We start from the raw sequence: 54,040 nt of genomic DNA on the forward strand, positions 1-54,040 counted from the left end.
CCCAAGAAGCGCTCAGGCAGGGTGTACGGGTTCGGCTGAGGGAGAGTTTTTGGACTTTTTGGACCCCTCTACACGCACGCGCGAGGGTGAGCATCGGCGGACCCGAAGGCGGACACGGGTCCGCCGATGCTCTGGTCTCCCGCCTGGGTGTGAGCGGGCGGGAGACCGACGACGGACCCCGGTCCCTCCGGTTCGAGGTCGTCGTCTTCCGTGTCGGGCCCCGGTGACGCGGGAACCGCCCGGCACGGAAGATCAGTGACGTCTGCGCGACGGCCGCAGACTTTGCCAGTAGCGGGCAAGGCGGTCATCGAAGTCGGCCCAGCGCGCCATGTTCTCTGGGTCCCCGCCGCACTCGGCGAGCGCCTCCCTGCGCTGCTTCTCCAACGTCTTGGGGTCCGCGCCGTTCTTCACCGCGTTGGCGTGCATGCGCTCGATGTCCTCGGGGGTCATGTCCACGCCTCCCGCCAGGTGGAGAGAACCGAGGACACCACCCCGGCCTTGATCGTGGGGGAGTCGGGGTCTCCGGTGCGCCAGTCCCGGGGCTGAGATGGGGCGGTCCAGCTGATGCCGGTGGGGGTGTCGGCCATGATCTGACCATACGTTGGCCTTGTCTACCTCGTCTAGGACGTTGCCCATATGACCCTGGTAGGCCACGTCCGTAACGTCGGAGCATGCTCGTCGTCGATCACTTTGACCGGACACCGAAGTACGTGCAGCTGGCGAACATCATCCGGGCGCGCATCAAGGCCGGTGAGTTGAAGCCGCGTGAACAGATCCCGAGTGAGTCGAGCATGGTCGCTGACCACGGGATTGCCCGCGACACGGCAAGAGCCGCGGTCCGTCTGCTCGCCGACGAAGGGTGGGTGATGACGTTGCCGCAGCGCGGGACCTACGTCGCCGACCGCGAGAACTGGCCGGCGGAATGAGAACGCCCCGCCGAATACGGATCGGCGGGGCGTCTCACTTACTCGTCGTCGAGCAGGCCGTACCGGCTGAGCCAACGGCGGTCACCGGCCATCTGTCGATCGTGCACCTTCCCATCGAAGGCCCTCGACTGGTCGGGGGTCCAACCGGGCGGGTGGAATCCCGTCCGCTTCATGTAGGCGTCGGTGCGCTCATTCGGCAGCATGTCGGGCTGTCGGTCGTCAGGCATTGAACTCTCCTCGGTAGCTGGGTCTTTGTCTTACTCGGCCGGACCACGTGTGTCCGGACCCCATGCCTCGCCCTGCCATGCCGAGGTTTTGAGGATACAGCGGGATCTACCGGCGGACCTCGCCCTTCCCTCCGCATCTCCTGCACGCCCCGTACGCCTGTCCGTTCCAGGTCGACATCTTCAGGCCCGGTGTGGACCGGCAGGACCGGCACCGCTTCATCGGATGACGGCGCCGGTCCCACGACCACCAGATCATCAGGGCCGCGATCCCAGCGAGGATCAGCTCCATGGTCTTCCTCTCTCTTTCCGGCCTCCTGGGGCCGCATTTGGGGATGGTGCGGATGGGGTCTACGGGGTCTACCTCGCAGGCCAGAAGCGGTATGGGCGAGGTAGACCCGGTTTCGGAGGTAGACCCGAGGTAGGGCCGGTCAGACTCGGCTGAGAGCGGCCTCGATGTCGTCGCGCCGGTAGCCGTTGAGCGTCTTGCCGCCGATCTTCACCGACCGCGGTGTGACCCCGTACGGCTTGAGCGCCGCGGCGATCCGCTCCGGCGTCCAGTCCGATCCGAGCGCCTCGACCAGGTCGACGGTGTGGAGCCGCTCCGCGTCGTCGAGGGCCGACAGGATCAACTCGATGGGGTCGTCGTCGACCACGGCCATCTCACGGGCGGGCAGAGTTCCCGCTGCGCGCCGCAGCCCGTACGCGACTTCGGCGACGTCGAGCAGATCCGTGCCGGTGTCATCCATGAAGAACGACCGCACCTTGACGGGATCCGCGCCGTCCGCGTCGAGGATGCCCACGCCTCGATGGCTGCGCGGGATCTCCGAGCAGTTGTAGCCGGCGCCCGCGGCGCCCTGGCCGAGGACTGCGTTGCTCGCGGTGGTGTCGGGGCAGCGCATGCCCCATCTGAGGCTGCAGACGCCTTTGAGTGCGCCGGGGATCGCGTCGGTCGTCATCCTCTGGGAGGCGATGACCAGCAGCTTTCCGGCCGCCGGACCACGGGAGGCGATGTCGACCATCAGGTCCACGATTTCCGGACCTTGCGGACTCGTGACGTAGTAGCGCGTCTCGTCGATCACGGTGAGTTCGACGTCCACGCCCAGCTGACGGCACAGGTCCGGGTTGAGCTTCGAGCCGCCACCTGCTTCGTCGAGCAGGTCGAACACTCGCTCCATTTCGTCGCGCATCTTCTTGAGGTGGTCGAGCAGCCCGGGGGCGTTGCGCTTGACGGCGGTGTGTGCGATCTTCCGCCACGGCCGGTGGTCGCCCGCGCCTTTGCCGTCGAACAGGTGAATTTTCACGGTGACGGCCAGGCCCGCGGCTCCGAGGATCTGGTTCACCGCTGCGGACTTGCCTGCCCTCGGCTCCCCGGCGACGAGAAGAGACGCGTCGACCAGGCGCAGCAGGTGAACACGTCCGCGCCCGTCGACCCCAGCAGGAACACCCGCCCAGAAGTCGAGAGCGTCGGTCCGACCGATCAGCGGCGACGGATGCACGGTGAGGAACGGGTCCGACTTCGCCACGAACACGGCCAGGCGCCCGGCGTGCTCGTCGATCAGGTCGAACATGACGCGCGACTCTCCGACGCCCAGAGCTGAGGCGAACGCCCCTTCGAGGCCGAGGCACTTACGGGCGAGCTGGCCGGGAGGCAGCTGGAGGATCGTCGACCACCCGCCGTCCTCGGTGAGCACCGGCCCGGCGAGGCGCATCCCCTCGGCGCGTCCAAGCTTCGCGTCGATCGCGGCCTTGACGACGGAGTTCTCCGCCGGGGTGCCACCCTTGCCCATGCCGGGGAAGCGCAGCGGAACGGGCCGGTCCTTGACGCGCTTGTGGACCTCGACCGCCGTCCCCACGCCGACGACCGCGCCCACCGCGACGGCCGCCGCGGTCCCGCCGTACACACCGGTGGACGTGACCGCCGTGGCGAGGTACCCGGCGCCCGTCCACCACGCCGTACGACGCCGCCGGGTTCGGACCTGCTCGCGGAACTTGAAGTCGTCGGTGCCGGCGTAGTCATCGGCGCGGATCCACCGCCACGTCTTGCGGGCGAGCAGGGTCGTGCCGTCGACCGGCGCCGTCGCCGACCGCCACACGAGCCGCCCGGTGCGGGACGGGTACCGGCCGTGTCGAACCTTGTGGACGAGCAGGCGGACGCGCACACCCGCCGGGTTGCGTCGCTGCCAGAACTCGACCGGCGTCCGAGGCCGCTGGAATGAGGCGTCGGTCATGACGTCACCTCGACGAGCTGGCCGAGGTAGGACTGCAGGCGCCGCGCCCGGTCGGTGCCGACCTGCATCCCGGTCTTGATGTCGCGGACGCTCGGGATCTGGCCATCGGTGACGTCGGCCAGGAAGTGACTCAAGGCCAGCGGGTACAGCTCCGCGTCAGGGTCAGGTACACCCTCGGGCTGTACCTCGACCTCGGGGGCGACCTCCTCGGTCAGGCGAGTAACGACGCGCCCGTTAACATCGCTACTCGCTCCCACCTGCGGAGGTACAGGCGGCAGGTGTACCTCGGCCTGGTCGGCGAGCTTCAGAAGTTCCTCGACATCGCGCCACGCCTGGTCGACGACCTCGCCCATGTGAGGAACTACTTCCTCACATGGCGCGGGTGCAGCGCCGCGCCGGATCATGCCCATCAACAGCTCGTACGACAGGACCAGGGCGAGCGCTGGCCAGGCCGCGACGATCGACCCGACCACGCCATGCGCCCACCCGACCGCGACGTTCGCCGCGAGCGTCGCGAGGATGCCGAGGCCGAGGGTCCAGCGAGCGAGGGCAGGGACGGCGTGTCCCCGGCGTGCCGCGTCGAGCAGCACCATCGAGCTGGCGAAGATCGCGCCGTCGACCGTCAGCGGCGACAGGATCGCGGTGAGACCGGTCTCCCCATGGGCGATGACCAGGGTGTAGGCGTGCTGGTAGCTGATCACGGCAGCGACGCCAGCGACCAGGAGGACAGCGACGGTCGTAGCGAGCCGGATCACAGGGTGCCCCCAAGCTGGTCGAATGACGCGATCAGGCGGGCCGCGACGTCGGCGATGTCCTGGATCTTGATGGCGGCGATCAGGTCACCGGCGTCTGCCGCCGTCTCCGGCCGCCACTCCAGGTGTCGGCGCCTGTCGCCGACCGGGTGGGCGATCCTGACGAGCGGGTCGTGGACCACGCCGTCTTTCTCGACCTGGACCCACACGATCTCGATGTCGCCGTACGTGACGATCACGCCGTGGATGACGACGGTCTCGCCGGGGATGTGCTCGCGCTCGCACCACACCGGGCACTGGCCCGGCTGGAGCGGAGGGATTAGATTCTGCTGCACGATCTTGTCTCCTGTGTACGCAGGGATGGGGTCGAGGCAGCGGCCGGTGCTCGAACACCGGCCGCTGCCGTCTTGCTATGAGGAAGTGCTTCGGGCGCGCGCGACCTGGGCGAGGATCGCCTGAGCGAACTTCTCGGCCGCGTCGACCGGCAGCGAATCGCCGTCGATGTAAAAGAAGACGTAGGGCTGCTCGTCGAGCTGGTCAGCCAGGAGGTAGACCTTGCCCGGCTCCGAGGGAGTCGAGTAGCAGTACCCCTCCTGGTGCTCCTTGCACCACGACCTGTGGCCGTTCACGCCGCCGCCTGACACATCAGGCAGTCGGCCTCGCAGCACTGTTTCGCGTCCTGCCTGCGGAGGAACACGTCCCGGAACGTCGCGGACATCTCGGCAATGTCGAGCGTGGTGAGCTCACGTCGGCTCATCCGCCACATGATCCGCTCGGCGGATTCGTAGCCGTACTCGTCGACTGCTTCGAGGCCCAACATCATCCCCAAGCTCATCGCCACGAGCAGCAGATCGTCTCGGATCTCGGCGGGCTGCTCGTCCCAGCTGATGTCAGGGAGGTTCGCGGCGGCGACGAGCTTAGGCGCGACGTCGTCTCTGCCGTGGACGGGCGCCTCGTCGGGGAAGGTCACGGCGGGCGTGGCGAAGAACAGTCGACGAGCGGTGGCGATCCGGTGGCGAGGGCCGGTGATGGTCTCGCCGGCGGTCTCGGCCTCGATCCGCTCGACCTCGGCGAGCAGGCGGAGGCAGTGCCCGCAGGTGACGGCCTCGCTGGTCTGGCTGTATGCGTTGGCGGTCTTCGTGCGGGTCGGGCAGGCGGGCAGTTCGCCGGCCGCAGCGTGAACCGTGCCGGTGGAGAGGGTTCTAAGGTTGAGCATGGATCTACTTCCCTGTGCGGTTGTGGATCTAGGGCCGAGTCGGTGGTTCGCAGCACCGGCTTGGCCCGTCTTGCTTTTCCGACCGTACACAGATTCGGTGCACCTGTAAACAGATTGGGTGCACCCTATTTCTGTGCGCACCTGACATGCGTACACTGACACCATGAGTGATCCGTCTGACCGCCGCCCTGTCGCAGTGAGCGACATCGCCGTCCTTCTGGGCGTGAGCATCAACACCGTGAACGCCTGGCGGAAGAGAGCAGCAGGGGCGAAGCAGGTCGAGCCATTCCCGCCCGCCGTCGGCAAGGTGGCCGGCGCGGACTACTGGTGGGCTGACGAGATCCTCGCGTGGGCGGGACGGACCGGCCGCATCAAAGATTGATGGGAACAGGATGGGAACAACAGGACCGAATATGGTCAGTGATCACCATCTCTAGCCAACGCATAGAACGACGCCTCACCAGGTCATTCGAAAGATCCCGCAAGACACCAACGCCCACCAACGCAACGGGCAGGTGTCTTGAAAACCGCTAGGCCGGGTGACCGGTCTCGTGGGTTCGAATCCCACGCTCTCCGCCGAGCACCAGAAACGGCGTCTGACCAGGGACTTCCCTCGGATCGGGCGCCGTTGATCGTTTCCGGGGTGTGCGGCCATATGTCGCTGTGAGCGGCCCTGAGTCGGTGTTCGCGGGATGATATTGATCATGTTTTCCCAGGTGGCGCGGGAGAAGCCCGCTCTGAGGTCCTGTCTGTCGCATTATGATCGCCCGCAGGATGATTTGTCCCCGTAGGGCATCCTGTTGCGGTGACGCAAAGCGCTCCGACCACGCATGTGCGTGTGGTGTTCGAGCTTCAGCAGGATGACGACGGCTGGCCGCCGGCAGGATCTGAGCGTCTGTGGGCGATTCCTCTGGGTCCAGGCCGCGCGAGGCTGGACAACATCCCCTTCTTCGTCCGCGGAGTCGCCTGTGGCGATGTGGTGCGCGTTGAAACGGATGCCGAAGGCGTCGCGTGGGCGAAGGAGGTCGTGGAGTTCTCCGGTAACTGCACGATCAGGGTCATCCCAGACGACAACGGCGATCTCGAAGGAGACTTGGAGAACGTCCTTGATCTCTTCGCGCCCTTGGGGATCGAGGGGGAAGGGCTTGAGCGGTTTGGCGTGGTGGCGCTGAACATCCCTCCGACAGCGGACCTCGCCGGAGCGAAGCGGCTCCTTCAGGAGGGGCAGGACGGCTGGTGGGATTACGAGGAAGGCTGCATCACCGATGACTGGCGCGCGCTTGATCTCGGCTGAATGCCCCTGGCCCTGGATATCTGGATTCCACCCAAGACGAAGACCCAGCACCGAAAGAGCCGGGACGCGAAGAATGACGCTTGGGCTGGGTTCGTGCCCTTCTTGAAATTCGAGGCCGAGATCCGCCGGGTGATCTGCTCGACCAACGCGATCGAGTCGGTCAACGCCCGCATCCGCCGTGCGGTCAAGGCCCGCGGCCACTTTCCGAACGAGCAGGCCGCGCTCAAGTGCGTCTATATGGCCATGATGAGCTTGGACCCGACCGACAGGTCGCAAACGCTGGTTCACTCGATGGAAGGCTGCCCTCAACGCCTTTGCGACCACCTTCGATGGACGCCTGTCAGCCGACCAGAAGTGGACAACCGAAACGATCAGTTACACGTTTGATTGACAGACCCCAGCGGGCATCAGGATTGCGCTTCGGGTTGCAATACAGGGCGTTCAGAGCCGTTCAGGATGGACCGCACACATCCGCTGACCTGCATTGAACTGTCTGGAACAGCGCGAAGCCAATCTTTTGATCCGCTCCCGACTCCGGCTGAGATTCTGCACAAAACATACACATGAGTACGGCGGAATCACCACGAACGACAGTTACGATCATGCGGTGGACGCAACGAATGATCTTCCTGACGTGCACCACCCGCGTGCTCCCATTGATGTCAAAGGTGGGGTATGGGTGACGATCGCCGTATTGTTGGGGTTCGGGATGATATATGCGACGAGTGCTCCTGGGGGGCACTACGGATGGTTCATGCTTGTTGGTCCCGGCTGGCTTTTGTTCGGCGTCGCATGGTTGATCGTGCTTGGTCTCCTCCTTGTTATGCCTGGGAGGCTGGTCGCACTGCGCCGAAACCGGCCATTCTGGGCCGTGCCGCCTCTGATCGTGGTGCTGGTCGCCTCACTGGTCCACGTCGGCGCACCGGTCAAGATGCGTTTCGAGTTGTCGCGCCCCTGCCTCGACCACTTCGCGAAGACGATGTCGGAGGGGACGCCGCCTGGAAAGCGGAGTTGGATCTGCCTATATCCCGTCGAATACCTTGAAGGATCCCCCAGCGCCTTCAGCTTCGTGATCGACGGCGCGGGGTTTTTCACTAGTTATGGCCTAGCCTGGGTTCCGAACGGTGATCCGTACGACATCGACGGACCTGGCATCTACGACCACATCGGCGGTCCCTGGTACATCTGGCAGATCAACGGCTAGTAGGTGGCTCGTTCGTCTCGGACACCAGGGGCTATCAGGACCGGAGTAGCTCGGCGAGGTCGTTCACATCACTCCCAGGAGCCTGGCGGGTCAAGGGTGAGATCTTCAGGCCGCGGGAGCGAGGCCGGCTCGTCGTCGACGGTGTAGACCTCAAGGTACGAAAGATGGCCGTCCTCGACGAAGAGCAGGACACCGTCATTGCGCCCGCGCACGCCGGCGGAGATCAATACCCCGTCTTGTACCGGGGAGGCGAGCGCACGTGACCCTGTTCCTGCTCGAAGATCCACCGTTGCACATCCACACCCACATCGTCCGGCCACGATTGCCGAAGGGACCTGAGCGCGAAGTTCCTCCACGCCGGGGAAATCTTGCGTGAGAAGGGCCAGGATGACGGCTTGTTCCTCGGCTGACAGATGGCGTTCGCTGATCGACACAGGTCACGTCCAGCGAATCACCGCCTGCGCAGTCGCACGATGGTCGCTGATCTGCACACAGGACCGGCAGACAGGGTGGAACATACGCGTCCACACGAGACGCGACAGGCCGCTGGGACGGTGCGCATCATTGAGGCCGCGTCGTCTGCGACGGCGAGTTCTTGGTTGCGTTCCGGCCCTGTTCCGGAGGGGGCGGCAGCACCCGTTGATATGCCCTCACGACTGACCAAGGTGTCGGTCTTCGCTGCGACGATCGATGTGATTCGGTCGCGTCCAGGAAGGGGACCGGTGTGACGGTTGCGGACTACACGTGGTTCATCGAGGAGTACATGAACGGCGACTACTTCCTCGGAGTGACGTTCGTGCGGGGCCTGTCGCCGTCGGAGGCTCTGCGGCGGATCGGCGCCACCCCTGGCGACGTGTCCCGGGATTGGGTCATCGAGGCTTACGCGGCGGATGGTGGGGCGGTCCTGCTCGACCACCACTGCTACGAGATGCCGGAGGTGCTCTCCCGGGGGACGGAGACAGCCAGGCTCGTCACCGGCACCACCATGGACGAGGAGTTCGTCTACTCGGTCGACGGGCTGGTGGCCACCAGGTTCGAGCCGTCCTTTCCCGACGATCGGGAAGGCGGCGATCCGGACTACCTGCTGGCCCATATGCGAGATCTGGGCATGCCCCTGGACGGGGAGGAGTTCACCGACACGCGGATCGCCAGAGACCTCGTGCTCGTCCTGGCGGTACGGGCCACGGGGGTGAGCCTGACACCGGCCCACCATGCCGTACCGTCCATCACCGGATCCACCGACTGCCCGAGCTGACCGGACGACCGGTCACCCGTTGTGGTCCACGGCGGTTCGGGACCGGGGCCGCGCCGCACCCGGCACTCGCCGTCCGCGCGACCCGCCGTACCGGGCCGCGCCGCCAGAACGACGCTGGCGGCGCGAGGGATGCGGCGGCGGCCGCGCAGGCCGGGCGTCGTCGCGACCCGATGGAGGTACGAGGAGAGGGAGCGTGCCCGTTCGGTGAACCGGGGACTGTGGCGCTCCGTCACCCCGTCCTGTGGTTCTTCTCGTATTCCTCGACCAGCTTGAGGAACTCGGATTCGGAGTCGGCGAACTTCGTGACGCCCTTCTCCGGATCGGTCCTCACGAAGTACAGCCAGGGCCCGGCGGCCGGTTTCAGGGCGGCCTTGATGGCGTCGGCACCCGGGTTGCCGATGGGACCGGGCGGCAGGCCGAGGTGCGTATAGGTGTTGTACGGCGACCTGCTCCTGAGATCCTCGTTCGAGGCCCTCGCACCGAGCTTTTTCAGGCCGTACATGACCGTGCTGTCCAGTTGCAGCATCATCTCGGGCGTGTGGTTCAGCCGGTTGTGGAGAACCCGCGCGATCTTGGGCATGTCGCGCCTGTCGGTCGACTCGGCCTGGACGATGCTGGCGATGGTCATGATCTCCAACGGCGTACGGCCGACGTGCCTGGCACCTTTCACCAGGTCGCTGTTCTCGGCGGCGCGGTTGAAGCGTGTCACCATCGCGGCGAGGAGTTCGCCGGGGCTCGACGCGGGCGAGACCTCGTAGGTCGCGGGGAAGGCGAATCCTTCCAGCGCGCCCTTGGCGTAGGCCGGAAGGCCGAGTGCGCCGGTGTCCCTGGCGGCCCGCTCGAACTCCGCGAGCGGTCTGCCGGTGGCGGTCGACAGCTGCTTCAGGATCTGCGTGAGCCGCTGTCCTTCCTTCACGGTCAGGGTGGTCTGCCCCGGCCTGGTCTCCGCGAGAGTCTCGCCGGAGCCCCGCCCGGTGAGGTCCTTGGGGGCCGCCGCCGGAGAGGACAGCCCCTGGACCACGAGCGTGGATCCGACCGCCATCACGGTCACGGCCGCCGCTGCCGTCAGGGCGAGGCCGCGCCGGCGGGATCGATCCCGGCCGACATGGAAGAACCGGCCCGGTGGGGGTGGCTGCTCCTCGTGGGCCATGTCGGAGAGGGTCTCGCGCAGCAGATCCTCGATGTTCATCCGAACTCCCTCACGGTGCTCAGTTCAGGTGCGGCCTTCTTCAGACGCTCCAACGACCGGTAGATCTGGCTGCGCACGGACCCCACCCTGACACCGAGCAGCCGCGCGATCTCGGTCTCGGACAGGTCCTCGAAGTAGCGCAGCACGAGCATGGTCCGCTGCCGGGGTGTCAGCCGGGCGAGAGCCGCGCGCATCACCAGGCGAAGGTCCACCATCTCGGCGTGCCCGTCGCCGATCTGTTCGGGCAGCCATCCGGTGGACACCTCCGCGACGCGGGAACGGCGCCGCCACCAGCTCACCTGCTCGTGGTACATGACCCGGCGGACGTAACCCTCGATGGCCGCCGGGTCGCGCAGGCCGCGCCACTTCACCGCTGTCTTCGCCAACGCCGACTGCAGCAGGTCCTCGGCGGCGTGCCGGTCACCGGTCAGCAAGTACGCGGTACGGAACAGCGCTCCCGATCGATCGACGACGAACTCCCGGAAGTCCGCCTCAAATCCTGGATCCACCTGTCCTCCTCGCGATGTCACCAAGCAAGGACGCGGACAGGGCGCCGGTCTATGCCGGCATGGCCGAACTGATTCGCACGTGCCTGTCGCGTGCTCGACAGGACGGGAAACGCGATCGGGGCGCTGATCTGTGTCTTCGTGGGGCATACAAGGTCGGCATGCGGCTTCGCGAGCAGGGTGTCAGGAGTTCGGGTCTCTCGCCTCCGTGGTTTTCTCCGTTGATCAACGGCTCGGGGGTGCGGGGACGACCGTCTTCCGCGAATGCCGGACGGCGACGCCCCGGCTGACCAGGATCGTCGCGCCGACGAGCAGGGCCACCACTCCCGAAAGCTCGGCGAACGCCGCCAGGACGTGTTCGCCGTCCGGGTCGCCGACTCCGTCAGGCGAGCCGCTGAGCCATCGTGACGTGGCCATCGCCTGTGACAGGACTAGGGCTCCGAACGCGATGGTGATCCCTCCCAGGACGAAGCCCGGAGGCGTCGGCCGGGGCCGCTTGCCGAAAAAGCCGACCCGCAAGGCTCCGGCCACCAGCGAGATCGGGACCGTGAGAAACCAGCCGATCTCCAGGCTCATGATCGCATCCAGGCGCAGATGCTCGAATCCGTCGTCCCGTGGGGAGTGCAGGAGCGGGATCATCAAGGTCCCGCCGAGAAGCCCGATCGCGAGGAAGCGGAGGAACCACATGATCGACATGGTCTCGGGCAGCCTGGGGGGCAGGTCAAGGGTTGGGGAGGAAAAGCTTCCGTCGGTGGGGAAGGGACGATCTGCGGCACGAGCCAGGGTGACCGGGGGCCGGGGAGCCGATTCAGGTGTCCTGGGTACCGGCGATCTTCTGCCTGGGCTCCGCCGGTGCGTTCTTCTACACCGGATACATAAAGATGAAATATCCAGCTAAGATTGGAATTCGGTGCTTGCCGAGTATGTTGTGAGCCATGACTGAAGCCCTCGGGGAAATTGGTGAATTGCTAAGCATTCTGGTGGGCATTGGCATATGGGTGGCGATCATATATGTCTTTGTTCGCCTTGTTCGCTGGATCCGTGCCCCCCGCCCCTCCGGGCCCCAGGTGCACGAGGTGCCACCCGACCCGACCTGGCAGTCACGCCCGCATCCCGGCGACATCTGGTGGGCCGGTGTGCCGTTCTCCGACGGCTCGGGTGGAAAGATCAGGCCATGCCTGGTGATTCGCACCCATCCGGCGGGCGTGGAGGTTCTGAAAATTACCAGTCAGGACAAATCGCATCGGATGAACTGCGTCAGCATTCCCACCGCCCACTGGGACCGGCGTGCGCGAAAGGACAGCTGGCTCGATCTCGACGCCCCGTACTTCGTCGACGATCACGATTTCCGGCGGCGCGCGGGTACGTGCGACGACGGGACCTGGTCGCTGGTGAGGCGCCGGCACCGGACGGGCTGGGTCCACCCTCCCGGCCGTTGACGACGTCCCGTTCGATTCCCGCCGGGACGGCCCTCTCCAGCGCCGCGATCACGCTCGCGGTGATCTCGCCGTCCGGAAGGGGCGGTGTCCGGAAGGGACGGTGGGTGACGCTCCCGTCGCGACGGTACGGTGTGCCGATGGCGGACATCTACGAGCTCGTGCTGTCGGTGGACATCCGTGCCGACGTCACCGACGCCGAGCTCGCCGAGCTGCGGTGGCATCTGGGGCAGGGGCCACGACCTGAGCGGCTGCCGATCGGCACCGACAGATACGTGGAGACCTATCCGCTCGGTGATCCCGGCGACCCCGGCTGCGAGTGGGAGGACGCGGAGGTGGAGCCCGTGTTCGCGCGGCGCGGCGCCGCCTGGCGAGTGGGAGGCGCGCTCGTCGCCGAGCTGGTCGCGCGGGAGGGATCGGACGGCTGGGCGCTGACGGTACGCCAGGAACTCCATCCCGACGACTTCTACCGGCTCCGGACACTGCTGGACTGGCTCGGCAGGCGTTCGGCCGGCGCGCGTGCCGGCGGTGTCGAGTCCTTCGTCGGTTACACGCGCTTCCACGAGAGCACCGAGATCGCACCCCTCGTTCTCCTGGACGGGCGGATCCGCGTGCCGGAGGACATCGAATCGCACACCCCGCACTGGGAGGACACCGAGTCGTGACCGGTCCGGCCCGTGACATGTCGCGGGGGACGGGTGATCGGGAAGGATTCGCCGCGGTCGGACCCGGACGGACATGGCGTCACCGGCTGACGCTCGTGCTGGTCGTCGCCGTGGTGGTCGAACCCGGCGGGCAACCGATGGGAGCCGTACCAGCCGCTGGACTGACATGGGATCCGGGCCGAGGCCGCCGGCCGGGGTGAGCGCCATGACGGTGTGGGCGGCTCGTTCCGCGGATCAGATCCAGCCTTCCTCCCAGGCGCGGTGGGCGGCGGCGTGGCGGGAGCCGACGCCCAGTTTGGACATGGCCGCCGACAGGTAGTTGCGCACCGTGCCGGGCGCGAGGTGCACCTGGGCGGCGATCTCCGCGACCGACGCCCCGGCACGGCAGGCACGCAGCACGTCGAGTTCCCGGTCGGTGAGCGGGCAGGGGCCTTCGGTCAGGGCGGATGCGGCGATGTCGGTGTCGATGTACCGTCGGCCCGCGGCGACGTCGCGGATGATCTCGGCGAGCCGGGACGCCGTCGTGGTCTTGGGCACGAACCCGCTGACGCCGGCCGCGAGGGCGCGGCGCAGCACCCCCGGCCGCGCGTGCCGGGTGACCAGGACGACCCGGGCACCGGGCAGCGCGGCCATGATCCGCGCGGCGGCGTGCAACCCGTCGGCGGGCGGCATCTCCAGGTCGAGCACCGCGATGTCGGGGCGGTGCTCGCGGGCCAGCCGTACCGCGTCGGTGGACGTGGCGGCCTCGGCGACCACGGTGAGGTCGGGTTCCAGCGCGAGCAGCGCGGCCAGGGCGCTGCGCAGCAGGTCCTCGTCGTCGGCGATCAGCAGCCGGATCATCGCGCCTCCGCGCTCGCGTCGACCGGCAGGCAGGCGGTCACGACGAAGCTTTCGTGTTCGTGCTCCCAGGTCAGCTCGCCGCCGGCGGCCCGCAGCCGGTCGGCCAGGGTGCGCAGCCCGGTGCCCGCCCCCGAGCCGGGCGGGCCGGTCGTGCCGTCGTTGCGCACCCGCAACCGGGCCAGGCCGTCCGTGAGGCGGTAGTCGACCTCGGCGGCGTGTGCCCGGCTGTGGCGCAGCACGTTGGTGGTGGCCTCGCGCACGACCAGCCCGAGCAGGTGCCGGTCGGCGTCGGGAAGCGGCCTGGTGCTCGCGGCGGGCTCGACGTTCATCCGGACCCGGATGTCGGCCGCGGCGAGCACCCGGCCCGCGTTGGCCAGCTCCGCGTCCAGTGTCGTACGGCGGTAGCCCTGCACGACGGCCCGCGTGTCCGAGAGCGCGTCGACGGCGAGCCGCTGCACCTCCAGCATCTCCTCGGTCGCGCGGGCCGGGTCGGCCGCCGCCAGCCGCGCGGCCAGTTCGCTCTTGCGCGCGATCACCTGTAGGTGGTGGCCCTGGATGTCGTGCAGGTCGGCGGCGAAGCGCAGCCGTTCCCGGGTGACCGCCAGCTCCCCGTCCAGGCGGCGTGCCGTGTTCAGCCGTTCCGCGATGTCCCACGCCCACAGCGAGCCGAGCGTGACCCAGGCGCTGAACGCGACCAGTCCCGGCGGGAACAGCACCGCGCGCACCGGGTCGTCGCCTCCCGCGACCGCGCCCGGCACGGCCGCGGCGGCCGTCGCCACGGCGATCAGCGCCCACCGGCGCGGCGGCGGCAGGAACGTCGCGACGACCGACACCGTCATCGCCGGGGCCAGCGCCCACAGCGCGTCGTCCCGTACGGCCAGCAGAACGCCGCCGAGCGTGGCCGTACCGGCGAAACCCGCGGCCGTCCACGCCACGGGCGGGCGGCCGGGGCACTCGCCGGGTACGGCGGGGTCGGATGCCAGCCGGCGGTGCAGCAGCACCGCGCAGCACACGGCTGTCACGGTCAGCGCGGCGGCGCCCGCGCCCCTGGCCCAGAGCGGTACGCCGGAGGCCAGGAGCCCCGCGCCGGCCACGGCGACCAGAAAGGACGAGGTGGTGCCTATGAGGCTCCACCAGGTGTAGCGGCGGAAGCTCCGGAGTGCCGCCGTCTCACCGTCGGTCCCGTGGTCACGCACACGGTCATTGTGACAGTACGCCGCGTCGCGGGCCGGTCGCGGTTTCCGCCGCGGTCGGTTCATGACAGTTGTCACGAGATCTAGTGACAAAGCCACGTGTACGCCTGCGGTTCCGGCACTACTGGCGGCTGCCTCCAGCGGCCAGGCTGGGCGCGGAAGATACCCCGCCCCCGTAGGGAGAAACCGCATGGACGCCTCGCCCGCGCACCACGACCAGTCACCTGTCACCCATCACCCCACCGGGAGGAACCCCATGGCGAGCGTGCCCCATGGACGCGGGCACCGGGTCCGCCGGTTGCTCGACCGCTGGCCCACGGCGCTGGCGCTGGCGCTTTCCGCGGTGACCTTCGGCGGCACCGGGTCGGACGAGGGGGTGGCGTCGTTCGCGTCGATCCTCCTGCTCCTGCCGTTGCTGTACCTGGTGGTCGCCAAGCTGGAGGCGCGCCGGGCGACGTGGCCGCTGCTCGTGGGCGGGATGGCCGGCGTCGTCGCGCTGCGCGGGCTGGACGTGATCGAACCGGCCGCCGTGTTCTCCGCCATCGCGCTGATCGTCCTGTTCTGGAGCGTCGTGGACGGGCAGGTGTTCCGGTCCGGGACGTTCCAGGTGCAGGCGCTGGGGATGCTCGCCTTCGGCGCGCTCGGGCTGCTCGGGCTGGCCGTGCATCCGGATCTGGGCCGCTACCTGGTGGCGGCCGGATGGCTCTTCCACGGCGTCTGGGACTTCGTCCACCTTCGGCGGGACAAGGTGGTGGCCCGGTCCTTCGCCGAATGGTGCGGTGTCCTCGACATAGTGATCGCCACCGAGTTGATCTTCGGGTGGTAGGTCGGCTGAAATCTGGGTTATTTGTGGTAATCAAGCCCGGTATCGACGCGTCGAGAGATACGCAGGACGGTAGCCGGGGAGGAGCGCTGTCCCTTCGACCGCGGAAGCGAGGCGGGACCGCGGGTTCCCGATCTGAAATTTTCACGGCTCGGCGAGGGGTTCACGCAGTTCGTCTGCTCGTCGGCCCGCCCCGTGCTTGACCCGCCCGCCGGGACGGAACCACACTCCGCTGGAGTGTCACCCCTTCGCGCGACCACCTGAGCGGTCCGCATCGCCGCCGCACTCGCGTGCCGGTTCGTACGGGGAGATGTTAACGCCAACAATTTCGGGGGCCGATGGCAGCCGTTCGTGTTAGCGGTAACACGATCAAGGTTCACCTCATGACGACGCCGGATCATGACGATCATGACGACGCCGGATCGTGACGACGCCGGGAACCGGCGCCGGGCGGGTGCAACGGGGCTCGGAAGGCGCGGATCAGCACCGACAGGCAGAAGGACGAGACATGACGCAAGAGCAGAACGAGCCCGTGAGCGGCGAGCGGAAGCCGTTGAGCCGGAGAACCATCCTGACGACGATGGGGGCTCTGCCGATCCTCACGGCCGCGGGCACGGTCATGGGGGCCTCGGAGGCCGCGGCCGCCACGGCGGTCATCGATCCGTCGGCGCAGCGGCAGACGATCCGGGGCTTCGGCGGCATGACCTTCGCGTCCTGGATCGGCGACCTGACGGCCGCCCAGCGGGAAACGGCGTTCGGCACCGGCGAGGGCCGGCTCGGGTTCTCCGTGCTGAGGATTCCCGTACCCGAGAACCAGGCGGACTGGAGCCGTGACGTGGCGACGGCGAGGCGCGCGATCGAGCTCGGGGCGTCCGTCATCGCGTCGCCGTGGAATCCCCCCGCCGCCATGGTCGAGACCTTCACCCGCGGCAGCCAGACCAACGCCAAACGCCTCAGGTCCAACATGTACGCGGCCTACGCCCAGCACCTGAACGACTTCAGCACGCACCTGCGCAACAACGGGGTGAACCTGTACGGCATATCCGTGCAGAACGAGCCCGACTACGCGCACGACTGGACGTGGTGGACTCCCGCCGAGATCCTCCGGTTTATGCGGGAGAACGCCGGCTCGATCAACACCAGGGTCATCGCGCCCGAGTCCTTCCAGTACCTGAAGAACATCTCGGACCCGATCCTCAACGATCCCACGGCGCTCGCCAACATGGACATCCTCGGCGCCCACCTCTACGGCACGCAGTTCTCGAACTTCCCCTACCCCCTCTTCAAGCAGAAGGGCGCGGGCAAGGAACTCTGGATGACCGAGGTCTACCACCCCAACAGCAGCGACTCGGCCGACCTCTGGCCCCAGGCGCTCGACGTGGGCGAGCACATCCACCGCGCCATGGTGGACGCCGAGTTCCAGGCGTACATCTGGTGGTACATCCGGCGCGGCTACGGCCCCATGCGGGAGGACGGCCAGATCAGCAAGCGCGGCGCGATGATGGCGCACTTCGCCAGGTTCGTCCGCCCCGGATACGTGCGGGTCGACGCGACGGCGAACCCGGCGTCGAACGTCTACGTCTCGGCGTACCGGGGCGGCAGTAACCCCACGATCGTCATCGTCGCCGTCAACAAGGGCACCTCCGCGGTGAGCCAGCAGTTCACCCTGGCGAACAACACCGGATCGTCCACGGTCTCGTCCTGGCTGACCGACGCGAGCAGGAACGTCGCGCCCCAGTCGACGACCACCATGTCGAACGGCTCCCTCACCGTCACGCTTCCCGCCCGAAGTGTGATGACCTTCGTGACCAGCCTGGGCTCCGGTCCCACCCCGACCCCCACTCCGAGCCCGACCCCGACGCCCACCCCGACGCCCGGCAGCGGCCCCCGGGTCGCCTACACCGTGAACGCCTGGAACAACGGGTTCACCGCCGCCATCAGCATCACCAACACCGGGACCTCGACGATCAACGGCTGGACGCTGGTCTTCACCCTGCCCTCCGGCCAGTCCATCACCTCGGGCTGGAACGCCACCTACACGCCCTCCAGCGGCCAGGTGAGCGCCGCCAACGTCAGCCACAACGGCGCGCTCGCGCCCGGGGCCACCGTCGAGATCGGCTTCCAGGCCACCCACACCGGCAACACCGCCGAACCGACCGCCTTCACCCTCAACGGCATCGCCTGCACCGTGGTCTGACCGACGGGTGCGGTCCCTCCGACGACGGGAGGGGCCGCATCCGCAAGCACCGTGTTCTCCAGCAGGTCCGCCAGACAGGAGGCCTGAAGGCAGAAAGTGTCCGACTCGTCGAACTCCCTGTGGCGGCTGTCCGGGTCCGAGGCGTCGGAGCCTTTCAACGCTCGCCGGACGGCCCGCACGGCTGCTTCCGGCTCGTCCGGGTTCACCAGGCTCCCCGATGTGGAGGACGGGTCCGAACCGGGGTCGCCCGATGTCGCGCGGCTCCCGCGAAGCATCTCCTGCCTGGATCCGTACCTCGGCTCACGACTGGTTGTCAGACACATATGGGTGTCCCAACGTGATTTCGATCCGGATGGCCTCGAACGAAGTCTTCCGCCGTCAAAAGAATGAGCTGTTCGGTTCCATTCCGCCTCCGGGAACCGGCCGCTGACGCTTTCTGGATTTTTGCCTGTATGAGTTGTGATCAAGTCAAACTTCACATCATGGCCATGTCGATGAGGAGACTACGGCAGGACCTCGCCATCAGGGTGATGCGGGCGGCCAGGGCCGCGAACAGGAGCCGGATGGCCCGCACGCTACTGCGCGGCCGTAGCGTCCGGCGTTTTCCCCTGGTCAACCGGCTCTATCACACGGTGTTCCGGCTGGGCGTCACCACCGGGAATCGCGATGCCGAGGCGCGTTACCGGGGTGTCGTGCTGACCGGCCCGATATGGGACGCGACGATCATGCCTTCGATCTCGGCGGGATATTACGAGGAGTTCGAGGTCGGCGTTTTCGAGCGGCTGGCCTCGGTAAGCCGTTCGATACTCGATGTCGGGGCGAACATCGGTGTCTACGCCTGCACCGGCGGCGCGCACCTTTCCCAGGGCGGCAGATTGATCGCTTTTGAGCCGGTGCCGGAGAACGTCGCCTACCTACGACGCAACGTGGAGCGCAACGATCTGACCGACCGCGTGACCGTGGAACCGATGGCCGTGGGGGCCTCGCCCGGCGAGCTGACCGTGCACCTGTCGGGCGAGCAGTCCGGCAAGCACTCGGCCGCGGCGGCGAACGTCGGGACGCCCGCGGGCACGGTCACCATGCCGATGACGTCGATCGACGCCTACCTCGCCGACAATCGCCTCGGCCCGCCCGACATCATCAAGATCGACGTCGAGGGGTACGAGGGGTTCGTGCTGCGGGGCGCGGCCCGGACCCTGACCACCCTGCCGACGCTGCTGTTCGAGCTGCACCCCGAGCTTCAGGCGAACTGCGGCTGCGAGGCGGGCGAGCTGCTCGACCTCGTCTTCGCCCACTATCCCTGGGTGTTCCTGGTGGACGAGCTGGACGACGTCCTGCGGCCGTGCACGCGAGCCGACCTCGACACCCCCGGCGCGATCGGCCTCTACCGCTCCAACCTCGTGGCGATCGGCCGGCGGGAGCATCGGGATGCGGTCCGGCAGTGGCACGGCCTCGACTGAGCGCTGCGTTGTCCGGCCCGGCCCCCTGCTCGCCCTGCTCGCCCTGTGTTCGCCCTGCTCGCCGAAGTGGAGGTGCTCGCCGAAGTGGAGGCGGGCGAGGAGGCCACGTGAGGGCCGATCGCGGTTGAGACGGTGCGGTGAGCGGTCGCGGTACGCGAGACGGCGCACGCCCCGGAGGTGGGACGCGCGCCGTCGAGCTTCGAGAGGATCCGGAAGGAGACGGGACGTCAGGAGATGGTCAGCGTGCCGTTCGCGTTACGGGCGCACGTGATGACCGTACGGGGCGCGGCGGTGAGGGCGCCGGTCAGGCACTGACCCAGGACGACGTGGCCCGCGGCGTTGGGGTGCCACGCTTCCTGGCAGGTCTGGAAGTAGGTGACGCAGGTGTTCGCCGCCTTCTGGACGCGGATCTTGTCCCAGCCGGACAGGCTGTTGACGAAGTTGCCGTTCGGCGACTCCTGGATCCGGACCGGTGTGGCGAGCGCGTTCCCCGGGCTGCCGGGGTTCTCGCAGAGCCGGGCCCCGTCGAAGGCCTTCTGGACGTCGAGCACGCGCAGGTCGGCCGCCGGACGCTCGGCCGCCAGCGTGTTGTAGGCGTTCCTGACCAGGTTGCCGAGGTTCTGGGAGAACACGTGCCCGGGGGCGAGGCTCGCGCGGTGGATCGGGCAGCCGGCGGCGTACCGTTCGGCGCCGAGGTCGCGGAACTTGTCGCGGGTGTCGGTGCGGTTGTCCTCGTCCCGATACTGCGGGGCGACGTCGAGCGGCAGCGGGTTGGTGTAGTTCTGCAGGACCACCTGGTGGACGCCGTCGGCGTCGATCTGGGCGAGGGTGTCGAGGATCTGGCGCAGGGCGGCGGTGGTCTCGGTGGTGGCGGCCGCGACCTCGGCGTCGGAGGCGAGGTCCGAGACGGTGCAGGGCTCCTGCGGCACGTCGCCGCCCAGGTAGGCCCAGAACTCCCACCAGCCCGTCCAGGCGTCGGCGATGAAGCGGTTGGCGCACAGCGTGGCCACGTCGCCGAAGGTGAACTGGCTGTTGTTGGAGCCGAGGCCGATGAGGACGACGTCGATGTCGTGGGTCTGGGCGACGGCGCGCAGCTGGTCGAGCTGCGAGGCGACGGAGCGACCCTTGGGCCGAGCGCTGGAGGCGTTGGCGATGTCGGCGGGCTGGCCGCCGGAGCACGCGAGGTTGAAGCGGTCCTGGACGCCGGGGAGCGACGCCTTGAGGAGTGAGGCGTTCGCCGACCGGTGACAGAAGTAGGCGTTGTTGTTCGCCGCCGACCAGCCGGGGAAGCCCTGTGCCGTTCCGGAGGTGTCGACGACGGGTTGGTAGTCTCCCGCGCCCTCCCCGCTGATGAAGCTGTCGCCGAGGGCGACGGCGGCGGTGGGCAGGGCCGCCTGCGCCGCTCCGCCCTGGATGACCTGGATGCCGACCGCACCCACCAGGAGCGCGACCATCGCGGCCGCACGCCGTAGAACCCTCACGACTGCCCCATTTCCTACTAAATGAGCATGAAAATATGACTGGCTAGATCACAACACGCCGCGCTGATGGCGTCAAGATTTCTATGAGCCCCGCTCGTGTTTCGTTGATATCTCACATCGTCTTGGTCATCAAGCACGTGTTTGTCCGCCCCGGGCTAGACGGAGGCGGCTCCGCCTGTGCGCGCTCCCGCTCTGCTCGCCGATCCGCCGCCCGCGACGCCGGGAGTGCCGTCGGGGAGTGCCGTCGGACCGGTCGCCGGCCCACCGGTCGCCGGCTCGCCCCTCGATCTGGTTCCGCGTCCCATCCGCGCTCGGTAACCGCGAAAACCGCGGTAATCGCGATGAGACGAGGCATGGGAGAAGAGCGGGCAAAGATGAAGCGCGGGTTTTCCGCGGGCCTAAGATCAGCTCATGCGAGCCGGATACAGCGAGGCGTTGGCGATACTCGGGTACGTGCTCGGCATGGTCGTCACACCGGTGCTCGTCGATTGGGCACGCGACAGTGGCCGGGCGTCACTCGGTGACATCCTTTTCATGTGCTCCCTGTTGTTCTGGATCGCGCTCTTCTTCGCGGTGGTACGGCTTCTCCTTCGTGGGCTGCGATGGGGTGGCCGCTCCTTCGCGCGTCGATGGCGGATGGCGGTGGCGGGGAATCCGCCCAGATCTCCGGACCGTTGACGGGTCGTCGGAAGGCGGTCGGCAGAGACTTGCTGCGGTGACTTCCGGGGAACCGTATGACCAGCTCACAGCCTGTACGTTCGGAGGCCGGGCCGATTCGCGGGCAAGGCGTTCGCGGGGCGGTTCGCCGTACGGCACGCGCGGTTTCGACTTCGGGCGGACTTCACCCATGACCGGGCTTCACCGGCCGAGCGCCGCGGATTTCTTCGAACGAGAGGTACGGCCTTCTCACGGTCGCGGACCTTGGCCGGAGCACACGCCCGGCGAGGTCCATCGCTCCCGCCGAATCCGCGTGGTCCGAATACACGGCGCCGTCGCAGAGAGCGGATCACCTTGTTCCAAAAGAGCGAACATGAAAAGGAGGGGGACGAATGTTAGGCCCGGCATTCGGCGCTCCCGGAATCCCGTCTCCGGCTTTCCTGGAAGGACCCGTCTCGCTTCCGGCCACGGTTCGAGAACGAGGTCCCGGACGGTTTCCGGGCTCGGCATGTTCCTGGACGAGAAGCGGGTGGGCGGAGAGCGGAACGGCCACGGGGCACCCGCGGGGCGAACACTCACCGACGTATTACCGGGGCCGGGTCGCAGCCGCCGTGGCCCCGCGCGACGACCAGGGCGGCACGGAGCGCGGACTCCCGGGCCCGGCCGGTGACGAAGCCGATCTCGCGAAGTTCGCGGAGTTCGGCGGCGCGGTGCCGTGCCGAATCACCGGTCATCCGCGCTCGTTCCCGGCGGCCGTCGGGGTCGGGGCCGTCGGACGCGCGTGGCCCGGTAGCGGTCGCCGGGGACGGCGGGGCAGGAAGATCGTCAGGATCAGGCTGAGCGCGAGCATGCCCAGGGTGATCCACAGCGCCGTCGTCATGCCCGAGGTGAAGGCCGCGGCCCTGCCGGCGCCCGCCGTCCGGGCGTCGACGACCTCGGAGAAGAACAGGGTGCCCGCGACCGCGACCCCCGCCATCACGCCGAGCTGGTGGGCCGTGTTGAGCACGCCGGACGCCGATCCGGCCACGGCCACCGGCACCCTGGCCAGCACGATGTCGATGACGGGCGCGATCACCAGGCCGGTGCCGAGGCCGGCCACGAACATGGCGGGGACGAACTGCCAGACGCCGGCCGAGGCGTCGGCCCCGTCGACGACCCGGACCAGCATCAGCTGGCCGATCGCCGCGATGACGGCGCCGAGGCTGAGCAGCCGCGGCCCCATGCGGACGACGAGGCCCGCGGTGGTCACCGCGGCGATCATCGTGCCGACGGGGGAGGCCAGGGTGGTGAGGCCGGAGCTCAGGGCGGACCAGCCAAGGCCGTTCTGCAGGTAGACGGCCAGCATGAAGAAGGGGCTGAAGGCCGCGCCGAAGAACATCAGGGACACCCCGAGCCCGGAGACGAAGGCGCGGACGCGGAACAGCTCGGGCGGCACCAGCGGGCCGCCGCCACGCCGGTCCTTGAGCTTCTGGAAGTGCCAGAACAGCGCGAGCAGGGGCACGGAGGCCGCCATCAGGGCGAAGCCCCACCACGGCCAGCCCAGCTCCCGGCCCTGGATCAGGGGGTAGATCAGGGCGAGCTGCGCCACCGTGAGGAGCGCGACGCCGGCGAGGTCGAGGGAGAGCGGCCGCTCGGAACGCGACTCCCTGACGTACACGGCGGCGCCGACGAAGGTGACCAGGCCGATGGGCACGTTGACCAGGAAGATCGGGCGCCAGCCGAGGCCGAACAGGTCGGCGTGGACCAGGACGCCGCCGAGAGAGGGGCCCAGCGCCGCCGAGATGCCGCCCACGGCGCCGAACAGCCCGAACACCTTCGCCCGCTCGTCGGGCGGGAAGGCGACCTGGAAGACGGACAGCGCCAGGGTGATGACGAAGGCGCCGGTGAGCCCCTGCAGGGCACGTCCGGCCAGCAGGATCGCGATGTTCGGCGCGAAGGAGCAGACCGCCGAGGCGACCACGAACCCGCCGATCCCGAACAGCAGCATGCGCCTGCGGCCGACGATGTCGCCGATCCGGCCGGCCGTCACCAGCATGAGCGCGAAGCTCAGCGTGTAGATGACCGAGATCCACTGCAACTGTGCCGGGCTCGCCCGCAGGTCACGTTCGATGGTGGGCAGCGTGACGTTGACGATCGAGCTGTCCATCGTGGTCATGGCGATGGCGACCAGCACGAAGATCGAGCCGGCCCAGCGGTGCGGATCAGGACCGCGTGTCTCGTGCATGACCGCCTCCCGTCTGTCATGGTCGTGATTTAGCTTCCAGTCATAACTAGGTTCCAAATGGAAGCTATTTTCTACAGTTAGAATCTGAGGCAATGAAGGGAGCCTGTCAAGCGGTCCGAAGAGGAAGGGCCTTGACCTGGTTCACTGTGCTCACAAGGAAGTTGTCTTCCCCGTGTGCGGTACCTGCGAGGGGGCGTCATGGCCGATCGGCTCGAACCTCGGAATCGGTGGAAGCTCACCGAGGAGGAGTCCCGTAACCTGCGCGAGTTCATCACGGCCATGGTGCTCAACGGTCAGATCACCGCTGACGTCGCGGGCCTGCGCCCCATCGACCTCTACGTGCTCAACCTGCTCGACCTGGACGGCGAGTCGACACCCGGAGAGCTCGCCAAGCGGACGGCGCTGACCACCGGGGCCATCACCAAGCTGATCGACAGGCTTGCCCGGCTCGGTCTCGTCCAGCGCTCCCACGACCTGTCCGACCGCCGTCGGGTGCGGCTGACGATCGCTGACAAGGCCACCGAGAACGTCGGAGAGGGGGCCAGCCTGTTCACCCCCATCGCCAAGCGCATGGACGACCTGATCTCCAGCTACGACGAGGAGCACCGCGAGGTGGTGTTCGACTTCCTCGTCAAGGCCACCGGCGAGCTGCACGAGATCACCAACGAGATGCAGGGAAGACGGTCCCGCGATCGGGCCCACTGAGGCCGTCTCCGGTCCGGTTCACGTGCTTGTCGGGACGCCGCCGCGAGGCCGTCCCCGGTCCGGCTCATGTGCTTGTCGGGACGCGGTCCGTGAGGCCGTCTCCGGTCCGGTTCACGTGCTTGTCGGGACGCCGCCGCGAGGCCGGCCCCGGTTCGGCTCATGTGCTTGTCGGGACATCGCTGACCGCAGGGGCCACGACCGCCGCCACTCGCCGAGCATCGCCAGGATCCGGGAGGAGCTGGACTACGAGCCCGCGATCCGCTTCGACGACGGGCTGGAGCGGACCGTGCGCTGGTACCGGGACAACCGTGCGTGGTGGGAGCCGCTCACCCGCGCGTGAGCCGGGGGGCGAGAGCCAGGGGTGAGAGCCGGGGTCGAGAACCGGGGGTGAGAGCCGACAGGGCGCACCGGTCGATCCGCCGCGCCACCGGCACGTCACCCGCCTACGGCACCTCCTCGGCGACCGGCACCCGGCTGCCCATTCCGCGGGGCATCAGCAGGAACACCTTGGGCGACAGGCGGTCCATGTCCCCGCCCCTGCCGAACACCAGACCGGCGGCGAAGTCGACGAACTGCTTCGCCTCGTCGTCCGGCAGCCCGGTGAGGTCCATCACCACCGGAACGCCGGTACGGAAGAAGTGCCCGACGTAGATCGCTTCGTTGTAGTTCTGGGGACGCAGTGTTTTGACCACCGGACAAGTCTCCACTGTCCGTCACGCCCGTCAAGGTGTCTTCCGGAGCGCGGGACGGCGCATCACCGTCCGCGCCCACCGCGGTTCACCGCGGGGGAATCGCCGGTTCGATCCCGCGCGCCCCGTGAGCCCGCTCATGCCCGCAGGCTGTCACCCCTTCGACCTCACCTGTCCTGTGGGCCCGCTGCTCCTTCGATCTCGTCTACCCTGTGAGCCCGCTGTCCTTTCGATCTCGCCTGCCCCGCGAGTTCATCCGCCCCGCGAGTTCGCCTGCCCTGTGAGCCCACCGAACCGGCGAACACGCCGCGTACCTGGGAGTGATCGCGTGACCAAGTCCGGCCGGCTCCTCCACGTCATCGTGTGCGCGGCCGGTGCCGCCCGGGACGTCGGCCGTCTCGTCACCCTCGCCCTGGACGAGGGCTGGGTCGTCCAGGTCGTCACCACCCCCTCCGCGCTGGACTTCGTCGACGTTCCCGCCCTGGAGAGACAGACCGGACGCCCCGTCCGCAGCCGGTACCGCAGGCCGGACGAGCCCAAGCCCCCCAGAGCCGACGCGATCGTCGTCGCCCCCGCCACGTACAACACCGTCAACAAGTTCGCCCAGGGCATCGCCGACACCTACGCCCTCGGCCTCCTCGCCGAGGCCCCCGGCCTCGGCATCCCGGTGGTCGTCCTGCCCTTCGTCAACGACGCTCTCGCCACACGAGTGCCGTTCCGCCGGAGCGTCGAGAGTCTCCGGGCCGAAGGCGTTCGCGTACTGCCCAACCACGGCCCCGGCTCGCCCGGGCCCGACCTGGCCGGCACCGGAGACGGAAGCCGGGAGAACGACCCCTGGGCGCTCGCTCTCAAGGAGATCTCCAGGAGGTAGGCACCTCCGGACGCGCGACGACCGGAGCCGAGCCCCGTCTTGCCGCTCCCGCGTCACGGGCACCTGACCACGAGGGAGGCCCTGACACCGGGCGGGGGCCGTATCAGGGAGGACTCGGGGATCACCCCCGATGCTCGCCTGCCGGTCGGACGCGAAGCTCGGCACATGACGAGATCGATGATCACTCCCCAGGACAGGCCGACCGGCAGGTCCGCGTCCGTCTTCGTGCCGGTGGCCTTCGCCGCCGCCCCCGCTCTCCTGCTGGCCTACGGGGTCATCCGGCTGCTCGACGGGCTCGACGGGAGCCGCGGTCCCGGCCCGGCCTGGACGGTGGGACACCTCGCCTTCCTCGCGAGCGCGCTGGTGTTCGTCCCGGTGTCCCTGGAACTTCGCCGCCGGGTGGCCGCCCGGACGGCGGGCCGCCGGATCGCCGTGAACGTGAGCGCCGTCCTCGCCGTGCTGGGACTGGCCGCCACCGTCGCCCAGGCGGTCATCGACCTCGTCGCCGGACTCCGCGCGACGGATCGCGCCGGGATGAACGCCTTCTTCCAGCAGGTTCAGAGTTATCCCGGCGTCGAACTCGCCGTCTACGCCATCGGCCCCCCGCTCTTCCACGTCGGGCTGATCGCCCTGGTCGTCCTTCTCGCGACCCTCACGCCGCGACGGCTCGCGTGGTGGAGCCCGGTCCTGGTGGTCGTCGGTACGGCGGCCAGCGCGATCGACCTCGACCTGATCCCGCTGGGCGCGGCGTGCGTCTGGCTCGCCCTCGCTCCTCCGGCGTGGAGCCTCGGTCGCGACGCTGTGAAGGCAGCGGTCGCGAGGGCGTGAGGGCGGGGGCCGGAGCCGCAGGGGTCGCGGGGGCCAGGGGACATGATGGCGTGGTGGCGGGGGCACGTGGTGGTGAAGGCGGCGGTCGCCGGTGGGCCGCGACCGGTCGTGGAGAGCGGCGAGGACTCATCGCTTCGAGACGCGCCGATTCTCTGTGATTACCGCTTCCGTGATTACCGCTTCCGTGATTACCGCTTCCGTGGTTACCGGCTCTGTGGTTACCGGTCTGTCACCGAACCACATTGTGTGTCAACGGTCATTGTGTGACGCGAAACCGCCGTTGATTCTCGTGATGCGGCTCGTTCCGGTGTTCTTCTTCTCCCGGCCGGTCGACTCATATGTCGCCGGGCCTGTGGGTCCTAGAATGACCACCGGAAAGAGGGTGAGGATCTGGAAGGCTCAGGAAGACAGCGGCCCGGTGTGGTGGTCGACCCCGGCCTGCCGGCCGAGGTCGCGGCTCTGTTTCGCGCGAATCCGTCCATGCTCAAACGCATACGGGCCGGTTGGAGGCCGCTGGAGAATCCACCGAGGAAGTCCGCGGTTCTCCCGGCCGTCGCCGGCATGTTCGCGGCGGTCGGCTTTCTGGTGGTGCTTTCCTTCGAATGGGGAGCCTGGCTCGGAATCCTGCAGCTCATCCTGCTCGTATACTTCGTTTCCGCCGCGATCAGGGCCGCGAGGGATTCCGAGGAGAGCGACAGCCCGCAGCAGCAACTTTACGATCTCGCGTACCGCTACCGCGATTCCTATCTCCTCCCCGACGACTTCGACACCGACGCGGGCCGCCTGCTCGGCCGGACGCGGCAGGCGGTCGACTCCGTCCTGCGATCGCGCGTCAACGCGGAGGGACTGCTCGACGACGTACGGAACGCCGTCATGCTGCCGCCGCAGGAATGGGAGATCGCACGCCTGCTGGCCAAGCTGTCCTCCCTTCGCGGAGAGCACCGCGACCTCGTGCGCGGCGGGGTCAGCTCGGAGGTGGCGATCGCGATGAAGCCGCTGGAGCGTGTGCTCGCCGGCAGCGAGAGCGCCGTCACCGCGAAGGTCGAGGCGCTTGAGCGTTACGCGGCCCATGTCGCCGACGCCGAACGCGCGTACCGGTCCCGTGGCCAGATCGAGGCGCTGGTGGAGAAGCTGCCCCGCTACGAGGAACTGCTCGCCGAGTCGGGTGCCGACGCCCTGGGTATGCCCGAGATCGGGCATCTCACCGGCGAGGCCGACGAGCTTGAGCAGGCGTTGCGCGCGAGCATCGGTTCGGCGCACGAGCTGTTCCACCACCTGGACGACCCGCCGCCGTCCGGGTGAGGGGCGCCGGGTGGTCGCCTGCCGCGCATGCCAAGGAGCCGGGAAAGCCGAACGGGTGGGCCGGAGACCGGTGGAGCGGGCGGGGGCCGGTGGGACAGGCGGGCCGGAGGTCAGGCGAACAGGCAGTGGGCGGCCGTCGCGTCGTCGTGGGTCTTCGTCCGGGGCCAGCGTGAGCCGTCGGGGTCGGTGTGCTCCGCCTCGCGTACCCGGCGGATCAGCTCGCCGGGCCCGGAGTGTTCGAGGGTGTCGAGCGCCTCGCGCCAGGTGGCCAGCTCGAACTGGTCGACGAGCCGGGAGGCTCCGTCGCTGAGCAGGGCGACCGCCCGTACCCGGTCGGCGGGGAGCGTGCCGGTGAGCGACTGCTCGGCGGTGAGCGGGTCGACGGCGGCGATCCAGAAACCGCCCTCGCGGTTGCGGTGGTCCCGCATGGTCTCCACGTACTCCCGGTGCGCGGTGACCCGCTCGGAACTTCCGTAGGCGAGGCCGTCCAGGGTCGACCGGTGCGCCCTGCCGATCCGATCCACCCTGTCGTCGCAGACGACCGTCGGCTCCGCCTGGCCGGCCACGTCCAGGACGAGGACGGAGTCCGCCAGGACGAGGAAGTCCAGGTCGCCCGCCGTACGGCGGACCATGACCACCGTGGCGGACGGCGAGCCGGGATGGGTGAGGTCGCAGACGAAGTCGTGGAGGGAGGCGACGGCCTTTATGCCGTTCGCGAGTATCTCCGTGAGCGTTCCCGTGTCCTGCGTCATGCCCGCGAGGAGGGTCGAGCCCAGAGAGCGGACGTACCAGCCGACGCCGTGATCGCACCCGGACTCCGACCCCGCCGGGGTGCCCGCGCCGTCGAGGAGGACGAGGGCGTCCGGGGTCGCCCCGAAGAAGTCCTCGTTGCCGTCGTTGCCGTCGTTGCCGTCGTTGCCGTGGTTGTCAGCGGCGCCCGGGGCGCCCGCGTCGTGCCTGCCGGGTGCCGCTTCGGTGGCGAAGGTGATGCGCATCGGTTCGAGGCTCCTCGTACTGGACGGGCTCGCTCCGGACGGGCGTGCGCGTTTCTCTCACGAGTTCCCCCGTTGGAACGGCGTATTCCACGCGTGCCTCACCCAGGAGAGCTCGGTGGCGTACCTCCACGACGTACCTTCACGGCGGGCGTACGAGTCCGGGGCCGGGCGGCGCCGGTCCGAAGCGGGTCATCGGCGCGAGGTCCGGCGGGGCGAGCAGGGGGCGGGGACGAACAGGGACGCGGGGCGAGCGGAGCGCCAGGCGATCGGAGCGCCGGGACGACCCTCAATAGGAGGGCTCCGAAATGGACTCGGCTCGGTAGACGTCCATCGTCCCCTCGTCGTCCTCGTCCATCCCCACCTTCCTCAGCTGTAAAGTCCGGCTGCCGATTTTCAGGGAACGTTCGCCGTTGATCTCCGTGGACGCGAACACCGTGACCGTGTGACCGTGCATATCGCGCACCTGGTCGTATTCCGGTCCGTCAGGAATGTCGAGCTTGATGCGCCTCGTTTGGAATGTCACTCCCCCAGTGTGAAAGCCACGGCCTCGAAAATCGATCGTGCGCGTGACGATATTTGGCATCATTTTCGACTGGAAAGGTATGGGTGCCACCCCCTTCCCTGACCGGGTCGCGGCGTCCGGTGGCGGAGCCCGCCGCACGTGGGCCGGAGTAAGGGCCGGAGGGCGTCAGGGCTGGGGGTCGCCAGGGCAGGGGGTCGCTAGGGCAGGGGGTCGATCCCGATGTTCTGGTCGTACTGGACGAGCTCCGCCCCGCGATCGGTGAGGATGGGCCACTTGGTGGCGCGGGCGCACCAGACGACGTGTCCGGCAGTGATGTCGCGCGACCCGTCGAGGATCTCCGCGATGTCCCCCACCTTCCCGTGGGTGAAGTCGTCGATCCTCACCCCGGGTGTCGTGACGAGCTCGAACAGCTCCTCCTGGGTCGAGAGCGGGGAGATGGACAGGACGGCCGCGAGGCTGGTGGCCGGGACGCATATCCCGCCGCCGCGGAAGAGACACATGGCGGCGACGCTCCGGGAGTATTCGGTCTTCGCCACCGCGATGTCGACCAGTGCGCTCACGTCGAGCACTCGACCGGGAAGCATGGCTCAGCGCCTCCGGAAACGGCGGATGCCGATCTGGCCCCACTCCGCCTCGGAGAGCTGGTCGACCCCGAGGGAGTCGGCCGCCGTGTCGAGGTCCTCGCGGTGCAGGTTCCAGCGGTGCATCAGGGTGATCACGTGGGGTTTGTTGCCGATCTCTCGCTGGACGGCCGCGTGGATCACGTCGGCGACCCGGTTTCCGGTCAGCCGTGCCTTACGAGAAAGCGCTTCATAATCCGCTTTATCCAGCTCTATGGTGACGGCCGTGTCGGAAGTCGGCGCGCCGATTGAATTCTGTCCTTCTTTGAGCTGGAGATGCGCCAGCCACAGCGGAACCGAATCCGACTCCTGTCTGGCGCCATCATGATCGTCCGATGATGGTTTTTCCGATCCTGTGCCGTCTCGCCAGGCCGGCATGGAGTGGGCCATGCGTTCGACAGTAGCTGTGAATTGTGGATTATGGCAGCACTTCTGCACCAAAGGTCATCGCTACAGGAATCCCGGCGGCTGACTGGCGGGATCGCTGGGAGTGGTGGGCACCGAGGGGTCGGTGGAAGGCGGGGGGTTGGTGGGCAGCGAGGGATCGGTGGGAGGACCGGGAGTGGGGGTGGGGGTGGTGGTGACCGCGCCGCAGAATCCCATGGCCCGCCGCTGCTCGGCTATCTGCTCGACCGGGGCCTGGTACGTGAGCCGCTCCTCGGGCGAGGGCTCGTACCGCCACGTGTCCTCCTCGAAGAGGAAGTCGAAGTCCGTGGTGTCGTTGAGCCGGGTGGCCTGGACCCTGGCGCTGTCGCCGGTGAGGGTGACGGTGGAGATCGTGAGCGGGGAGTTCGGCAGGATCGGGGGGCAGACCTCGAACAGCCTCACGTACTCCTCCCGTGCGATCAGCCCCTGCGCCTCGGTGGTCCACAGGTCCCAGAAGTCGCCGTACATCCCGCTGCCGTAGGCGTCGAGCGCCGGTTGGACGGCCTGGCGGACCGAGGCCTCCGAGTGCTCGCCGCCGCGCGTCGGGGTCGCCGTGCTCGGCGGCGACGAGGGCGGGTTGAACACCATGAAGACGGTGACGACGGCCCCGATGGCCACGCCGATGGCCATGACGACCATCACGGCCAGCCCTCGCCCCGTGTCGCCCCGCGGCGGCTGGCCGTACTGCGGCGGATAGCCCACGTGCGGTCTCCGGAGGACTGGCAAGAGCGGATGAAAGTGATCATAACGCCCGTAGGTCTCGGCTGACCACGGTCGTCACGCCCCTTGGCGGGGCCGACATAATACGCGCGTGATTCAAACGATCGGTACGGCCGTCGCCGTCTTCGCCGGTACTAACGTGGACGACATCATCATTCTGACGGTGCTGTTCCTGGCGTCTAGGGCGGGGGGCGCTCCCCGCCCCTGGCAGATCGTGGTGGGGCAGTACGCGGGCATCGCCGCGCTGGTGGCCGTCTCGGCCGCGGCGGCCCTCGGGCTCACGGTGGTGCCGGACCGCTGGGTGGGACTGCTCGGCCTGGTGCCGTTCGGCATGGGAGCGTGGGGGCTGGTCAAGGCATGGAAAGCACGGCAGGCACGGCAGGCACGGCAGGCACGGCGGGCCGGGGATGACGGCACCGACGAGGCGCCCCGGGTCGCCTCGGGCGTGCTCTCGATCGCGGGGGTGACCATCGCGAACGGGGCCGACAACATCTCCGTCTACACCCCGATGTTCCGCACCGTCGGCCTCGCGTCCAGCGTCGTCACGGTGGCCGTGTTCGCGGTGCTCGTCGCGGTCTGGTGCGTGGCGGCCTCCTGGCTCGGGTCGCACGGGAAGGTCATCGCCCTGGTGGAACGGACGGGGGCGTGGCTGGTGCCCATGGTGTTCGTGGTCATCGGCGCTGTCATCCTCGTCGAGTCGATATTTAGCTAAATATCGACAAATCGCCCGAATCTGGGGCATATGCACCGGGGAATTACTCACCATGCGAGACCACTTGCGCTTCTATCAGCATCGATGGTTCAAGGTGTGGATCGCCCTGATCGTCCTGTCTTTCTCGCTCATCGCCATGATGCAGGCGGCCGGTAACCAGGCACTCATGCCCGCGGCCTTCTTCTACGGGGCCGCGGCCGGGCCCCTCGCCCTCCTGCTCGCCATCCACGACCGCATCCACATCGCCACCAGCGTGCCGCCCATGACGCTGATGGGCATGTTCCTGTTCGGCGGGGGCGTCGCGCTCCTGCTCGGCGGCTATTTCGACGCGCTCCTCATCTCGGAGAAGAACAGCACCTCGATCCTGCGGGTCGGATGGATCGAGGAACCCGCGAAACTCGTCCCGCCTCTCGCGGTCGCGCTCACCGGCCGCCACCTCACCAAGGCCGCGGGGGTCGCGCTCGGCCTGGCCTGCGCGACCGGGTTCGCGATCATGGAGTCGATGGCCTACGCCTGGAAGAGCGTCGCCAACCACGACGGCGCCATGGGCGCGGGTACGGTCCTCCTGCTGCGCGGCCTCAGCACCCCCTTCAGCCACCTCGTCTGGACCGGCCTGGTCTGCGCGGTGGCCTTCGGCGCCTGGCAGGCCAGGGGCCGGGCGGTCGTGACCCTCCCCGTCGTCGCCGCCTTCGTCGCGGCGGCCACGCTCCACTCGCTCAGCGACGGCCTGCTCATCCTGGACATCCCCCGACCGGCCAGGCTGCTCTTCCTCGTCGCCGCCGTGGCGAGCTACTGGCTGTTCCACCGGAGCACCCGAGATCTGAAACCGGCGCCGACCCCGGAACCGGAGCCGTCCCACGCCTGACCTCCAAGGTCGGATCCCGCGCCTGGCCTCCAAGGGCCCTTCCCGCGCCTGGCCTCCAAGGTCGGCTCCCGCGCCTGACCTCTGAGGCCCGTTCCCGCGCCTGGCCTCCAGGGGCGCCCTCCACGTCCGGCCTCCCCGGCCCGCCCCCCGCGCCGCGAGGCACACCCGCGCGTTCCACGTAGAACTTCACGGCGAACTTCACGGAGTTCACGGCGGAGTTCCAGGACGGAACTTCAGGGTGGAACCTCACGCCGGAACCTCACAACAGCGACAGCACCCACCGGGGCCCGGTGACCTCGGCGCCCAGTTCCGTGACCCGTTCGCGCAACTCCCGGTCCGCGGTGACGACCAGGACGCGCTCCCAGGGACGAGCCTCCCGTACGGCCTCGACGATGGCGTCGTCCCCGCTCCCGGGTGCGGCGATCACGGAGACGCCGGGCGTGGGGGCGGTGTCACGGGCGGCACCCTCGACGACCGCGATCAGCCGGGGGAACCAGCGGGCCAGCGCCGGGACGCGGCCGGGCGCGGCCCACCGGCCGTCGGCGGCGCGTGCGCCGACCTCGGCGAGCAGCTTGGCCGCCGCCCCCGCGCGGTCCCGCCACCAGCCGTGCTCGGCGCGGGCGCCCACGATGTTGGCGACGTCGAGGACGACGAGGGAGGGGGCGAGCGCGAGGCCGACGACCGGCCAGGTCGCGGCGAAGCCGGGGTGCAGTTTCCTGGCGGTGATCTCCTCGGCCGGAACCCAGCGCAGGTCGTCGCTCTCGGTGTTGGCGGGGATCGCGCGCAGCAGCTCGGCGGCCTCGGCGATCACGGTCTCGAAGGACCAGCCGCCGTGGTCGTCGAGGTAGACCCCCTGGACCCGCAGGCCGGTGCCGTCCAGCGCGGCCTCCTCGAAGGCCTCGCGCAGGGCGGTGTCGACCGCGTCCTCGTGGCTGTCTCGGGCACCGCCCGGCAGTCCCCAGGTGCCGCCGTGGTGGCTCCACACGGCACGTTTCTGCATCAGGACGCGGAGCCCCTCCGCGCCGTCATGATGGACGGCGAGCAGACCGGCCGCGCCGTGCACCCCCCAGTGCCGGTGCCCGAGATCGCACCACGCCCACCCGTCCCCGTCCCCGGCCGCCATGGACCAATGATGCATCAGGACCCGGCCGCGCACTCCCCGCCCCCCGGCCATCGGGAAGACGCCGGTGATGGAGAGGCAGCCGTTCACCCGCCTCGGCCACCGGCGACGGGGGCAGCCGGTCGCGCGCTCTCCGCCCCCTCCGGCACCGGAGAGACTCCGGTGCCGGAGGGCAGGTCAATGGGCGAAAAAAGCGTTCATGGTGCGATGTCCTGATCCGGCATACTGGCCGTCTTGATCCTTGTTGAAGGGCTTTCATGGATTCGAGCGTGCCTTTCGTGCCTGTTCGCCCTCTGCGGCCGGTCCGCGCGTTCGCGATCGTCGCCCTCACCCTGATCGCGCTGAGCTCCGCCGTCTCCGCCGGCACCTCGACGCTGCTGCTCGTCTACCAGGAGGGCCGGTCGTGGCTGACGGTCGACGAGTGGGGCTTCCTGTACGTGCTGTTCCTCCCTTCGACCGTCCTTCTTCTCCTGACCGTCCAGCTGCTGGCGGGCCTCGCCTTCGTGTGCTGGCTGTTCCGCGTCCGGGGCAACGCGTACGCGATCTCTCCCGGGGTCTTCCACAGGTACGCCACGCCGTTCCTGGTGTTCGCGTGGATCGCTCCCGGCATCAACCTGTTCGTCCCCAAGCTGCTCGTCGACGACATCCTGACCACCTCCCGGCCCGGCGGGCTGCGGCCGGGAATCGACCTCTACCGGTACCGGGGACACCGCCCGGGTCTGGTCTGGGCGTGGTGGCTGACATGGCTGCTGTGGATGGCGATGGAGACGGCTTTCCTGGCGTTCGGGAACGCGGGCATGACCGTGCTGGAGACCGTCGCCCTGGTCGCCTGCGTCCCGCTGCCGATCGTCACGGGCCTGCTCGTCGCCCGGATCATCCTGACGATCACTCGGCTCCAGGAGACCGCCCGCACCGGCCGGCCGGTGGGGAGAGGGCGCCCGAAAAGATTCAAGCCACTCGTGGGGTCCTATTTCGGGCTCACCACCCTCGTCGTACGCGACTACGACGAGGCCATCGACTTCTACCTCCGCGTCCTCGGCTTCGAGCTCCTGGAGGACACTCCGCTGGGAGACGGCAAGCGCTGGGTGACCGTCCGCCCGCGCGGTGCCCGGGAGACGGCCCTGCTCCTCGCACGCGCCGACGGCCCCGAACAGGAGGCCCGGATCGGGGACCAGACCGGCGGCAGGGTCGGCCTGTTCCTGCACACGGACGACTTCGTCCGCGACTACGACCGGCTGCTGTCGGCGGGCGTCGTCTTCGAGGAGGCCCCGCGCGACGAGCCCTACGGCAAGGTCGTCGTCTTCCAGGACCTGTACGGCAACCGCTGGGACCTGCTCCAGCCCGCCGGCGTCCAACCGGCGTACGGCTGAGCCCGGACCTGCCCGGTTCCCCGGCCCCCGTCCCGGACGGGCGGGCGGGTTCGAGCACGTCTCGCGTCCACCGCCGGGACGTCAGGTGGCCGGACGCACGGACGGGCGGCCTCCCCGGGTCTCAGTTACCGCCCTTGCTGAAGTGCTGGTAGTCCTTGATGCCGGACCAGTAGCCGCCCCACTCCCAGCCTCTCTGCTGGAAGGCCTTGACCACGCGGTCGCCCGGGTTGATCACCCCGGGAGCCCGGACGGGGCGCTTGAAGAACTTGCGGGCGTTCTTGTGGGAGCCCGTGCCGTTGGCGTAGACGTACGGGTTCTCGCGCGGGTTGATGTCGACGGCCAGGCCGTAGGCGTGCTTGGACCAGCTGCCCGACCCCGTCGCGGGGCGGCAGTTGAAGGCCGAGGTGTTGTCGGCGTCGATCGAGGCGTAGTCGTCGGCCTTGTAGACGTCGACGAGCCGCATCTTGTAGATGGGCCAGCGCCAGTCGTACAGGCGGCGGAAGACGGAGACGATGTCGTCGGCGGCGGCCTTGTTCACGACCAGCTCGCCGGTGTGCGGCCTGTCGTCGAAGCCCCAGTAGGTCATCGTGATCAGCCGCAGGTCGCTCACCGGGACCGGGCATCCGGGCCGCCACGAGTGTTCGAGCCGTTCACGGGCGATCCGGGAGACCTTCGCGGCGAACTCCGGGGGGCCCGTCGGGGTCGGCGACACGGTGGGGGACACGGTGGGTGGCGCGGTGGGTGGCGCGGTGGGTGGTGCGGTGGTGGACGGGCCGGGCGTCGGCGTCGCGGGCGGATCCGGGGCGGCCACGCCGGTGGCGGGAGGCGCGGCCGGGGTGGGCTGGGAGGTGGCCGTGCCGCATGAGGCCGCCGCCAGGCAGCCGACGGTCGTCGCGAGCACGGCCCGCGTACGGATCATGAATCTGGGACCTGACACGTGCCGCCTCCTCAGAAAAACGGACAAAAGCGACAAAAAGCTATTGTAGTTGATCGACTATTCGAGGTGGGAGGCCGCCGCCGCGGCGATCCACTCGTGGGCGACCACGGATTCCGGCGGCCAGGGCGTGCCGTTGATCACGGCCACCAGCTCCCAGTATCGCCCGGCGCGCGGGTCGTGCTCCGCGTAGTCCCGTACGACCGACTCCGGGGTGCGCCTCTGCGCCCGGGCCAGGACCGCGACGAGCTCGGCCACGACGGGTGCGGCGGCCTCCGACTCCGGGGCCACCCCGTCCCGCGCGGCGGCCAGCGCCCTCTCCGTGACCAGGGTGTCGGCCTCGTGCCAGGCCGCCATGTCGATCCCGTCGGCGTTCTCCCAGAAGTCGCCGCTCATCTCGCGCAGCGAGGCGCGGAAGCCGTCGTCGGCGAGCAGCCCGGTCAGCTCCAGCCAGGCGTCGAGCTGCTCGATGCCCGGCTCGTCGGGCAGGTCGGGCACCATGGCCGCGCGCAGGCCGCCGAGCCACTCCTGCCTGGCGGCGTTCTCGCCGGCGACCTCGTCGACGAACTCGTTCACCAGCGCCGCCGTCTCCGCCGCGCCGAGCCGCCCGAGGGCGTTGAGCCGGCGCAGGTCGTCGTCGGCGGGTTCGTCCCGCTCCAGGGTGGCCCTGAGCACCGCCCGGGTCCGCTGCAACGCCCTGATCTGCGTCTCCACCGTACGGAGGTGCAGGGACAGCACCTCACCCAGGTCGCGCTCGCCGAGCGACCTGATGGTCGCCAGGTCCACGCCGATCTCGCGCAGCGTCCTGACGAGCTCCAGCCGCCCGCGGTCCTCGTCGCCGTAGAGGCGGTAGCCGCCCCGGGTGCGGCCGCGCTCGGGAAGCACCCCGATGTCGGAGTAGAAGCGGATCGTCTTCACCGGCAGCCCGGAGAGCCTGGCGAGCTGTCCGATCGTGTAGCTCATGGCCTCGATTATTCCGTTGAGCCTCCAGTAACGGGAGACTTTAGCTTGGCGGGCATGCCGAAGAAGAAGGTCAGCCGGATCGCGAAACCGCAGCTCCAGGCCGGTGAGGCCGGCCCCGCCACGGTGGGCAAGGACCTGGGTCCGCTGGGCCTGAACCTCATGGAGTTCTGCCGCCGGTACAACGCCGCCACCCAGGACCGGCGGGGATTCGTCGTCCCCGTCGTCGTCACCGTGAGTCTCGTACGGCTTACGAGCGGGTTCGTGGGAGTTCGGTGCGGGGATCCGCATTCCTTGGGGAGGCTTTTCATCGAAACGTATCGCGCCTGTGTTCGAACCCGCGCTACAGTCATGGGCACGGGATCGAACACGGGTTCGGGCTGACGTTCTCGCAGGTGAAGGGGTGTGCCATGGCGATGCTCGCGGTGCCGCCGGCGGTGCCCACCCCGTCCCCTCGCTCGCCGATGGAGCGCCGCGCGACACGCCGTAGCACTTTCTACGGAATTCTAAGCCGGCCGCTATATCCCGTCATAAAGTCCGAGAGCGTGGACCCCGTGCGCAATCCCTACGCTCCCGGTGCCGGACAGCGCCCCCCCGAGCTCGCCGGTCGCGACCGCGAGCTGCAACAGTTCGAGATCGTTCTGGAACGGGTGGCCCGAGGCCGCCCCGAGCGCAGCATGGTGGTCACCGGGCTGCGCGGGGTGGGCAAGACCGTTCTGCTCAACACCTTCAAGTCGATGGCCATGCAGCGGCTGTGGGGCACCGGCAAGATCGAGGCCAGGCCCGACCAGTCGATCCGCCGCCCGGTGGCCGCCGCCCTGCACATGGCGGTCAGGGAACTCGCCCCCAGGCATCGGGCGCCCGAGCGCATCGAGGAGTTCCTCGGCGTGCTCAAGGCGTTCGCGATGCGCGACCCTTCGGCGGCCAAGGGCACCTCGCACTGGTCGCCCGCGATCGACGTGCCCGCGGGGCGGGGGCGCGCCGACTCCGGAGACCTGGAGATCGACCTCACCGAGCTGTTCGTCGACGCCGCCGCGGTCGCCACCGATCTGGGTGTCGGCATCGCGCTGTTCATCGACGAGATGCAGGACGTGCAGGCCCCCGACGTCTCGGCGCTCTGCGCGGCCTGCCACGAGCTCTCCCAGAGCGGTGGCCCGCTGATCGTGGTCGGCGCGGGGCTGCCGCACCTGCCCAGCGTGCTCTCGGCCAGCAAGAGCTACTCCGAGCGGCTCTTCCGCTACGCCAGGATCGACCGTCTCGACCGTGAGGCGGCCGACCTGGCGCTCATCGCCCCGGCCGAGAGCGAGGGCGTGGAGTTCACCCAGGACGCCCTCGACGCCCTCTACGTGGCCGCCGACGGCTACCCCTACTTCGTCCAGGCGTACGGCAAGGTCGCCTGGGACCTGGCGCTGCGCAGCCCGATCACCGCCGACGACATCAGGGTCTCCGCACCGGAGGCCGAGGAGGAGCTCGCGGTCGGCTTCTTCGGCAGCCGCTACGAGCGGGCCACCCCCGCCGAGCGCGACTACATGCACGCCATGGCCGCCATCGGCGACGAGCCCGTCGCCACCGCCGAGGTGGCCGAGGGGCTCGGCCGCAAGCCGTCGAGTCTCTCCCCGGCCCGTGACAGCCTCATCAAGAAGGGCCTGATCTACAGCGCGGAACGCGGGCTGATCGCGTTCACCGTGCCACACTTTGGAAAATTCCTGCGGGCACAACCGGTCTGACTGAACATTTGTTCGATATACTGCGAGGGAAATCCTAGCCCTCTATATGGCTCTCTAGCGGGGAAGCTAGAGAGCCATATAGAGCTCAATCGTGTGCCCTAAGAAAATCTAGGGTTCTCTAGTGTCCAGCCGATATCGGCAGAGATTCCGGAAGAGTCACCCCGGTCTCCACCGGCTGCCCGTCAGAGCCGACCATGGCGACCCGCACCGCCGGGTGCCGCCCGCTCAGATAGACCGCGAAGACCACGTCGACGGGGTCGCCCGCGTGGCTGTTCCCCGGATAGACGAAGAACCGCCAGCACAGCTCCCGCCAGCTGTCGACCGGTTCCTTGCTCGACAGCACCCCCTCGTGCGAGCGCCAGACCGTGCTCGACCGCAGCCGCCCGAGCGCGGTGGCCGGGTCGAAGCGGCGCTGCTCGCAGGGGGCCCGATAGCGGAGCCTGGCGATCGTCTCCTCGATCTCCGGCGAGAGCGCGGCGAGCACCAGCAGCCCCGCGAGCATGGCCGGCGCGTGCGCCCACGTCAGGCTCGCCATCGCCTCCCAGCCGGGGACCTCCGGAGTCCAGACCAGTCCCAGGGCCATGGCCGTCAGCACCATGGTGCGGCCCAGCGACCGCCGTCCCACCGGCAGCGCGCTCACCTCGCCGAAGCAGCCGCAGCCCACGTCCGGGCGGCGGCGCCGTAGCTCCCACAGGACGTAGGTGGAGACCGCGAAGAACCCGGCGATCCCCCACCGGAAGAGCGGATGGCCGGTCAGCAGCAGCCCGCTCGCCAGGAACAGCTCCCCGAGCGCGCAGCCCAGCATCGCGGGCTTGCGCCAGCGCTCGTGCACCAGCACGGCCGGTCCCAGCCTGCTCAGCATGCCCGGCTCGGCCTCGCGCGCGACCGTCCAGATCTTCGCGACCGTGCCCGCGGCCAGCAGCAGGAACACGACCGGCGACTGCGCGGCGGCGATCGTCGTCAGCATCTGTGTCACCCCATTCCAAGCCGGGCGTTGAAGCACCCGGTGGTCAGGTCTCCGCCGAGCTCCACGAAGGAACTCGGGGACAATTCCAGGATCCGGCCGCGCGGGGAGGTGCCGCACTCCAGGCACCGGTCGCAGAACCGGCCGGCCAGGCAGCCGCACGCCACGATCGGCAGGACCGAGGTGCGTCCGGCGCACACGTTGCGCACGTTGAGCATCGACCCCAGCGCCAGGTAGGGCAGGCCCGCGCAGGACACCCCGGTGTCGTCGCACGCGGTGTCGGCCCGCTCCAGCATGGGATAGGCCACCCCCTGCTCCCCGCAGTCGAAGGTGTCCGACCAGGTGGCCGTGCCCGAGATCCTCGACTGCACGCCGACGTAGCCGGGGGGCGGTGGCGGCACGGCCGTCCACCGGTAGGGCGGCTGCGAGGTCGCGGGCAGTCGCGCCAGCGCCGCGCCGTTCTCGCGCACCCCGATGGCGTCGAACAGGTAACCGGGTTCGAACTGCGGGTGCCTGACCCGCAGCCGCCCGGAGGAGCGGTAGGGGATGACGATCGTGCGCCGCCCGCGGTGCGGCCCGCAGTGCAGCTCCACGACGTGGTCCTTGCCCTCGGAACCGATCGACTGGATCACTCCGGTGATCCTGGTGATGTCCGACCAGATCCGGTCCACGACCCGGCCGGCCCGCAGCGCCCTGATGATCACATTGGACCCCAGGGGGAGGTTGGCCGGGCTGACGGCCTCCCCGCGCCAGGCGGTCGCCCACGGCGCGATGACGAGCCGCTCCTCGTCGCCGCTCGGGGTGTCGATGACGATCAGGTGCGGGCTGACGTCGAGGATCGTGCCGCTGACGGAGTGGAAGGACTCACCTTCCGAGGGGAGGGGGCCCGGCTCCTGAACAGTCCGGCCAAGCGCGGCGGCCGCCAGCGTACGGCGGCGATCGGCGCTGCGATAGGGCATCGTCGCTCCCCAATTCTGCGAGGTGTCGCAGCCAGCGTCACACGCTTCGCGGAATCCCGCTGTCCGCTCCACCAATAATCACGGCAGGTGTCCAACCGGGTACTAAAGTTCCCCTCCCTGGTAGAACGCATTGGTGTCTGCCCGATGACAAACCGCTATCTAATGCTTCTTGCGTGCTCCATCGCCCATCGAAGCTGATCTTTACCGTTGATGGGATGAAATATAGATTTCGGTTCAGCCGCAGTATGGGTTCCGGCTGCGATTCTGGCCACCATACGCACCTGGAGCACAGGCTGGTGATCACGGTGGCCGGCGGGACCGACGAGGAGTTCCGCGAGTATGTCGTTGCTCGCGGCCCGGCGCTGCTGCGCGCCGCCCACCGGCTCACCGGGCATCCGAGCGACGCCGAGGACCTGTTGCAGGCGGCGCTGGTGAAGACCTACCTCGCCTGGGACCGCATCCAGGACCGCACCGCCCTGGACGGCTACGTGCGCCGGGCGATGGTCAACATCAACATCTCCTGGTGGCGGCGGCGCAAGCTGGAGGAGTACCCGTCGGGCGAACTCCCCGAACCGGTCGTCGCGAGCGCCCAGCACCTGCCCGAGCGCGTCGAGCAGGCCCTCGACCGGCTGCCCACCCGGATGCGGACCGCCGTCGTGCTGCGCTACTACGAGGACATGACCGAGCCGGAGATCGCCAAGGCCCTGGGGATCAGCGTCGGGACGGTCAAGAGCACGGTCTCCCGGGGAATGGCCAAACTCCGGGGCGACCTCACCTCCGAGCCGCGACACCTGGAGCCACAGACCTGAGGCTCCCGGCCCTACGGAATCTCTGCCGGTCGCCCACGGAGCGCGTACTCACAAAGACGTATGCGCTCATGGGGCCTCGGACGGGACGGGCGCGTCACTCGGACGGGATGAGCGCGGCCTCCTCAGGACGCGAGCCCTCTTCGGGACACAGGCCCTCCTCGGGACGCGAGCCCTCTTCGGGACGCAGGCTCTCCGCTCCCGCGGTGGCGCACGGCCGTACGGCGTCGCGGATGGTCCTCAGGGTTTCGAGGAAGGTGCTGAGCTCCGCGGGAGAGAGGAGCCCGGTGAACCAGGTGTCGATGTCGATCAGGTGTTGCGGGAGGAGGTCGCCGAGCCGGTCGGTGCCGGCCTCGGTGATGGCCGCGTAGGAGGCCCGCCGGTCGGTGGGGCACGCCTGCCTCGTGACCAGCCCCTCGCGCTCCAGCCGGTCGACGACCCGGGTCGTCCCGCTCGTGGACAGACCTGTCTGCGCCGCCAGGTCGCTCATGCGCAGCCGTCGCTGGGGTGAGCGCGCCAGCCTTATCAACGTCTCGAAGTCGATCTCCGAGAGCTTCGCCGCGACGAAGGACCCGTGTGTCTTCGCTGAGATACCGGCGTAGACCTCGGCAAGGAGGCCCATCGCGGTCAGCCGGGAGTCGTCAAAGTGGTTCACGATCTCACCCTACCCGACAGTAGTTGACGAGAGGAATATTCCTCGTGTAGAAATCTGTTGACGCAAGCATCCACTCGGCAACATCTCTTCGGGAGCAGAAAAATGACCACTCGGACCTGGGAGAACCTTCAGATCCCCGCCCCGGGCACCTACGCTCTGGACGCCTCGCACACCCAGATCGGCTTCGTCGTCAAGCACATGATGGTGAGCAAGGTTCGCGGTCACTTCAACGAGTTCGCCGGCACCGTCACCATCGCCGAGAACCCGCTGGACTCCTCCGCCGAGCTCTCGATCAAGACCGCGAGCATCACCACCGGCGCTCCCGACCGCGACGGCCACCTGCGCAGCGACGACTTCCTCTCCGCTGACAAGTTCCCCGAGCTGACCTTCCGCAGCACCCGTGTCGCCGGCCACTCCGGCGACGAGTTCACCCTCGTCGGCGACCTCACCATCCGCGACGTCACCAAGCCGGTCGAGCTCACCGTCGAGTACGGCGGCGTCGGCACCAACCCGTGGGGCCAGGTCGTCTGGGGCTTCTCGATCAAGGCCGAGATCGACCGCGAGGAGTTCGGCCTGACCTGGAACCAGGCGCTGGAGACCGGCGGCGTCCTGGTCGGCAAGAAGATCAAGATTGAGATCGAGGGCGAGGCCAACCCGGCCGCCTGATCTCCGTGACCACCCGAGGTCTCTCCCGTCTCGCCGCGGTGAGGGGCCTCAATGGTGTTCACTTGTTGAGATGTAGCGTCTCGCGAACTGGGAATCCACAGGATTTCCACCGTGCTCAGCTGCGGACTCCTCAGTTTGTCCACAGGGTCGGGAAGAGTTATCCACAGATGGTGGATAACTCTTCCCCAACTCTTGCCCGTGACGCGATCGTCAACCGCTTTGCCGCCTCGCCTGATGGCCGGTACTCTGTGCTGAGCCGAACGGCAACCAGGAGGCTTCGCCTAGTCAGGTCTATGGCGCCGCACTGCTAATGCGGTTTGGGTTTACCGCCCATCCGGGGTTCAAATCCCCGAGCCTCCGCAGATCAGAGGCCCTCTCCCGAGATACGGGGAGAGGGCCTTTTTGATCTCTAAGGGCGTCATAGTTGCAGTCCTAGTTGCAACGAGGGCTCAGGACTCCCCCCAGAGTGCCGAGGCCAGGCGCTCGCCGGCGTCGCGCATGAGCGGTGTGGACACATGTGCATAACGCTCGGTCGTGGTCACCCTCGTGTGGCCCAGGACCTCCTGAACGACCCGGATGTTCACCCCCTGCTCGATGAGCAGCGTCGCGGCGGTGTGGCGAGCGTCGTGCACCCGGACGTCCCGAACCCCGGCCTGCTTGAGGATGGTTTTCCACACCTTCCAATCCTCGGTGCGCTCGATCGGACCGCCGTGGCGGGTGGCGAACACGAGATCGTGATCCTCCCAGCGGTCCCCCGCCTTGAGACGCTCCGCGGCCTGGATCTTGCGGTGTGCCCTGAGAAGCGCGAGCAACTCGGGAGGGCATTGAAGGGTGAGCTTGCTCTTGCCCTTTCGCTGGCGGAAGCCGATGCCCCCGCCCGTGCGTTTCGGGCACCTGTCGGCATGGCTCGTACAGTCCTTGAGACAGGTCCTCTTGAAGCAGGTGTGCCCCTGCTTTTTGCACCCCTCCTTGCAGCCGGGGTTATGCCCATGATCACTGCACTTCTTTTTGCAGGGCCAGCGGTGCCACCTCTCCCCGCATTTATGGGGATCGGCGCACCCGTGCTGCCATTCGGTGCGCTGGATCTGGAACCACGCCCTGATCACTCCGGTCTCCAGGTCGACGTACTGCCAGCGGAGCCCGAGCGCCTCGCCCTGGCGGATGCCGAGAGCCAGAGCTACCGACCAGCGCGCCCCGTTCCGCCGGGTGCCGGCCACGTCGAGGATGTTGCGAGCCTCCTCGCGGCTCAGCGGTTCGATCTCGGTGGAAGCCGCCGAGGGAGCGTCGACGAGGGTCGCGACGTTCCGCGTGAGCTTGTTGCGGCGCACCGCGATGGTCAGCGCCCGCGACAGGATGCGATGAACCTTGAGCACGGTGCTGGTCGAGAGGTTCTTCTCAAGCATCGTGGTGTAGGCCGTGTCGAGGTGCTCGGGAGCGAGCCGGTTGAGCCGATGCCGTCCGAGCAGCGGAATGATCCAGTGACGCGTCTTGGACCGGTAGTCCGTCAGCGTGCGCGGCGCCATCTTGCCGGAGATCACAAGCCGCTCACAGATCACGTCGAGATACTCGGTCATCCACTCGGCGACGGTGGGCGCACGGCCGGGCTTGGTGACCTGTCCCGACTCCCGGTTGTTCTCCAGTTCCCTCACCTTGCGGGTCACTTCGGCCTCAGTCGTGGCCATCCGGTGACGACGGTCGAGGGAGCCGTCAGGCTTGATGCCCAAAGTGACCCAGCCGTGCCAGTAGCCGTCGTTGCCGAAGTAGATCGAGGACCGGCCGTCTGGCTTCTTCGCCATCACGCGGCCTCGTCCTGGGAGAGCCCCGCCTTGGCCTCCAGTGCACGGGCGAACTCGTGGAGCGCCCACCGGGGGACCAGCCGGTATCCCTCGTCTTTGATCGACTTCAGTTCGCCGGACTTGATCAGTCGGAAGACGGCAGTACGGCTCATGCCGAGCATCACGGCGGCATCCTTGGGCCGGTAGAACAGTGGTTCCATGTCAGGCCGCCTTTCCGATTGCCGAAAGATCTTTGATCGGTCGTCCGTCTGCTCTGGCTTGGAGTTCGGTCAGTCGTGCGCGGGTGCGCTGTCGGTTGGCGACCTCGCGCAGTAGCCGTTTGGCCAGCGGGGTGCGGTTGGGGTCCTTGGAGGAGACCGGCCGCCAGACGTAGCGGTGTGGGTCGCTCACCGTCTCGTCGGGCAGGCCGAGCATGTCGAGCACCCAGGCCCGGCGATCGGCCTTGTGCTCACGCAAGGTCTTGTTCGACCACTTACGGGAGACCAGGATGCGACGACCCGCGTAGCCAAGGTGTTCGGCCTTGTGCGCCTTGCCACGGCATCGGCCCGGCAGCATGCCCGCCTTGGCACCCTTGGGCTGGATTCCGTAGCGCAGCCAGTTCGCGCACGCCGGGGAGCAGGGTTCATAACGCAGCGCTTCGACCATGCGGGTCGCGTGGTCACGACGAGCCTGGTTGACGACGTCGTCGGGGTCGAGGGGATCGCCGAGGTTCTTGGTCAGGTACTTGGACAGGTAGATGAGGCACTGGTCGGCATCCGGTGATCCGGCCAGGACGCCCTGAACATCGGCTTGAGCGCCGAAACGGACCACGTGCAGCGGTTCGGCCGCCTCGTCGGTGTCGAGCTGGTCGAGTGCCTCGTCCCAGGTGGGCAGCACTTCCCCGGTGGCCGGGTCGAGGTAGTCGCCGGCCTGCCCGTCGGGGTAGGGCTCAGCGCGTTCGGCCCGTTGTGCCCAGATGGGCAGGTGGTCACCGTCGAAGCGGACTTCGTCGACCGATGGCCACCACACTTGGTGGTAGGTGGCGGCGGCGATGGCCTTGACCTCCGCACGCGGCATGGTGCCGCGGATGGCCATGTGCAGATGGGGAGCGAGCCGCTTTTGGGGTTCGACGGAGGCGAAGTACTGCACGTCATAGCCCGCCACCCGGCGAAGGTTCTGCACGAACCGGTCCACCAGCTTGGAGAAGTGCAGCGCATCGCGAGCCGCGCGAGCGTAGTCGTAGGTGGCCGGGTTGACCGGGACGCCGTTGTGGATGCGCCCGTAGGAGGGAAGCGTCAGGGTGACAAAGAGCGATGGCCGGTAGACCTTGCCGTCGGAGGCAATGAAGGTCCGCCCAAGGGTGGTGTTCTGCTTGGCCCGCCTGGGCAGATCCGGCGCATCCTGACGCCGTCTGGTGGAGCGCGAGCGCTTCGGGGTTGCCCGGCCGCCCAGGACGTTGCCGCGCATTCCCGCGGCGTTAATCTCGGCATCGATGCCTGCGATGGCCTCGTCCCAGTCGAGGGTGTCTTCCCCCGCCCTCTCAGCTTCGTCGCGCTTGGCTTGCACGTCAGCCCGGAACTCAATCAGCCATTGCTGGTCGTCGGTGGAGGGGTGAGGTTCGGCGACGGGTTCGGCCTCCAAATGCCAGCCCTCGCGACACTGAGCCTTACGCAGCTGCTTGTTGCGCTGAGCACACGGCGGGCACTTGGCTTCCTGGGTGGCGCCGCAGGGAATGTTGAACGACTCGGTCATGCCGGTGTGGGTGTCGAGGCGCCGCAGTTCGATGGGGCGGATGCAGACACCGTTGTTCTTGGCGACTTCCACCGCGACGTCCAGGGCGAAGGGCAGGGTGTCGCGAATGAGGCGGGGAAGGGTGCGGTCGGAGCCGTCCGGGGAGAGGGGGGATGGGGAGGTGGGGATGTCGGTCACATGTCCTCCTCTCGGGCGAGCACGTCGACGGTGAAGCGGTAGGCGGCGCTGTAGGGGTCGCGGCGCAGCCGGATGTTCACCAGGTCGGACAGCACCAGCTCAAATCGCGGCGGGGAGTCGGACAGGTTGCCCAGGAGACGGAAGGGGATGGTGTCGATCTCGGCGAGGGTGCCCTGAATGATGATCTTCACTGGTGTGCCTCCTCGGCGAAGTCGGCGACCATGGCGCGGATGTCGGCATCAGAGACGTAGCCGGCGCGGGCGCGGATCGGCTCGGGTGAGGTCTCCAGGCGGACGTAGCCGATGCCCGCGCCCTGCTCGGGAACCGGCGAGATGTGATCGGCCAGTGCCCCGCGGTCGCGTGCACCGTCACCGAGGACCATGTCCACCTGCTCGGACTCATCCAGCCGGAGGGCGATCTTGTCGGGGAACAGGTTGCGGACGTTCATGACCTCCTTGCGCGGGTCCTGGAGGGCGGCCATCACGCCGAACCCGACCGCGCGGCCCTGGGTGGTCAGCGTCGCCAACGCAGCTGAGATACGCAGCTTGAGGCCCTTGTCGGACTGGTAGGCGGTCAGGAACGCCACCTCGTCGACCACCACCAGGACGAACGGATCCTCCACGGTGGGCGTGTGGCTGCGCTGAAGGCCAGCGAACCGATCGGCCCGCTCCTGCATAACCGCCACCGCCGCTTCCAGCAGATCAGCACACGCCGCAGGACTCGCGGCGTAGCGGTCACCGAACAGGCCACGACCGAAGGACAGTTCCATCCGCTTGGGATCCAGCGCCCAGACCTGGACCAGGCCCGCTCGCACCGCAGGCAGGAGGCCACGGATGGTGGACCAGATGATGGAACCCTTGCCCGCTCCAGTGGCGCCGGCCACCAGAACATGAGTGCCGTGAACCTTGAGCCGCCACGGCGTGCCGTCCTCGCATCGGCCGATCTCGACCGGCTCGACCGACGCCACCTCGGGGATGGGCAGGGCGGGTAAGGGGGTGGCCAGTGGGTCACGCCGGGGAAAGGCCAGCAGCAACCGGCCCGACCGGGCCACAGTCACCCGGCACGAGGTGGCACCGAACCCGTGAGCGAGGTGCTCGATGCGGTCGGTCCAGTCCTTGACCGCCTGCCCGCTGATCATCTTCACCGTGACCAGGTCCGCCCACGAGGTGCAGGTGACGCGCACGATGCGAGGCAGGTAGTCCCGGCCGCGCAGGTTCCGGCCGAGCCCGGAGATGATCATCACCGGTTGCCAGTGCCGCCGGTAGATCCACACCAGCCGCCACCAGGCCAGCAGCCGCCAGCCCATCCAGCGGTTGAACGAGGCCCGATCGAAGAACGGCCACGGCGCCAGCAGCGAGAGCGGAACGGTAACGACGACCACGGCGAGACGCCAGCCGTACAGGATGCCGAGCACCGCGGGAACGGCAAGCACGGCCACCGCGATCGGGTGACGCCAGACGAGCCGGACAAGTCCGGCCAGCAGCCGCCACAGAAAGATGGTGATGGTGAAGATGGCCGGAGTACGCACCACGGCCGGACGGAACACCACGGCGGTATCGGGGGTCGTGGTGACGAGGGTACGAGCCTCGTCACCAGGCAGTTTTTTGAACATTAGGCTTGAGCCCTCTCTTGATTCGCGTCTGGGGAGAACCGAGGGGCCGCCGGAAGTTGCACCTTCCAGCGGCCCCGCTTCGTGTCAGGCCGCCTTGCCCTGCTCGGACTCGTCGTCGACCTGGTCGGGGTGGGTGGACTGGTCGGTGTGCAGGCGCTCGCAGTCGGCGAGGTAGCGCGTGGCGGCCTCGGCGATCTGCCGGGCGAGGGTCACGTCCCGCTCGGTGATCGGTCCGCCGCCGGTGGTGGAGATGACCACCTGGGCCTCACGGGAGGACAGGGTCAGGAACGGCCGCTCACCCTCGGCGCCCAGTGCCATGACCGACAGGTGCGGGGTGCGAAACGAGGTGTCGAGCCGAGTGCCGTCCTCGTCGAGGGTCACCACGGCGCGGGTGTAAGGCAGGTACTCCCTCACGCGGCCACGTCCTTATTGGTCGTCGAAGCCGAAGCCTTGGCCGGAGTCGCCGCGGTGCGGGGAGGGCGCATCGCGGTGGCTCGGATGGACCAGGCCAGGCGTCCGGTGTTCTGGTTGACGTAGGCGGTGGCGGTCATGCCGTCGAACTCCACCGGTACGAACGGCAGCCCCGGCAGGGCGGCCGGAACGGTCGGCTGGATCGGGGACAGGATCTTGACCGAGACCGTCTTCTGGCCGGCCTTTACGGTCGGGTCGGCGTCCATGACGGCGACCTGCCACACCAGTTCTCCGGTGTTCTTGTCCTTGGCGTAGACGGTGCGGCCCTTGGACGAGGCGTCGAAGTCCTTGACCTGCTCGACCTCGCCGACGATGAAGCAGCCGTGCGGGAAGACCTGCTCGAAGTGGACGGGGATGGGGCCTTGGATGGCCATGGGCTCTACCTTTCGTCTATCCCCCTAGACAGTGACAGGCGTTCTGTCGGCGTGAACTGTCTAGGGGGCTATGCGGAGGACTCTAGACTTGCTCTCCCCAACTGTCTAGGGGGGTAAACAAGAGTCGTGCGCTTGAAGTCAGAACCCTTTGCGGAGCAAGGTCGTTTTTCGCCGTGGTGACCGCTACGCGTTGGCCCTGAAGGATGGATCGCCTGTGCCGAAAGCCATGAACAACACCGAGGTTCAGCAGATCGTCGAAGATGCCCGGCTCGCGCGTGCGGAAGGCCGCATGATCTTCACGGCCATTGCGATGATCGATTTCCGTAAGGAGGCTTACACGACGTGGGACATCTCGGAGTTGATCGAAGGTGTGGAGCGTCAGGGGTGGTTACTGGCTCACACGTCCGAGATGTACGTCGGGATCGCGACCGGCCACCTGCGCATGACCTCTGTCTTCCGTCGACACGACTGGTAGGGCAGCGCGCTGCTTCCGGCGTCAGGTGATCCTGCCGTAGGCGGCCGTGGCATCATCGAAGATTTTTCCTCGCGACCAACGGGAGCCGTCCAGGTCGGAGCGTTCGGCCTCGCGGACCTGGCGAATTAACTCGGCCGGGCCGTCGTGGTCGAGGAGGTCGAGGAGTTGCCGCCAGGTGGCCAGGCCGAATCGGTCGACGAGTCGGGACGCCCCGTCACTCAGGACCGCAACGGCCCGTAGCCGGTCGACCGGCACCGTTCCGGTCAGCGCCTGTTCCGCGGCCAGGGGATCGACCGCGGCGACCCAGAATCCCCCGTCGACGTTGCGGTGTGCGCGCATGGCCTCCATGTAGTGGCTCAGGGCAAGGAGGTGTTCCGGACTTCCCCCGGTAGCGGCGTTCATCGGGGCCCGGTAGCGGTTACCGGTCAGGGCTTCCCGCTCGTCGCAGATGACCATGGGGTCGGCGTCGAAGACGTCGAGGACGAGTACGGAGTCGGCTAGCACGAGCCAGTCCAGGGTGTTGGCGCTGCGGCGGAGCATGACCACGGTGGCCGAGGGCGAGCCGGGGTGAGAGAGGTCGCAGCAGAAGTCGTGCATCGAGGCTGTCGCTTTGATCCCTGCAGCGAGGATCGTGCTCAAGGAGTCAGCGCTTTGGGTCACACCGGCCAGGAGAGTCGAGCCGAGAGTGTGCGAATACCAGGCGACGCCATGGGAGCAGCCCGATTCTAGATCCGCGGGGGTGCCGGCGCCGTCCAGGAGAACGATGGCGTCAGGGGTGGCACCGATGAAGTCTTCGTTGGGCCGGTCGGGATAAGCGGGTTCGGTGGCGAGAGTGAGCCGCATGTCAGTCGTCCTGGTGTCGATAGAGCGGACTGGCAAGTTTGGTTCGGGTCGGTTCTCCGCTGTTAGGGTCGTACTCCACGCTGACCACGGTGGAGAAGCGCTGGTCTCCGACCTGTCCCCAGATCGTCGCGATCTCCGAGGTGAGCAGGTCCACCACGCCGAGGGAGCCGTTGGTGCGGATTCCGGCGATGGCTAGGAAGGTGCCGTTGCCGTCCGGCCGGGAGAGACGGCCGAGGTATGCCGAATCGGTCGGCTGTTCCGGGATGACCTGGGTGCCTGATCGGTAGGCGACGTCGGTGCGGGTGTCGCGCAGCAGCCAGCCGAGGTCGTCGCGTTCCCATCGGATGACGGGGTCGGTGTCGTAGGCCGTCTGCATCGCCTCGGACATGCGAGGACCGCAGACGACCACGAGGTTGGGTCGGTTGAGGTCGATCTGACCGTCGATGGTGACGTTGTCTGAGGCGATGGCGAGCCCGAAGGATTTGGCGAGCTCTTCCAGGCGCTGGCCTGAGCGCATGTCGTCCAGGGCGAGGACAGGCCGCTTCTTCTCGGGGTCGAGGCGCAGGGGAGTGACCACGGTCACCAGGCCCGTGCCGAGGAACGCGCCTTCCGGTGCTGGTCCGGTGTGTTTGATCTGGTGAATGCGTCCGCGTGACAGCCCGGCCTGTTCGGCGATCTGGGCGTAGGAGACACCTTGGGCGTGTAGCTCCTGAATCACCCGGCGCCGTAGCCGGGCCAGCTCGGTGACCTCCTGTTGAGCGGCGCTGAGCCGTTCGGTCGCGGTTCGGATCAACAGGTACGGGTCGTCGATGGCGGCGATCCGATCAAGGTCACTCGGCGGCACGGTGGTTCCCTTTCGGTGGTGCTCCGCCGAGTCTAGACCCCTAGACGAAATGCCGTCTATCCCCCTCGACAGTACGGATTTAAGCGTTTCACCCGTTTTTAAACTTACTGCCCGGATCGCTGAACGACGCTTCGGCACGCCCCTGGTCATCGAGCGCGACCCGTCAGCATCGCCGCCCACAGTTCCCGGCCTTCGGCCATGCGCGTCCGGCTGGTCTCCTGGACGGTGCGAGGTGTTCCCTGCACGGTCCGGCGGAGGAAGACCTGGCCGCCCGAGGCACACAGCTCGTAGACGACCGAGCGGCAGTGGCAGGTCCAGGCGAGCACCCGGCACCGCTCACCGGGTCGCGGGTCCATCCAGGTAAGCCGAGCGTGATCGGCTTGGGGGGTCGGCACGTGAGCCGCCAGGCAGCTCACTGCCGTACCGCCGGCTGGGGGAGCAGTTCCAGGACGGCCCACACGATGCGCCCTTTGTCGTCCCCGGTCACGCCCCAACTCGCCGCGAGTTCGGTGACCAGCATCAGCCCCCGTCCGTCTTCCCCATCCTCGTGATGCGGGAAGGCCCGAGGAGAGCGAGGGCCGCCTTCGTCCAGGACGCCAATCCAGAGCCGATCGGCTTCCGTATGGATCGACACCGTGAACCGGCCTCCGAATCGGCCGCTCTCGGAATGCCGGACCGCATTGGTGGCCAGCTCGCTGACGATCAGCTCAGCGTCTTCGACTTCCGGCCAGCCGCTCAGCATCGCGGTGACGAACCGGCGAGCTTCGACGATGGATCGGGGAGAGCCGAGGAAGGTGCGGGAGATACGGAAGAGCGACATGGCTGGCTCCGACGTCTAGGGGGCTATACATCCATTCCGTCAGAGTATGAGCGAACCTGGAAGGTGCTCAAGGTATTCGACGCATAAATACGTCAGTTATTCGAGGTGGGCCATCAACTTCTGATACTCCGACCCGATCTGCACCAGAAGATCCCGCAGCCCATCGCCATAAACGGCCGCCGCCGCGAACGCCTCAAAGGTATCCCCGTGCGTCGCGATCTCTCCCGGCTCACTCAGCGTGAGATCACCGGTAAGGCTCTCCACCACGCTCACCGACCCGTCATAGATCGTGAACCCATGCAGCGGGAACCCCGGAGCCTCCACCGACCACGGCACTATCCCAAGCCCCACATGGGGAAGCGTCGAGACCTGAAGCAACCGATCAAGCTGCGCTCGCATCAACGCCGGCGACCCCGGCCACGTCCGAACCGCCCCCTCCGTCAGCACGAAGGAGAACTCACGCCCCGACTCGAACAGGACGGCTTGCGCCTCCACCCGAACCGCCGCAGCCTTCGCCGCATCCTCCTCGTCGACGTCCCGGCCGAAGGCCAAGGCGAGCCGTGCGTACTCCGCCGTCTGGAGTAACGCCGGGATCATTGCCGATTGAAACGACACCACCCGCTGAGCCGATCGGAGCCGGGCAGCATTGGCCGCCTCCCGGCCGGCAAGCCCACCTTTGAGGCGGGAGACTTCATCACGTAGCCGTACGAGCAGAGCATCCAACTCCCCGCGGCCTACGTCGTCCAGGTCCAGCGCTTCGACAAGCCGATCAACCGTCTCCGGAACCGGAAGGAGCTGGCCCGTCTCGATCCGCGAGATTGTCGGCTGAGCCACCCCAGCCCGCAATGCTAGATCCTTACCGGTCAGCCCAGCATCCTTACGCAGCCGACGCAGCAACTCACCTAACGTCCGAAGCCGATCCCGTCGATCCTCCACACCCAGCGTTCTACCAGCCGCTCACGCATCGAGCGTTGCCCATCCCGGATCACTGCCGAATTGTTCTCATAGGTATCAAGAGGCGGCGGCGCTGCGCGCCGTCGCCCGGCCCTGCGCCTGCCAGCGCGCGCCGGGCATGCGGCCTGGGGGCTGGTCCCGGCACGCGCGCAGGACTCCGGGCCGTCGCCGCACGAGCGCCGCGCCGTGCCTCCGGCGTCCGCCAGCACCTGGGTCACGCCGCCGCCCCAATGCGTCACGACGATCGCCATAGGGTGGCCGGAGTCTGATGTGGTCGGGGGCGATCGAAGATCCGGGGTTCGTTCCTTACCCCAGCTCACCGAGAAGCATGGCTCATCTATCGGCGCAGCGAGCGGCTGGCGCGCCGCCGTATTTGACCCTCTGCCACACGCCGCCGGTGCACTATGCGCCAGCTGTAATTAGGTGCTGCTCTATCCCCTACCCCTCCTCGATTGTGCACGACCCCAAGGACCGTCAAGGTCCGTGAAGATTAGGAGACTTTCTACGGAACCTCTGGCTCTGAAATGAAACCAGCTAAAGTTCATGTGCGACCATGCACTCTGTCTACCGCTGACTCTATTCGATATATTGTTGTTTAATTTTCACGAGATCTTGCCGACTAAAGATGGTTCCATCTGGATGCTTTTCCATGGCTAGCGCCAGGAGGCCGTTTGGAATCTGACGGCGCTGTGAGTCAATGAAGAAGGTAGAGGATGCTATGTCATCCAATAAACAGTTAAAAAGACTTGCCAG

67 protein-coding genes, 1 tRNA gene and 1 pseudogene (2 of these 69 only partly in view) are annotated in these 54,040 nt (G+C 68.1%); 27 read left to right on the forward strand and 42 right to left on the reverse strand.

Going from position 1 to position 54,040, the window contains the following annotated elements; genetic code table 11:
* A protein-coding gene (locus AC5L38_RS24565) for a terminase large subunit domain-containing protein (protein WP_495245166.1) crosses the window boundary here: on the forward strand, positions 1-39 show its 3' portion. It extends 1,554 nt beyond the left edge of the window; 39 of the gene's 1,593 nt are visible here — the last part of the coding sequence; its start codon lies off the left edge, out of view; the stop codon is at positions 37-39.
* Positions 40-252: 213 nt separating this feature from the next.
* On the opposite strand, the gene AC5L38_RS24570 is transcribed toward AC5L38_RS24565, so the two are convergent.
* Positions 253-450 carry a hypothetical protein gene (locus AC5L38_RS24570; protein WP_495245167.1) on the reverse strand — a complete coding sequence of 66 codons (198 nt, stop codon included), beginning with the start codon at positions 448-450 and terminating at the stop codon, positions 253-255.
* Positions 447-587, reverse strand: a complete 141-nt coding sequence (locus AC5L38_RS24575; protein ID WP_495245168.1) for a hypothetical protein — start codon at positions 585-587, stop codon at positions 447-449. Before AC5L38_RS24575 ends, AC5L38_RS24570 begins: the two co-directional genes overlap by 4 nt.
* An 84-nt stretch (positions 588-671) precedes the next feature.
* Here AC5L38_RS24575 and AC5L38_RS24580 point away from each other — a divergent pair, with 84 nt between their 5' ends.
* Positions 672-926 carry a winged helix-turn-helix domain-containing protein gene (locus tag AC5L38_RS24580; RefSeq protein WP_495245169.1) on the forward strand — a complete coding sequence of 85 codons (255 nt, stop codon included), beginning with the start codon at positions 672-674 and terminating at the stop codon, positions 924-926.
* A gap of 38 nt (positions 927-964) precedes the next feature.
* Here AC5L38_RS24580 and AC5L38_RS24585 read toward each other — a convergent pair whose 3' ends face one another.
* The 6 genes from AC5L38_RS24585 to AC5L38_RS24610 form a co-directional block, all read right to left on the reverse strand.
* On the reverse strand, positions 965-1,153 hold the full coding sequence (locus AC5L38_RS24585) for a hypothetical protein (RefSeq protein WP_495245170.1): 189 nt from the start codon (positions 1,151-1,153) through the stop codon (positions 965-967).
* Between the two features lie 428 nt (positions 1,154-1,581).
* Positions 1,582-3,381, reverse strand: a complete 1,800-nt coding sequence (locus tag AC5L38_RS24590) for an FtsK/SpoIIIE domain-containing protein (RefSeq protein WP_495245171.1) — start codon at positions 3,379-3,381, stop codon at positions 1,582-1,584.
* A complete protein-coding gene (locus AC5L38_RS24595; RefSeq protein ID WP_495245172.1) occupies positions 3,378-4,136 on the reverse strand; it encodes a DUF2637 domain-containing protein in 759 nt (252 codons plus the stop codon). Before AC5L38_RS24595 ends, AC5L38_RS24590 begins: the two co-directional genes overlap by 4 nt.
* Positions 4,133-4,468, reverse strand: coding sequence for a hypothetical protein (locus tag AC5L38_RS24600; protein ID WP_495245173.1), 336 nt, complete (start codon positions 4,466-4,468; stop codon positions 4,133-4,135). Before AC5L38_RS24600 ends, AC5L38_RS24595 begins: the two co-directional genes overlap by 4 nt.
* A 75-nt stretch (positions 4,469-4,543) precedes the next feature.
* Positions 4,544-4,762, reverse strand: a complete 219-nt coding sequence (locus AC5L38_RS24605; protein WP_495245174.1) for a hypothetical protein — start codon at positions 4,760-4,762, stop codon at positions 4,544-4,546.
* Positions 4,759-5,349 (reverse strand): hypothetical protein, encoded by a 591-nt coding sequence (locus tag AC5L38_RS24610; protein ID WP_495245175.1) that lies wholly within the window; start codon positions 5,347-5,349, stop codon positions 4,759-4,761. Before AC5L38_RS24610 ends, AC5L38_RS24605 begins: the two co-directional genes overlap by 4 nt.
* Positions 5,350-5,512: 163 nt before the next feature.
* Between AC5L38_RS24610 and AC5L38_RS24615 the strand changes: the two genes are divergently transcribed.
* From AC5L38_RS24615 to AC5L38_RS24630, 4 genes and pseudogenes are all read left to right on the forward strand, one after another.
* Positions 5,513-5,731 (forward strand): hypothetical protein, encoded by a 219-nt coding sequence (locus tag AC5L38_RS24615; protein WP_495245176.1) that lies wholly within the window; start codon positions 5,513-5,515, stop codon positions 5,729-5,731.
* 423 nt (positions 5,732-6,154) lie between these two features.
* A complete protein-coding gene (locus AC5L38_RS24620; protein WP_495245177.1) occupies positions 6,155-6,643 on the forward strand; it encodes a DUF4265 domain-containing protein in 489 nt (162 codons plus the stop codon).
* Between the two features lie 75 nt (positions 6,644-6,718).
* Positions 6,719-7,034, forward strand: a pseudogene (locus tag AC5L38_RS24625) (transposase); the annotation flags it as partial.
* A gap of 216 nt (positions 7,035-7,250) precedes the next feature.
* The gene (locus AC5L38_RS24630) at positions 7,251-7,847 is read left to right on the forward strand and encodes a hypothetical protein (protein WP_495245178.1); all 597 of its coding nucleotides are present in this window, start codon (positions 7,251-7,253) and stop codon (positions 7,845-7,847) included.
* A 68-nt stretch (positions 7,848-7,915) separates the two neighbouring features.
* Here the strand turns inward: AC5L38_RS24630 and AC5L38_RS24635 are convergent, their stop codons facing one another.
* Positions 7,916-8,059 (reverse strand): hypothetical protein, encoded by a 144-nt coding sequence (locus tag AC5L38_RS24635; protein WP_495245179.1) that lies wholly within the window; start codon positions 8,057-8,059, stop codon positions 7,916-7,918.
* 512 nt (positions 8,060-8,571) lie between these two features.
* Between AC5L38_RS24635 and AC5L38_RS24640 the strand changes: the two genes are divergently transcribed.
* Entirely contained in the window at positions 8,572-9,102 is a 531-nt protein-coding gene (locus AC5L38_RS24640; protein ID WP_495245180.1) for a DUF6461 domain-containing protein, read from the forward strand.
* A 229-nt stretch (positions 9,103-9,331) separates the two neighbouring features.
* Here AC5L38_RS24640 and mltG read toward each other — a convergent pair whose 3' ends face one another.
* The 3 genes from mltG to AC5L38_RS24655 all read right to left on the reverse strand — a co-directional run bounded on the left by mltG (position 9,332) and on the right by AC5L38_RS24655 (position 11,484).
* Positions 9,332-10,291 (reverse strand): endolytic transglycosylase MltG, encoded by a 960-nt coding sequence (mltG, locus tag AC5L38_RS24645; RefSeq protein WP_495245181.1) that lies wholly within the window; start codon positions 10,289-10,291, stop codon positions 9,332-9,334.
* Positions 10,288-10,800, reverse strand: coding sequence for a SigE family RNA polymerase sigma factor (locus AC5L38_RS24650; RefSeq protein ID WP_495245182.1), 513 nt, complete (start codon positions 10,798-10,800; stop codon positions 10,288-10,290). The genes mltG and AC5L38_RS24650 overlap by 4 nt, the downstream gene beginning before the upstream one ends.
* 222 nt (positions 10,801-11,022) lie before the next feature.
* A complete protein-coding gene (locus tag AC5L38_RS24655) occupies positions 11,023-11,484 on the reverse strand; it encodes a hypothetical protein (RefSeq protein ID WP_495245183.1) in 462 nt (153 codons plus the stop codon).
* Between the two features lie 248 nt (positions 11,485-11,732).
* On the opposite strand from AC5L38_RS24655, the gene AC5L38_RS24660 reads away from it, so the two are divergent.
* Positions 11,733-12,236, forward strand: a complete 504-nt coding sequence (locus AC5L38_RS24660) for a type II toxin-antitoxin system PemK/MazF family toxin (protein WP_495245184.1) — start codon at positions 11,733-11,735, stop codon at positions 12,234-12,236.
* Positions 12,237-12,373: 137 nt separating this feature from the next.
* Entirely contained in the window at positions 12,374-12,898 is a 525-nt protein-coding gene (locus tag AC5L38_RS24665; protein ID WP_495245185.1) for a hypothetical protein, read from the forward strand.
* A 234-nt stretch (positions 12,899-13,132) separates the two neighbouring features.
* Here AC5L38_RS24665 and AC5L38_RS24670 read toward each other — a convergent pair whose 3' ends face one another.
* Both AC5L38_RS24670 and AC5L38_RS24675 read right to left on the reverse strand, forming a co-directional pair.
* Entirely contained in the window at positions 13,133-13,738 is a 606-nt protein-coding gene (locus tag AC5L38_RS24670; protein ID WP_495245186.1) for a response regulator transcription factor, read from the reverse strand.
* The gene (locus tag AC5L38_RS24675) at positions 13,735-14,934 is read right to left on the reverse strand and encodes a sensor histidine kinase (protein WP_495245187.1); all 1,200 of its coding nucleotides are present in this window, start codon (positions 14,932-14,934) and stop codon (positions 13,735-13,737) included. The genes AC5L38_RS24670 and AC5L38_RS24675 overlap by 4 nt, the downstream gene beginning before the upstream one ends.
* Positions 14,935-15,121: 187 nt before the next feature.
* On the opposite strand from AC5L38_RS24675, the gene AC5L38_RS24680 reads away from it, so the two are divergent.
* From AC5L38_RS24680 to AC5L38_RS24690, 3 genes are all read left to right on the forward strand, one after another.
* Complete coding sequence (locus AC5L38_RS24680; RefSeq protein WP_495245188.1) at positions 15,122-15,757, forward strand: hypothetical protein; 636 nt, start codon at positions 15,122-15,124, stop codon at positions 15,755-15,757.
* Positions 15,758-16,262: 505 nt separating this feature from the next.
* Entirely contained in the window at positions 16,263-17,951 is a 1,689-nt protein-coding gene (gene xynC, locus AC5L38_RS24685) for a glucuronoarabinoxylan endo-1,4-beta-xylanase XynC (protein ID WP_495245189.1), read from the forward strand.
* Positions 17,952-18,433: 482 nt separating this feature from the next.
* Positions 18,434-19,411: an FkbM family methyltransferase gene (locus tag AC5L38_RS24690; protein ID WP_495245190.1), complete on the forward strand. Its 978-nt coding sequence runs from the start codon at positions 18,434-18,436 to the stop codon at positions 19,409-19,411.
* Between the two features lie 227 nt (positions 19,412-19,638).
* On the opposite strand, the gene AC5L38_RS24695 is transcribed toward AC5L38_RS24690, so the two are convergent.
* Entirely contained in the window at positions 19,639-20,892 is a 1,254-nt protein-coding gene (locus tag AC5L38_RS24695) for an SGNH/GDSL hydrolase family protein (RefSeq protein WP_495245191.1), read from the reverse strand.
* 411 nt (positions 20,893-21,303) lie between these two features.
* On the opposite strand from AC5L38_RS24695, the gene AC5L38_RS24700 reads away from it, so the two are divergent.
* The gene (locus tag AC5L38_RS24700; RefSeq protein ID WP_495245192.1) at positions 21,304-21,570 is read left to right on the forward strand and encodes a hypothetical protein; all 267 of its coding nucleotides are present in this window, start codon (positions 21,304-21,306) and stop codon (positions 21,568-21,570) included.
* A gap of 554 nt (positions 21,571-22,124) precedes the next feature.
* Here AC5L38_RS24700 and AC5L38_RS24705 read toward each other — a convergent pair.
* Positions 22,125-22,283, reverse strand: coding sequence for a hypothetical protein (locus tag AC5L38_RS24705; RefSeq protein WP_495245193.1), 159 nt, complete (start codon positions 22,281-22,283; stop codon positions 22,125-22,127).
* Positions 22,280-23,773, reverse strand: coding sequence for an MFS transporter (locus AC5L38_RS24710; protein WP_495245194.1), 1,494 nt, complete (start codon positions 23,771-23,773; stop codon positions 22,280-22,282). Before AC5L38_RS24710 ends, AC5L38_RS24705 begins: the two co-directional genes overlap by 4 nt.
* 198 nt (positions 23,774-23,971) lie before the next feature.
* Between AC5L38_RS24710 and AC5L38_RS24715 the strand changes: the two genes are divergently transcribed.
* Positions 23,972-24,478 carry a MarR family winged helix-turn-helix transcriptional regulator gene (locus AC5L38_RS24715; RefSeq protein ID WP_495245195.1) on the forward strand — a complete coding sequence of 169 codons (507 nt, stop codon included), beginning with the start codon at positions 23,972-23,974 and terminating at the stop codon, positions 24,476-24,478.
* Between the two features lie 115 nt (positions 24,479-24,593).
* Entirely contained in the window at positions 24,594-24,818 is a 225-nt protein-coding gene (locus AC5L38_RS24720; RefSeq protein ID WP_495245196.1) for a hypothetical protein, read from the forward strand.
* Between the two features lie 103 nt (positions 24,819-24,921).
* Here AC5L38_RS24720 and AC5L38_RS24725 read toward each other — a convergent pair whose 3' ends face one another.
* Complete coding sequence (locus AC5L38_RS24725) at positions 24,922-25,170, reverse strand: cell division protein SepF (RefSeq protein WP_495245197.1); 249 nt, start codon at positions 25,168-25,170, stop codon at positions 24,922-24,924.
* Positions 25,171-25,495: 325 nt separating this feature from the next.
* Here AC5L38_RS24725 and AC5L38_RS24730 point away from each other — a divergent pair, with 325 nt between their 5' ends.
* The 3 genes from AC5L38_RS24730 (at position 25,496) to AC5L38_RS24740 (ending at position 28,168) form a co-directional block, all read left to right on the forward strand.
* Complete coding sequence (locus AC5L38_RS24730) at positions 25,496-26,038, forward strand: flavoprotein (RefSeq protein WP_495245198.1); 543 nt, start codon at positions 25,496-25,498, stop codon at positions 26,036-26,038.
* 165 nt (positions 26,039-26,203) lie between these two features.
* Positions 26,204-26,866, forward strand: coding sequence for a hypothetical protein (locus AC5L38_RS24735; protein ID WP_495245199.1), 663 nt, complete (start codon positions 26,204-26,206; stop codon positions 26,864-26,866).
* 420 nt (positions 26,867-27,286) lie between these two features.
* A complete protein-coding gene (locus tag AC5L38_RS24740) occupies positions 27,287-28,168 on the forward strand; it encodes a hypothetical protein (RefSeq protein WP_495245200.1) in 882 nt (293 codons plus the stop codon).
* A 110-nt stretch (positions 28,169-28,278) separates the two neighbouring features.
* Here AC5L38_RS24740 and AC5L38_RS24745 read toward each other — a convergent pair whose 3' ends face one another.
* From AC5L38_RS24745 to AC5L38_RS24765, 5 genes are all read right to left on the reverse strand, one after another.
* Complete coding sequence (locus tag AC5L38_RS24745) at positions 28,279-29,163, reverse strand: protein phosphatase 2C domain-containing protein (RefSeq protein WP_495245201.1); 885 nt, start codon at positions 29,161-29,163, stop codon at positions 28,279-28,281.
* A 286-nt stretch (positions 29,164-29,449) separates the two neighbouring features.
* Positions 29,450-29,686 carry a hypothetical protein gene (locus tag AC5L38_RS24750; RefSeq protein WP_495245202.1) on the reverse strand — a complete coding sequence of 79 codons (237 nt, stop codon included), beginning with the start codon at positions 29,684-29,686 and terminating at the stop codon, positions 29,450-29,452.
* A gap of 197 nt (positions 29,687-29,883) precedes the next feature.
* Positions 29,884-30,270, reverse strand: a complete 387-nt coding sequence (locus tag AC5L38_RS24755; RefSeq protein ID WP_389927251.1) for a hypothetical protein — start codon at positions 30,268-30,270, stop codon at positions 29,884-29,886.
* Positions 30,271-30,273: 3 nt separating this feature from the next.
* Positions 30,274-30,696, reverse strand: coding sequence for a hypothetical protein (locus AC5L38_RS24760; protein WP_495245203.1), 423 nt, complete (start codon positions 30,694-30,696; stop codon positions 30,274-30,276).
* A gap of 60 nt (positions 30,697-30,756) precedes the next feature.
* On the reverse strand, positions 30,757-31,434 hold the full coding sequence (locus tag AC5L38_RS24765; protein WP_495245204.1) for a hypothetical protein: 678 nt from the start codon (positions 31,432-31,434) through the stop codon (positions 30,757-30,759).
* 109 nt (positions 31,435-31,543) lie between these two features.
* Here AC5L38_RS24765 and AC5L38_RS24770 point away from each other — a divergent pair, with 109 nt between their 5' ends.
* Together AC5L38_RS24770 and AC5L38_RS24775 are read left to right on the forward strand one after the other, a co-directional pair.
* Positions 31,544-32,164 carry a cadmium resistance transporter gene (locus tag AC5L38_RS24770; RefSeq protein WP_495245205.1) on the forward strand — a complete coding sequence of 207 codons (621 nt, stop codon included), beginning with the start codon at positions 31,544-31,546 and terminating at the stop codon, positions 32,162-32,164.
* A 52-nt stretch (positions 32,165-32,216) separates the two neighbouring features.
* Entirely contained in the window at positions 32,217-33,029 is an 813-nt protein-coding gene (locus AC5L38_RS24775) for a PrsW family glutamic-type intramembrane protease (RefSeq protein WP_495245206.1), read from the forward strand.
* A 259-nt stretch (positions 33,030-33,288) separates the two neighbouring features.
* Here AC5L38_RS24775 and AC5L38_RS24780 read toward each other — a convergent pair whose 3' ends face one another.
* Positions 33,289-34,152 (reverse strand): NUDIX hydrolase, encoded by an 864-nt coding sequence (locus AC5L38_RS24780; RefSeq protein ID WP_495245207.1) that lies wholly within the window; start codon positions 34,150-34,152, stop codon positions 33,289-33,291.
* Between the two features lie 275 nt (positions 34,153-34,427).
* Here AC5L38_RS24780 and AC5L38_RS24785 point away from each other — a divergent pair, with 275 nt between their 5' ends.
* Positions 34,428-35,519 (forward strand): VOC family protein, encoded by a 1,092-nt coding sequence (locus AC5L38_RS24785; protein ID WP_495245208.1) that lies wholly within the window; start codon positions 34,428-34,430, stop codon positions 35,517-35,519.
* Between the two features lie 121 nt (positions 35,520-35,640).
* Here the strand turns inward: AC5L38_RS24785 and AC5L38_RS24790 are convergent, their stop codons facing one another.
* Positions 35,641-36,456, reverse strand: a complete 816-nt coding sequence (locus AC5L38_RS24790) for a M15 family metallopeptidase (RefSeq protein WP_495245209.1) — start codon at positions 36,454-36,456, stop codon at positions 35,641-35,643.
* A 57-nt stretch (positions 36,457-36,513) separates the two neighbouring features.
* Positions 36,514-37,416 (reverse strand): MerR family transcriptional regulator, encoded by a 903-nt coding sequence (locus tag AC5L38_RS24795; RefSeq protein WP_495245210.1) that lies wholly within the window; start codon positions 37,414-37,416, stop codon positions 36,514-36,516.
* 54 nt (positions 37,417-37,470) lie between these two features.
* On the opposite strand from AC5L38_RS24795, the gene AC5L38_RS24800 reads away from it, so the two are divergent.
* Positions 37,471-37,797 carry an uL11 family ribosomal protein gene (locus tag AC5L38_RS24800; RefSeq protein WP_495245211.1) on the forward strand — a complete coding sequence of 109 codons (327 nt, stop codon included), beginning with the start codon at positions 37,471-37,473 and terminating at the stop codon, positions 37,795-37,797.
* 170 nt (positions 37,798-37,967) lie between these two features.
* A complete protein-coding gene (locus AC5L38_RS24805) occupies positions 37,968-39,140 on the forward strand; it encodes a DUF8462 domain-containing protein (protein ID WP_436758247.1) in 1,173 nt (390 codons plus the stop codon).
* A gap of 118 nt (positions 39,141-39,258) precedes the next feature.
* On the opposite strand, the gene AC5L38_RS24810 is transcribed toward AC5L38_RS24805, so the two are convergent.
* The gene (locus tag AC5L38_RS24810; protein WP_495245212.1) at positions 39,259-40,107 is read right to left on the reverse strand and encodes a MauE/DoxX family redox-associated membrane protein; all 849 of its coding nucleotides are present in this window, start codon (positions 40,105-40,107) and stop codon (positions 39,259-39,261) included.
* Positions 40,108-40,112: 5 nt separating this feature from the next.
* Entirely contained in the window at positions 40,113-41,063 is a 951-nt protein-coding gene (locus AC5L38_RS24815; RefSeq protein WP_495245213.1) for a hypothetical protein, read from the reverse strand.
* A gap of 296 nt (positions 41,064-41,359) precedes the next feature.
* Between AC5L38_RS24815 and AC5L38_RS24820 the strand changes: the two genes are divergently transcribed.
* Positions 41,360-41,872 carry a SigE family RNA polymerase sigma factor gene (locus AC5L38_RS24820; protein WP_495245214.1) on the forward strand — a complete coding sequence of 171 codons (513 nt, stop codon included), beginning with the start codon at positions 41,360-41,362 and terminating at the stop codon, positions 41,870-41,872.
* A 94-nt stretch (positions 41,873-41,966) separates the two neighbouring features.
* Here the strand turns inward: AC5L38_RS24820 and AC5L38_RS24825 are convergent, their stop codons facing one another.
* Positions 41,967-42,524, reverse strand: a complete 558-nt coding sequence (locus AC5L38_RS24825; protein WP_495245215.1) for a MarR family winged helix-turn-helix transcriptional regulator — start codon at positions 42,522-42,524, stop codon at positions 41,967-41,969.
* Positions 42,525-42,626: 102 nt separating this feature from the next.
* Between AC5L38_RS24825 and AC5L38_RS24830 the strand changes: the two genes are divergently transcribed.
* The gene (locus tag AC5L38_RS24830; protein WP_495245216.1) at positions 42,627-43,190 is read left to right on the forward strand and encodes a YceI family protein; all 564 of its coding nucleotides are present in this window, start codon (positions 42,627-42,629) and stop codon (positions 43,188-43,190) included.
* A gap of 270 nt (positions 43,191-43,460) precedes the next feature.
* A tRNA-Ser gene (locus tag AC5L38_RS24835) sits at positions 43,461-43,550 on the forward strand.
* An 89-nt stretch (positions 43,551-43,639) separates the two neighbouring features.
* Here AC5L38_RS24835 and AC5L38_RS24840 read toward each other — a convergent pair.
* From AC5L38_RS24840 to AC5L38_RS24870, 7 genes are all read right to left on the reverse strand, one after another.
* Entirely contained in the window at positions 43,640-44,986 is a 1,347-nt protein-coding gene (locus AC5L38_RS24840; protein ID WP_495245217.1) for a tyrosine-type recombinase/integrase, read from the reverse strand.
* Positions 44,986-45,186, reverse strand: a complete 201-nt coding sequence (locus AC5L38_RS24845) for a helix-turn-helix domain-containing protein (protein ID WP_344749621.1) — start codon at positions 45,184-45,186, stop codon at positions 44,986-44,988. Before AC5L38_RS24845 ends, AC5L38_RS24840 begins: the two co-directional genes overlap by 1 nt.
* 1 nt (position 45,187) lies before the next feature.
* The gene (locus tag AC5L38_RS24850) at positions 45,188-46,885 is read right to left on the reverse strand and encodes a replication initiator (RefSeq protein ID WP_495245341.1); all 1,698 of its coding nucleotides are present in this window, start codon (positions 46,883-46,885) and stop codon (positions 45,188-45,190) included.
* A 5-nt stretch (positions 46,886-46,890) separates the two neighbouring features.
* Positions 46,891-47,085, reverse strand: a complete 195-nt coding sequence (locus AC5L38_RS24855; protein WP_495245218.1) for a hypothetical protein — start codon at positions 47,083-47,085, stop codon at positions 46,891-46,893.
* Positions 47,082-48,506, reverse strand: a complete 1,425-nt coding sequence (locus AC5L38_RS24860) for an FtsK/SpoIIIE domain-containing protein (RefSeq protein WP_495245219.1) — start codon at positions 48,504-48,506, stop codon at positions 47,082-47,084. Before AC5L38_RS24860 ends, AC5L38_RS24855 begins: the two co-directional genes overlap by 4 nt.
* Before the next feature lie 84 nt (positions 48,507-48,590).
* Complete coding sequence (locus AC5L38_RS24865) at positions 48,591-48,920, reverse strand: hypothetical protein (RefSeq protein WP_495245220.1); 330 nt, start codon at positions 48,918-48,920, stop codon at positions 48,591-48,593.
* Positions 48,917-49,351, reverse strand: a complete 435-nt coding sequence (locus AC5L38_RS24870) for a plasmid replication, integration and excision activator (RefSeq protein ID WP_495245221.1) — start codon at positions 49,349-49,351, stop codon at positions 48,917-48,919. Before AC5L38_RS24870 ends, AC5L38_RS24865 begins: the two co-directional genes overlap by 4 nt.
* Before the next feature lie 214 nt (positions 49,352-49,565).
* Between AC5L38_RS24870 and AC5L38_RS24875 the strand changes: the two genes are divergently transcribed.
* Positions 49,566-49,826: a hypothetical protein gene (locus tag AC5L38_RS24875; protein WP_495245222.1), complete on the forward strand. Its 261-nt coding sequence runs from the start codon at positions 49,566-49,568 to the stop codon at positions 49,824-49,826.
* Positions 49,827-49,847: 21 nt separating this feature from the next.
* Here AC5L38_RS24875 and AC5L38_RS24880 read toward each other — a convergent pair whose 3' ends face one another.
* The 6 genes from AC5L38_RS24880 to AC5L38_RS24905 form a co-directional block, all read right to left on the reverse strand.
* Complete coding sequence (locus tag AC5L38_RS24880; protein WP_495245223.1) at positions 49,848-50,669, reverse strand: integrase; 822 nt, start codon at positions 50,667-50,669, stop codon at positions 49,848-49,850.
* A 1-nt stretch (position 50,670) separates the two neighbouring features.
* Positions 50,671-51,513 (reverse strand): sigma factor-like helix-turn-helix DNA-binding protein, encoded by an 843-nt coding sequence (locus tag AC5L38_RS24885; RefSeq protein WP_495245224.1) that lies wholly within the window; start codon positions 51,511-51,513, stop codon positions 50,671-50,673.
* A gap of 146 nt (positions 51,514-51,659) precedes the next feature.
* Positions 51,660-51,869: a hypothetical protein gene (locus tag AC5L38_RS24890; protein ID WP_495245225.1), complete on the reverse strand. Its 210-nt coding sequence runs from the start codon at positions 51,867-51,869 to the stop codon at positions 51,660-51,662.
* Between the two features lie 56 nt (positions 51,870-51,925).
* Complete coding sequence (locus AC5L38_RS24895) at positions 51,926-52,333, reverse strand: ATP-binding protein (protein ID WP_495245226.1); 408 nt, start codon at positions 52,331-52,333, stop codon at positions 51,926-51,928.
* A gap of 96 nt (positions 52,334-52,429) precedes the next feature.
* Positions 52,430-53,269 (reverse strand): helix-turn-helix domain-containing protein, encoded by an 840-nt coding sequence (locus tag AC5L38_RS24900; protein ID WP_495245227.1) that lies wholly within the window; start codon positions 53,267-53,269, stop codon positions 52,430-52,432.
* Between the two features lie 594 nt (positions 53,270-53,863).
* A protein-coding gene (locus AC5L38_RS24905; RefSeq protein ID WP_495245228.1) for a helix-turn-helix transcriptional regulator crosses the window boundary here: on the reverse strand, positions 53,864-54,040 show its end. Its footprint extends 1,263 nt past the window's final position; only the last 177 of its 1,440 coding nucleotides appear in the window; its start codon lies beyond the right edge, outside the window; its stop codon occupies positions 53,864-53,866.

This window comes from Streptosporangium nanhuense (assembly GCF_059358815.1).

Excerpts from the sequence above, each read along its gene's own strand:
- AC5L38_RS24580 (WP_495245169.1), top strand. The coding sequence starts at position 672 with ATGCTCGTCGTCGATCACTTTGACCGGACACCGAAGTACGTGCAGCTG.
- AC5L38_RS24745 (WP_495245201.1), bottom strand. The coding sequence starts at position 29,163 with ATGCGCATCACCTTCGCCACCGAAGCGGCACCCGGCAGGCACGACGCG.
- AC5L38_RS24680 (WP_495245188.1), top strand. The coding sequence starts at position 15,122 with ATGGACGCCTCGCCCGCGCACCACGACCAGTCACCTGTCACCCATCAC.
- AC5L38_RS24575 (WP_495245168.1), bottom strand. The coding sequence starts at position 587 with ATGGCCGACACCCCCACCGGCATCAGCTGGACCGCCCCATCTCAGCCC.
- AC5L38_RS24585 (WP_495245170.1), bottom strand. The coding sequence starts at position 1,153 with ATGCCTGACGACCGACAGCCCGACATGCTGCCGAATGAGCGCACCGAC.
- AC5L38_RS24775 (WP_495245206.1), top strand. The coding sequence starts at position 32,217 with ATGCGAGACCACTTGCGCTTCTATCAGCATCGATGGTTCAAGGTGTGG.
- AC5L38_RS24815 (WP_495245213.1), bottom strand. The coding sequence starts at position 41,063 with ATGCCCTATCGCAGCGCCGATCGCCGCCGTACGCTGGCGGCCGCCGCG.
- AC5L38_RS24660 (WP_495245184.1), top strand. The coding sequence starts at position 11,733 with ATGACTGAAGCCCTCGGGGAAATTGGTGAATTGCTAAGCATTCTGGTG.
- AC5L38_RS24665 (WP_495245185.1), top strand. The coding sequence starts at position 12,374 with ATGGCGGACATCTACGAGCTCGTGCTGTCGGTGGACATCCGTGCCGAC.
- AC5L38_RS24830 (WP_495245216.1), top strand. The coding sequence starts at position 42,627 with ATGACCACTCGGACCTGGGAGAACCTTCAGATCCCCGCCCCGGGCACC.
- AC5L38_RS24710 (WP_495245194.1), bottom strand. The coding sequence starts at position 23,773 with ATGCACGAGACACGCGGTCCTGATCCGCACCGCTGGGCCGGCTCGATC.
- AC5L38_RS24705 (WP_495245193.1), bottom strand. The coding sequence starts at position 22,283 with ATGACCGGTGATTCGGCACGGCACCGCGCCGCCGAACTCCGCGAACTT.
- AC5L38_RS24880 (WP_495245223.1), bottom strand. The coding sequence starts at position 50,669 with ATGCGGCTCACTCTCGCCACCGAACCCGCTTATCCCGACCGGCCCAAC.
- AC5L38_RS24840 (WP_495245217.1), bottom strand. The coding sequence starts at position 44,986 with ATGGCGAAGAAGCCAGACGGCCGGTCCTCGATCTACTTCGGCAACGAC.
- AC5L38_RS24870 (WP_495245221.1), bottom strand. The coding sequence starts at position 49,351 with ATGGCCATCCAAGGCCCCATCCCCGTCCACTTCGAGCAGGTCTTCCCG.
- AC5L38_RS24810 (WP_495245212.1), bottom strand. The coding sequence starts at position 40,107 with ATGCTGACGACGATCGCCGCCGCGCAGTCGCCGGTCGTGTTCCTGCTG.
- AC5L38_RS24800 (WP_495245211.1), top strand. The coding sequence starts at position 37,471 with ATGCCGAAGAAGAAGGTCAGCCGGATCGCGAAACCGCAGCTCCAGGCC.
- AC5L38_RS24610 (WP_495245175.1), bottom strand. The coding sequence starts at position 5,349 with ATGCTCAACCTTAGAACCCTCTCCACCGGCACGGTTCACGCTGCGGCC.
- xynC (WP_495245189.1), top strand. The coding sequence starts at position 16,263 with ATGACGCAAGAGCAGAACGAGCCCGTGAGCGGCGAGCGGAAGCCGTTG.
- AC5L38_RS24780 (WP_495245207.1), bottom strand. The coding sequence starts at position 34,152 with ATGGCGGCCGGGGACGGGGACGGGTGGGCGTGGTGCGATCTCGGGCAC.
- AC5L38_RS24890 (WP_495245225.1), bottom strand. The coding sequence starts at position 51,869 with ATGGACCCGCGACCCGGTGAGCGGTGCCGGGTGCTCGCCTGGACCTGC.
- AC5L38_RS24690 (WP_495245190.1), top strand. The coding sequence starts at position 18,434 with ATGGCCATGTCGATGAGGAGACTACGGCAGGACCTCGCCATCAGGGTG.
- AC5L38_RS24735 (WP_495245199.1), top strand. The coding sequence starts at position 26,204 with ATGACGAGATCGATGATCACTCCCCAGGACAGGCCGACCGGCAGGTCC.
- AC5L38_RS24700 (WP_495245192.1), top strand. The coding sequence starts at position 21,304 with ATGCGAGCCGGATACAGCGAGGCGTTGGCGATACTCGGGTACGTGCTC.
- AC5L38_RS24590 (WP_495245171.1), bottom strand. The coding sequence starts at position 3,381 with ATGACCGACGCCTCATTCCAGCGGCCTCGGACGCCGGTCGAGTTCTGG.
- AC5L38_RS24670 (WP_495245186.1), bottom strand. The coding sequence starts at position 13,738 with ATGATCCGGCTGCTGATCGCCGACGACGAGGACCTGCTGCGCAGCGCC.
- AC5L38_RS24845 (WP_344749621.1), bottom strand. The coding sequence starts at position 45,186 with ATGGAACCACTGTTCTACCGGCCCAAGGATGCCGCCGTGATGCTCGGC.
- AC5L38_RS24615 (WP_495245176.1), top strand. The coding sequence starts at position 5,513 with ATGAGTGATCCGTCTGACCGCCGCCCTGTCGCAGTGAGCGACATCGCC.
- AC5L38_RS24655 (WP_495245183.1), bottom strand. The coding sequence starts at position 11,484 with ATGTGGTTCCTCCGCTTCCTCGCGATCGGGCTTCTCGGCGGGACCTTG.
- AC5L38_RS24755 (WP_389927251.1), bottom strand. The coding sequence starts at position 30,270 with ATGCTTCCCGGTCGAGTGCTCGACGTGAGCGCACTGGTCGACATCGCG.
- AC5L38_RS24895 (WP_495245226.1), bottom strand. The coding sequence starts at position 52,333 with ATGTCGCTCTTCCGTATCTCCCGCACCTTCCTCGGCTCTCCCCGATCC.
- AC5L38_RS24795 (WP_495245210.1), bottom strand. The coding sequence starts at position 37,416 with ATGAGCTACACGATCGGACAGCTCGCCAGGCTCTCCGGGCTGCCGGTG.
- AC5L38_RS24760 (WP_495245203.1), bottom strand. The coding sequence starts at position 30,696 with ATGGCCCACTCCATGCCGGCCTGGCGAGACGGCACAGGATCGGAAAAA.
- AC5L38_RS24570 (WP_495245167.1), bottom strand. The coding sequence starts at position 450 with ATGACCCCCGAGGACATCGAGCGCATGCACGCCAACGCGGTGAAGAAC.
- AC5L38_RS24860 (WP_495245219.1), bottom strand. The coding sequence starts at position 48,506 with ATGTTCAAAAAACTGCCTGGTGACGAGGCTCGTACCCTCGTCACCACG.
- mltG (WP_495245181.1), bottom strand. The coding sequence starts at position 10,291 with ATGAACATCGAGGATCTGCTGCGCGAGACCCTCTCCGACATGGCCCAC.
- AC5L38_RS24715 (WP_495245195.1), top strand. The coding sequence starts at position 23,972 with ATGGCCGATCGGCTCGAACCTCGGAATCGGTGGAAGCTCACCGAGGAG.